We start from the raw sequence: 56176 nt of genomic DNA on the forward strand, positions 1-56176 counted from the left end.
GCAACCTCGGCCCTTGGGTTGGTCGCCCTCGGCGCGCACGCTCAGAGCAGCGTGACGTTGTACGGCGTCGTCGATACGGGGATCGGCTATCAGAGCAGCCAGACGTCGCTGGGTTCGACGTCGGGGGGCCGTTCGGTGATCAAGATGGTGAACGGCATCTGGGCGGGCAGCCGCTTCGGCCTGAAGGGCGGTGAAGATCTGGGCGGCGGCACGAAGGCGATCTTCCAGTTGGAAGAGGGCTTCAACAGCGCAACCGGCGCGCAATCCGTTTCCGGTCTGGCGTTCAACCGTCAGGCGTACGTCGGCGTGACCAATGCCACCTACGGTTCGCTGACCGCAGGGCGCCAGTACACGTCGTACTACACGCTGCTGTCGCCCTATAGCCCGACTACGTGGCTGACGGGCGCTTACGGCGCACACCCGGGCGATATCGATTCGCTGGATACGCTGTACCGCGCGAATAACTCGCTGGTGTACACGTCGCCGAGCATGCATGGCCTGACGGTGAGCGGTTCGTACTCGCTGGGCGGCGTGGCGGGCAGCACCAATGCCGGTTCGACGTACAGCGCGGCGGTTCAGTACCTGAACGGCCCGTTCGGGATCGCGGCAGGCTACCAGCGCATCAATAACGCGGCGGTGGGCGGCGGTGCGTGGGATCCTAACTCCACGACCTCGAATGGCGGTGCGCAGACGGCGGTGTCGGGCATCAACAACGGCTATCAGACGGCGCAGGCGCAGCAGCGCGTTGCCGTGACGGGCGGCTATGCGTTCAGCTCGCAATGGGACATCTCGTTCTCGTATTCGAACGTGCAATACATCCCGGGCGTGAACTCGGCGTTCCACAACGAGGCGATCTTCAACACGGCTGGCGCAGTGCTGCACTACAAGCCGCTGACGGCACTGGATCTGGCTGCCGGCTACAGCTACACGCGTGCGACGCAGGCGAACGGCATTACGAGCGCGGCGAGCTATCAGCAGTTCAATCTCTCGCAGTACTACAGTCTGTCCAAGCGGACCGGCCTGTATGCGCTGGAGGCTTACCAGCGTGCGGGTGGCCAGACTCTCGCGCCGAACAAGGCCGGCACGGCCACGAGCATCATCAATGCAACGGCCGATATCGGCGACGGTCAGAACGGCGCACCGTCCTCGTCACGCAGCCAGTTCGCGGCAGGCGTGGGCATTATTCACCGCTTCTGATTGCAGGGTGGCGTGGCGGCGTCTTTCGACGCCGTCACAGCGACGTGTTTCATCGACGCGTCGCTCAGTAGTACCCGCTGCGCGCGCAATGCGCGCAGCATTTTCGCTTGTCTCACGCGTCCGCTTCGGACCACAAACGCCCACCCGTTGCCCAATTTTCGCGCTTGACGTCGGTCAGGATGATATCTACCGAGTTCGGCTCGACGCCGAGCGATTCGCAAGTCGCCTTGGTGATGGCTTCGACGAACTGGCGTTTCTGTTCCAGCGAGCGGCCTTCGAATAGTTCGATATGAAACGTGGGCATTGCGTGACTCCGTGATGAGTGGCGTTAAAAAGTGAATTCAGTCGCGATACGTACGGTCGAGCCGATCGAGTTTGCGCAGCAAGGCAGGCCATTCCAGCACGCCTTCGATCGCACCGCCGTCGTATAGCTGGTCGGCCGTGCGTGCGGCTACGGCATCGCCAGGCACAACCAGTTCGCTGCCGCAAGCCTGCGCCTGCAACTGGATTTCGCAGGCCTTGATCAGTGTTGCCATCAGCACATAGGCTTCGGCGACGGTGCGGCCGGCGGTGAGCGTGCCGTGATTGCGCAACAGCATGGCCGGTTTGTCGGCGAGATGTGTGACGAGGCGCTCGCCCTCGGCCGGCGTAAAGGCGAGGCCCTCGTAAGCGTGATACGCGAGGTGGCCGTAAAAGCGCAACGCATGTTGCGACGCCGGCAGCAAACCGGCCGGCTGGGCGGAAACCGCCACGCCGGCCGTATTGTGCAAGTGCATCACGCAGAACGCGTCGGCGCGTGCCGCGTGCACGGCGGCGTGCAGCGCAAAGCCGGTGGCGTTCACCGGATGTTCGCTTGTGCCGACGATATTGCCTTCGATATCGATCTTCACCAGGTTCGACGCGCACACTTCGTCGAACGCGAGACCGAACGGATTGATCAGGAAGTGGCCGGGTTCGCCTGGCACGCTGGCCGAGATATGCGTGTAGACCAGGTCGTCCCAGCCATTGAGCGCCGCGAGGCGATAGGCGGCGGCCAGATCGACGCGCGTTAGCTGCTCGGCTTCGGACCTCGGTCCCGTGTCGGCAACACGGCCGGCGGGCGTGTGGGTGAACGACATGTGTGTCTCCAGAGATTGCCGGGTGGATTGTGGCTTACGGCCTGAGTGTATGGACTAAACCCGTGGACTGCGTGCGTACCCACACCGACGGCGTGAGTCTGCGCCCAAACGTGCCGCCTAACCCGCGCGCCTCGCCGATGCCGACGCCGATGTGACTCGCCGCCCGGCGTCGGCAGGTTGCGCCGGTTCGGGCACGGCCATATCGCGCGTGAACCGGCCGGCGAGCCACTGCATGCTCCACGTCGCAAGGACGAACGGCGCGGTCATGGCCGGTAGCGCATAGTAAGTGGCCGCCACCTGCAGCGCCACTGAAACCACAATACCGCCCAGCGTTGCCGCGATACCGGAATCGGCGAGCGCGATAGCGGTCAGTACGCCGTTGAATCCTAACAGGCCCGCATCGAGCGAGCCTGCATTCGCGCCGAGCAGCAGATGCGCGACGCTCGTGATAGCCGAGCCGACGAGAGCCCATAGCGCATGCCGTCTTGACGCTGCGGCAATGCCGATCAGTACAAGCAAACCCGGCAGTGCGCCGGATGCAAACCCGGTTTGCGCGAATCCGGCGAGTACGCCGCCGCTCAATTGCATGGCGCCAGGCACGTGCTCAGCGAGCGGACTCGCGGGCTGCGCCGCGCGTGCCACCAGCGGCAGCCAAAGCCACGTGAGGATCAAACAGGGGCTTGAAAAACAGCCGAGCCCACGCGCGCGCAGCCAGCGCGACCACGGTTCCAGCAGCCACGCAGTGCCCGTCGCGGCCAGAATCGCCACGGCGGCGGCCGTCGCGTTGTCGGCGATGAAGCTGAACGCGGCGAGACCGGCCAGCGCGCCGTTAAAGCCATGCAGTCCGGCTTGCGTGTCGTCTTCCCGATAGCCGGCCAACACCGCGCTCACGTTGGCCGCGATTGCACCCATCAGCGCCGCGCATGCGAGGCGTGGATCGCACAGTAGCCACGCGGCAAGAAGGCACGCGCCGGTGAGCGCATTCGGCTGCAGCACGATCTGGCCGAAACTGCGCAACAAGGTGCGCAAGGCGGCGGACTGTGCTTCGGTTGCAGGAGCGTGCATGGTTTGAGGACGGCGAATTCGATGCGGCGCGACTTTGCCGCGTGCAGTTCGGGCGCCCGCGGTGGGTCAGATTGAGTGTGAACCGCGAGCATAGGCCACTTGTGCCGCGCCGGGCATTGCCAGGCCTTGATAGTGGCTATTTGCGACACACGCGCGGTATCGCTGCCATTAGCCCAAAAGCGGTGTGTCGGCAAACCGAAAGCTTTCGCGCTACGATAAGAACCCGGCGCGCTTGCCGTGCCGTTCCGTTTCTTTCCAGAAGGAGACAGACTGATGCGTGAATTACGGTGGGCATCGGAAGAGGGCGACGGTTTCGAACACCTTGTGTTCGACGCGCGCGCGGATGGCTTTGCGGTGGAAAGCGTCCTGGTCGGACAGCGCTACGGCAAGGCATATGGTCTGCATTACAAGGTGCGCAGCGATGCGCAATGGCGTACGACCTATGCGTGGCTGAAGATCGTCGGCGGCGGGGAGCTGGAACTGCATGGCGACGGCGCGGGCCATTGGCATGATGGCCATGGTCAGGTGCTGAAGGCGATTGAAGGGTGCATCGACATCGATATCGCTGCCACGCCCTATACGAACACCTTGCCTATTCGTCGCCTGCAACTGGCCGAAGGCGAGCGCGAGCCGATTTCCGTGGCCTATATTTCGACGCCGGATTTGCAGGTCACGCGTGCCGAGCAGGCGTATTCATGCATCGAATTGAATCGCGTGTATCGCTACGAAGGCATCTTCCGCAATTTCACCGCGGACTTGACGGTGGATGAAGACGGTCTCGTGATCGACTACCCGACGCTATTTACTCGCCTGCCGCTCGCGCGTTGACCGTCGAGGTGCCGGGGCCGCCGCCTTCGGCAGGCCGCTGCGTGCGGTGCAGCTCGACAAAGCGCTCGATGCCTGCCGCGATACGCCTGGGTTCGCGCAATACGACCCAATGGCCGGCATCGATTTCGCTGCGGCTATAGGCGCCGAGCCAGCCTTCGAGTCCGATGGAGAGTTCGGGCCCGACGTAGCGATCGCGCAGCGGCACGATGAACTGCACCGGCGCATGCGCATGACGCACGCGCGGGTGCAGCAACCTGTCGATGAAATTGGCGCGATAGAGATTCAGTCCATTGATCGCGTTGCGTATTTGCGCGGGATCGCGTTCGGGGCGCACCCGTTCGGTCAGGCGCAGCCATAACGGCCACATGCGTGCGCCGCCCGCGCGCCACACGAGTTCTGGCAGAAACGGCAGGTGAAAGAAGACGATGTACCAGGATTTGAGCGTCTGCCGAAGACTGCTGCCGAGCGGACGCTTTGCTGCCCGATGCGCTTGTGGCTGTTCGGCGAGATCAACGCCGGCCGGAGCGTCGGCGCCGCGCAGGCCGAACGCAGCGTGATCGAGGCACGGCCCGCAGATCGACGTATACGACGCTATCCTGCCTTTGAAGGCTGGGTCGGTGACCGCTTCCCAGCTTTGAATCGAACCCCAGTCGTGACCGACCAGGTGAAACGGCCGTGCGCCACACGTTGCATCGGCGACGGCCGCGAGATCGGCGGCCAGCCGATCGAGCCGGTAAGCCGCGCGCGATTCCGGCGCGCCAGACGCTCCCGCGCCGCGCACGTCATAGCTGATCACGCGGTAGCGTGCGTCGAGTTGCGCGCGCACCGGTTCCCACACTGCCGCCGAATCCGGATAACCGTGCACCAGCACGATCGGCGTTGCGTCGCGCGGTCCGCTCACGTAGACCGCGAGCCGCACGTCGCCGGCGTCGACCGACAGCGTATCGCGTATCACGCGGCCGCCTGCACGCTGCGTCGCGCGGCTTTGCGTGTGCCCGGCGTGGCCGCGTTGGTGGCGTCGACCGCGGCGACGAGGCCGTCGATGCGGGACAGTTGCGCGCGATTGTCGTGATCCCACGGATGGAAACCGGGCCGGAAAAAGCTCAGCCATTCGCCGGCAATACGCGGAAACACGCCATGACGCGGGCCGTACAGATACTTCACGACGCGCCACATGCCGCGGATATGGCCGCCGCGCTTGCGATCGGCGATGAGCAGACGCACGTGGTAGTCGAACACGATCAGCCAGAATGTCAGCGTGGTGGCCAGCATCGTGCCGGTGCGCAGCAGGTAGCGGCCAAGGCCTGGCTTGAGCACGGCATTCCACACATCGTATGAAACCGATTTGTGTTCGGTTTCTTCCAGCGCATGCCACGTCCACATCTGCGTATAGCCTTCCACTGAGCCGCCGATGCGCGACGCGTCTTCCAGCAGCAAGCCGGCCAGCATCGCCGTGTAGTGCTCGAGGCAGACGGTCACCGCGAGTTGATACGAATGGGGCAGCGTCTTGCGGCCGAAGTTGAGAATCGCCCACAGCCGTTTGTCGAGCTTATGCGCGGGCAAGCCGGCTTCCTGCAGCAGATCGTTGTATTCGATGTGCTCGCGCGTATGCATCGCTTCCTGGCCGATAAAGCCGAGCACCTGCTTTTTCAGCACAGGGTCGTCGATCTGGTCGCGGTAGTTGCGCACGCTATCCATGAAGAAACGCTCGCCGGCCGGAAACAGCAGCGAAAGCGCGTTGAAGAAGTGGGTCACGTGCGAGCCCTGGACGTGCCAGTCGCAGGCACGTTCCTGCGGTAAGTTGAAGCGGAGGTCGCGGCGAACCGGCATCATGGCCTTTCTCCTTGTGATTCCTGATGTGCTGCTGAGTGTGCTGATCGGGTGGTTTGCATGGCATTGGATGACGGCCTGGGCATCAGGCGCGCCGGCCGTCTACTTGCGCGGCGCGGCGCGCGCGCTTTTCCGCAATGCGCTTCATACGGCGCGTTTGCATCACGACCAGCGCCTGGTAGGCCGCCGGCAAAGTGCGCGCCAGCCAGTCGGCGGCGCGGGCATCGCGGCCGATCAGCACGCGCCGTTTGTTTTTCCGCACGCCGTCGAGAATCACACGTGCGGCTTCGTCGGCGGTGGTGATGAAAAACTTCTCGAAGTCGTCCTTGCCCTGCTGTTCGTTTTCCAGCATGAAGCCGACCATGTTCGACGAGATGCGGCTCGACTGCGCGATGCTCGTGCGAATGCCGCCCGGATGCACGCAGGTTGCCGACACGCCGCATTTCATCAGATCGAGTTCCTGGCGCAACGCTTCGGTAAAGCCGCGTACGGCGAATTTGGTCGCGTTGTAGCCGCTCATGCCCGGTTGCGAGAAGAGGCCGAACACGCTCGACGTATTGACGATGTGCCCCGCGCCCGATGCCTTGATATACGGCAGAAACGCTTTCGTGCCGTGCACCACGCCCCAGAAATTGATGCCGACGATCCACTCGAGGTCGGCGTATTCCATGCCTTCTATGGTGCTCGACAACGCCACGCCCGCGTTGTTGAACACAAGGTTCACGCGTTGATGCTGCGCGGCCGTTTCGGCGGCCCAGTCGAACATCGCGGCGCGATCCGAGACGTCGAGCACACGCGTGGTGATCCGCAGCGGCGAGCCGACGATATGCGGTGCGGCGGCTTGCGCGAGTTGCGCGGTTTCGGCAAGGCTCGCGGCATTGCGGTCGGCGAGCGCGAGGTGACAGCCTTCGCGCGCGAGCCGGATCGCAAGCGAACGGCCCATGCCCGAGCCTGCGCCGGTAATGGCTGCTACTCTGTCAGTGAAGTTTTTCATTGGTTTGTCTCCAGTCCTCTCTGAACGGTGCCTGTCGTTATTTTTTTCAGGTTGCTTCCGCGGACGTCGCGGCGGCGTTGCCATGCGCATGCACAGGCGGTTGCTGCGAACCCGCGTGGTTGCCCAGCGGTTGCGCCGTGGGCGAGTAGGCGAGGTAGTCGTCCATGCTGAAGGTGCGGGTTGCCTGGCGGAATTTGTAGGCGAATCCTGGCCACAGCGTGGTGTTCTTGCCGGTCTTCGGATCGAGATACCAGCTCTTGCAACCGCCCGTCGACCAGATCGCACGGCCGAGTTTTTGCTGGATCTGTTCGTTGTAGGCACGCTCGACATGCGGACGCACTTCGATCGCATCGGCGCGTTCCGTATTCATCGTCTTCAGTGCGCGCAGGACATATTCGACCTGCGACTCGATCATGAACACCATGGAGTTGTGACCGAGACCGGTATTGGGGCCAACGATCATGAAGAAGTTCGGATAACCAGGCAGTGTCGTACCGAGATACGCGTGCGCACCATCGCGCCACGTATCGACGATATCGACGCCGCCACGCCCGCGCACCACGCCTGCCGGAAACGGATCGGCCACCTGAAAACCGGTGCCGAAGATCAGGCAGTCGGCTGGATGACGGGCGCCGTCGGTCGTGATCACCGCGTCTTCTTCCACGCGGGCAATGCCGGTGGTTGTCACCGACACGTTCTGGCGCGACAGCGCGGGGAAGTAATCGTTCGAGATCAGGATGCGCTTGCAGCCCATCGTGTAATTCGGTGTGAGCGTGGCGCGCAATTGCGGATCGGGCACCTGGCGGCGCAGATGCCGCTCGGCGACTTTCTGTGCGGTCTTCATGAGCGAAGGATGAATCGCGAAACCGAAGGCGCGTGATTCGAGCATGCAATAGAGCGCCGAGCGCATGATCTTCTGCGTGAACGGCAGATGCTTGAACAACCACTGTTCGAACGGCTTCACCGCCCGGTCGGCCTTCGGCATGATCCACGGCGGCGTGCGCTGGAACAGGTTCAGATGCGAGACGCGCGGCGCGATCTGCGGCACGAACTGGATCGCGCTCGCGCCGGTGCCGATCACCGCGACGCGTTTGCCTTCGAGCGGATACGTGTGGTCCCAGTGCTGCGAGTGGAACGCCTTACCCTTGAATGTTTCGATGCCCGGAATGTTCGGCATGGCCGCACGCGAAAGTCCGCCCATGCCCGAGATCAGCACGCGCGCCGACCATCGCTGGCCGTTGGCGAACGTCAGTTGCCAGCGGTGGCGGGTTTCGTCGTAGATTGCGGAGGCAAGTTCATGGCCAAAGCGCAGATGACGCTGGATACCGAACCGCTGCGTGCATGCTTCCAGATACGCGCGAATTTCCGGCTGACGCGCGAACATGCGGGTCCAGCGCGGATTCGGGGCGAAGGAGAACGAATAGACGTGGGATTGCACGTCGCAGGCGCAACCGGGATAGTGGTTGTCGCGCCAGGTGCCGCCGACCGACTCGGCTTTTTCAGCAACGATGAAATCGGTCATGCCGGCTTGCCGCAGCCGGATCGCCATGCCGAGCCCGGCAAAGCCCGAGCCGATGATGGCGATATCAGTGTCGATGGGCGCGGATGCGTTGGGCGCCGCGTCGTCGAGGGGCATCATGCGTGCGTTCATCCGATCCGTCTCCTTTTTTCGCTCTTAACTGTTACATTGGTTGATGTAACAATAAAGGCTGTCAACGGATGACGCAAGCAGCGGGTTAGACGGGTAACTCTATGGAGTGGAGAGGGCCGTGGCGTAAGGTCCGAACGGCTGCGCCGCTGGCCTGGCAGGGCTTCAAGACTGACGTGAAGCGGGTGTCATTCCACTATGTGAAAAATCCCGGGCGGATTCGCGTCGCAAACCCGCCCGGCTGATGCCTTTGGCGCGTTACTGCACTGAAGTTCGCGGCGCGGCAGGCACGTGAGTCGCTGCAGACTCGTCGGTACCGATGTTCTGCACGATATGCAGTTCACGTGTGCGAACCGGCAAGCCACATTGCGCGTTGTTGAGCGTTTGACGCACCTGGCGGGCGAGATCCCAGCGCATATCCCAGAACACGTCGATGTTGGCCCACACGCGAATGTTCAGGACCACGGTGCTGTCGTCGAAACGGGCCACCATCACCTGTGGCGCCGGTTTATCCAGCGCACGCGGGTCGGCAGCGGCGAGCTTGCGCAAAGCCGCCAGCGCCCCGTCAACGTCGTCGCGCACCGAAATTTCCACTTCCAGGTCGAGACGGCGGGTCGGGTTGCGGTTGTAATTGCGAATCGAATTGCTCCACAAGGCGCTGTTCGGCACGTATTCGCAGACGCCGTCGGACTTGGTGAGACGTGTCGTGAACAGGCTGATTTCATCGACCGTGCCCGAGACGCTGCCGGTGCCGGAGTCAATGTAATCGCCTACCTTGAACGGTCGCAGCAGCAAAAGCATGATGCCGGCTGCGATGTTCTGCATCGTGCCCTGCAGCGCGAGACCGATAGCGAGGCCGGCGGCGCCAAGCACGGCGACAATGCTGGCTGTCTGGATACCCAGTTGCGACAGAGCGCCGATGATCGAGACGACACGAATGCTCCACAGACATGTGTCGCTGATGACCGGGCGCAGCGTGGCGTCCATGCGCGATTGGCTCGTGAGCAAGCGGTTGAGCGAACGTGCGGCGCGGCGCGCGACCCACCAGCCCACTATCAATATCAATGCGGCTGCGCACAGGTGCATCGTGATCGTGGTGAGTGCGTCCCAAAGGAAGGTCCACCGGGTGGGGTGAATCTCAGCGAGTAAATTCTGCATGGCCTTGACGGTCCTGATTGTTTCAGCGACGGCGTGTTGTTCGCCGCATGGTTGATGAAAAGCATGAGACCCGCGCGGTCGTGCAACGCGGGTGACGAGCGGACATTGGGGGAGTGACGCGAGTAAAGCGTGCAGAGAACAGACTGCTTCGCAACAAGAAAGTTCTACCGGTGCAAGCTTTTTGACAGATTGGTTTTCCGGATACGAAAAGGCGAGGGGCGCGAACCAGGAGCGGGAGGGGTGTGCTGTTATGGCCCCCGTCAGGGATTGAATGACGGGGGCCAGTGAAAGGTGACGTTGACGTGAGAAATTATTCCTCAAGCTGATGTGGCGTCATGATATGCATTTGATGCGGATAACGAAGTAATACGCCATTCTTCGCTTTCGAACTGCCAACGCCTATTGTTTCGCAACACTGGCTGCCACCTCGCGGTTCTGCCAGACGTTGTCTTTCACCGTGATCTTTTGCGGAATCAGACGCGCGCCGTAAAACGCATCGGCGACGATCTGCTGCGAGCGCACGATCTCGTCGGTTACGGCCGTGGTGCCGTACGGGTAGCGGCGCACCCAGGTTTCGACCAGCTTCTGATCCAGACCGACCTTCGGCGCAATCAGCGCGGCGGTTTCCACCGGATGGTCGTTCACCCACAGGCCGGTGATGCGCAATTGCCCGAGAATCGCGCCGATCACGTCGGGATGCTGCTGGGCGAAGTCGCGCGTAGCTTCATAGAAGTTATAGGGGCTGTTGAGGTCCGAATAATCGGCCAGCGCGCGCGCCTTCAGCGCCTGCTGCGCGGACGCGTAGTAAGGGTCCCAGATCACCCATGCATCGACGGTGCCGCTTTCGAAGGCGGCGCGCGCGTCAGCGGGCGCGAGGTACACCGGGCGCACGTCTTCGTAACGCAGGCCGGCTTTTTTCAGCGCTTCGAGCAGCAGATAGTTCGAGCTCGACCCTTTTTGCAGCGCGACGCGCTTGCCCTTCAATTCCGCCACGCTATGCAGGGTCGAATCGCTTCGGACCAGAATCGCTTCGGCATGACGCCCTGACGGTTCCGCGCCGACGTACACGAAGCGCACGCCACCCGCCTGCGCGAACACGGGCGGCGGCGCCCCGGTGTAGCCGAAGTCGAGGCTATTCGCGTTCAGCGCCTCGAGCAATTGCGGGCCGGCCGGAAATTCGAACCATTTGATGCTGTAGCCGAGCGGCTTGAGCTTTTCGTCGAGCGAGCCTTGCGCCTTGAGTATCGCGAGCAGGCCCGACTTCTGGTAGCCGATGCGTAGCACGTTGGCCGGCTCGCTGCCATTGCTGCTGCCGTTGCCGCTGGTGCTCTGCGCGCTCGCGCCCAGGGTGGTGAGCGCCGCCAGCAGCGCGGCGGCGATGTGAAGCGAAATAGGGGTATGACGGGCCATCCAGCGAATCTCCATTGCGTTCGATCGGTCGAAGATCGTCGCATGGACGTCCCGCCGATCAAACGAAGCAATGCAGATTTGAATATGACGCGCGCGCGAACGCCGGGTGGCTACTTCCTGGCTTTATCTTTCTTTGCCGCCGCGCCCTCGGGTGCATGGCCGAGCTTCTTTTCCATGATCGCCGCGACCCGATCGCCGAGATAATCGCCGGAGGCTTCTTCCAGCGCGCGGTTCATTTCGCTTTCGACCAGCACCATGGCCAGCGGCCGCACACGCCAGATCGCGTCGACGAGAGCAGGCACGTCGGCGGGCGGCGGCAATGCGTCGGCGTCGTAACGGTCCAGCTGGCGGACCACCAGATCGACCAGCGCCTTGGCGACCGCATGGAAATGCGGTCTTGCGATGCCTACGGCGTCGAGCAGGTCGGCGAGCGGAATGCCTTCCTTGGCCATGGTCGCGCCGGCCGCCAGCGCGGTGGGGTTGCCGGACACGAAGGAGAGCCCGTCGCGTTCCAGCAGGCCGAGATCGACCGCTTTGCCGAGCGCGCTCGGCGAGGCCTTGTCGCCGAACATTTGCAGCAGTTCGAGCAGCGAGTATTTCTTTGGCCGTTCGCGCGACCAGCGTCCGCCGATCGCGGTCTCAAGGCCGAGGATCGAGCGCAGATCGTGGCCTTCGTCCACGGCCATGATCAAATCCTGGATGTTCGCGAGGGTGTAGCCACGCGCGAGCAGATGGTTGATCAGCTTCAGACGCGACACATGCGTGTCGTCATACACGCCGACGCGGCCACGCTTTTCCGGCGGCGCGAGCAGGCCGCGGTCCTGATAGGCGCGCACGTTGCGCACCGTGGTATCGGTGACGCGCGCGAGTTCGTCGACCGTGTATTCGTTGCGCGGCGCATTGCTTGCCGGGGCGCTCGAGGCGCCGGGCAAGGGCGGAAAGGGGGGCGGCGTATTGGGCATGGGGGGATTTTAACGCGGCCGGCCAACGCGACGGTCAATGCCGTGGTTTGCATGGCCACCAACACGGCGGTGAACGCGACGCGCAGCCCGCGGTGCTGCGCAAGCGGCTTCGAGGGACCGACTGAAACGAAAGGCTGGGCTTCAGTCGCGTTTCTGCGCGACGTCGTCCGGCACGGTCGAATCGCCACGTCCCAAAGTCCGCTGCATCAGCGTGGTGTCGAGCCAGCGGCCGTGCTTGAATCCGACCGCCTTCAACGTGCCGGTCAGTTCGAAACCCAGTTGCGCGTGCAGCGACAGTGACCCGCCGCTGCCGCCGTCGGCGATCACGGCGACCATCTGGCGCCACGGTCCGGTTTCGCAGCGCTCGATCAGCGCCTGCAATAACACGCGGCCCAGGCCTCGCCCGCGATACGCGTCGTTCACGTAGATCGAATCTTCGATCGTATTGCGATACGCGGCGCGCGGGCGGTACGGCGTCGCGTAGCAATAGCCGGCGACTTCACCATCGATCTCAGCCACCATGTACGGTAAGCCGTGATTGCGCACCGACGCGAGCCGCGCGCGCAGATCGTCGACGGAGGGCGGGATTTCTTCGAACGAAGCGACGCCGGTCAGCACGTGGTGGGCGTAGATCGCCTGGATCGCCGTCAGATCGGCGTCGGTGGCGTCGCGGATCAGCGGGGCGGCGAGCGGGGCGTTCAGCGGCTTCGGGGTGCTTGTGTCAACGGAATGGGGCGTGGAGGGCGCGGGGCGGGTGGTGCTCATACGTGTTCCTGTCGTGGCCAGTGAGTCTGCGGATACGTTTTACTATGCCCGCCGCGCGCGCGAATTTGAAGCGCGTCAAAAATCGGCACGATTTACAGGCGGTATCGGTCCACGCACAGGTGACTGGCGCGAGCCGGGCCTGGCATGGCGCACCCGCCGACATGGCCGCGCGGCTGGGCGGGGCACTACGGGTTTTCGTCGCGAAGACGCACGCTCGTGGGCATGCGTTTCACCGGTCGGGTCAGTTGTGCGAGTACGTATCCGGCTGCTTCACATGGCCACGGTAATGCCGGTGGCGCTTTGCCTTGTGCTTCGGCCTGGCTTTGGCCGGGGCATGCTCCGCAGGTTGCGCTTGCTGCTGGGCTTGCATCGGTTGCGGCTGTTGGGCCTGTGTGCCCGGCGCGGGTGCCGGATGGACATTGCCGGACGGCAGCGTGCTCTGGCCTTCGCCGAAGCGAAAGGTTTGCGAGGTTTGCGCGTACGCGGTGGCGGACAGCGTCAGGGCGGCGATCGCCACGCAAATCGAAAACTTCATGAATCCATTCTCCTTCTGAACGAGCCGGTGAGGATACCGCAATGCAGCCTTTGGGTCCTTCGGCACGGGCAGGCTAGCGTGGCTGGACGTACTGATGCGTGAATTCGCCTGCGAGGCGCGTGTTTCAGGACGCCTCGATTCGAAGAACCTGAGCATCAGGTGCCAGGTGGCCCGAAGCACGGGTTCGTATGGGTTTGCTATGCCGCGGTATCACGCGGCCGCTTGCGCAAACACCGGTTCGCCAAGCGTGAGCATCAACCGGTTGGCCCATGCAAAGATCGCGATTGCGTGAGTCAGGTCGAGAATCTCCGCATGCGTGAGTCCATTCGCTTCGAGCCGCTTGATCGCGGCGGCGTCGACATTTTCAGGGTGGTCGGTCAACTCGATCGCATACTGGATGATCGCGCGCTCACGCTCTGTGGTGCCGGCATTCGACGGGTCGTCGAAAACCTGTTCGATCGCGTCGGTCCGTTTCGCGAGCTGGCCGAATCGTTGCGCATGCACCGAAGCGCAATACACGCAGCCGTTCACTCGTGAGACGACGGTGCTGGCGAGTTCGCGCTCCGCGCGCGGCAGCCCGCCTGGCGCATACATGATCGCGTTGAAGACGCCGGAGCGTTGCCGCAGAATTTCCGCCTGCTGGACCAGCAGCAGATAGTAGTCCGAGGTCCTGGCGTGGGGATGGCTCGCTTCGAGCACGGCGATCTGCTCGGGCGTGGCTTCCTCGAGGCTTACCGTGTCGAGCCACGCGCGCCAGCCGAGCGTATCGAAGGTGAAGCCGTTGAGCCGGTCGACCGGCGCTGCACTGGAATTCACTTGACTCATACAGCCTCCTCGGCGGCGCGCAATGCTTTCAGACCCGCCACCACGCGCAATTGATAAGTGACGAACGCAATCAACTGCGACAACGCGACGATGCCGCGCGTCGTGATACCGGCTTGCTGTAGCGTTTGCAAATGCTCGGGGCGTGCTTCGACTGGCTGGAGAGTCAGCAGTCTGGTGTGAGCGAGGATGGCGATCAGGCGCGCGTCGGTAGCGGGTTCGAGTGTGCCCGCTTCGATTGCATCGAGCGTGACGGGCTGCGCGCCGGCGGCGATGAGCTTCGCCGTATAGGCGTCGGCGAGATCGTCGGCCCGCGAGAGGCGCGCGGCATACCATGCGGCAAACAAACGCTCGTGCAGCGACAGATCGGGCAAGGCAGGATCGAACAACGCGTCTTCGCTGCGTTGCGTGTGCTGCACGACTTTGTCACGGGCATGGCGGATGGCGGCAAGCGGGCTGCCGGCGGGCAGGCCGGCGAGGGTGTCGACGGTATCGATGGCGTCGGCGCCTTCGGTACCTGCAAATGCGGACGATTCTGTCAGTGGCGCGAGGTCGGTCATATCTGCTCCGGCGGGTTAAGCGGTGTTTTTAGCGGTATTTTCAGCGGTGTTTTTAGCGATGTTTTCTGCTTGCGGGTGAGCGCGCGACGTGTCGGGCAATGCATCTGCATCGGTCCATTCATCCCCACGCAGCTCCGCTGTGTCGAAAGCGAGCAGCGCCTGGTAGTGGCGCTCGCGATCCGCGTCGAACAGGCGGCTCGCGATGCCGCGCGCGAGGCGCTGCGCGCCGTCGCTGATCGCCGGGATGTCGCCGGACAGCTTTCCATGGCTGAGGCTTGCCGCGTGATTGAAGCAATGAATCTGCGTCAGCGCCGCACAGGTGCCTGGCTCGCGCTCCTGAAACGCGAAAGCGGCGCCCAGATCAGGCGACTCGGCCAGTTCGTGCGAGGGCAGTGACGGGTCCGCCCGATAGCGGTCTTTCCAGCGCCGCACAAAGCGGGCGAACGGCGCGAATTCGGCGCGTGTGGCGATATCCGAGTGAAAGCCGGTCGCGAAGATCAGAAAGTCCACCACGTAGCGGCCTTTGGGTGTTGTTACCGCGAGCGCGCCGTCGAGTTCGTCGAGCGCCGTCACGGGACTGCCGACATGAAAGCGCGCACCGGCATGGCGCGAAACCCGCAGCACGCTGTCTCGCGGCGGTGGCGTTTGCTCACTTTGCGCGTAATGCAGAAAACGCCATCTGGACGCGTCGTCGAGATCGGCGAAACCATGTACGAGGCCCGGACTGCCGATCCCGGTGAGTTTGTTCACGCGTGGAATGTCGTCACGGCGGATAAACAGATCGACACTGGCCGCACCCGCTTCGAGCGCGGTCGCGGCATTGTCGAAGGCGGACGCCCCTGCGCCGACGACGCCGACGCGCTGGCCGGCCAATGCGGCGAAGTCGATTGCATCCGCGGAATGCGCCCAGTAGCGGCGTGCAACGGTGTTGGCGATAGCCGGTACGGAAGGGCCGCCCAGGCCGTCGCGCCCGGTGGCGAGCACGACGTGACGCGCGAGCAGCGTGCGTCGCGCATCTGCCTCTGCATCTGCGGCTGCGGGATCGAGCAGGTCGAGTTCAAGCAGGCCGTCGTCGCGCGGGCGCAGCGCACTCAAGGCGATATCGTTTTGCACCGGCAGATCGAGCACCTTGCGATACCAGCGCAGATAGTCCATCCACTGTGTGCGTGGGACCTTGTAGAGCGATTCCCACGCGGCGCCGCCGAATTGCGCTTCGTACCACGCGCGAAACGTGAGGGCCGGCATGCGTAAGGCGGGACCCGTGAGCTGTTTGGGCGAGCGTAGTGTTTCCATGCGTGCGAACGATACCCACGGGCCTTCACGCCCTGATGGCGCGCGATCGAACACCTGCAGATTATCGATGCCGAGCCAGCGCAGTTCGGCCGCCGCGGCGAGCCCCGCCATGCCGCCGCCGATCACGGCGACATCGAGTACGCGTTCAGCGCCGGCCAAACGCGGCGGGACCCATGAGGGCGCGGGCAATTCCAGCCAGCGCAGATCCTCACGCAAGCGGGCTTCGAGTGCGGCAAGGCGATTCATGCTGTGTGTTCCGGATGTTTGGTGCGCGCACGGGGCACGCGTGTTTCGCGCTGCAACAGCGCGTCGTGTTGCTGGGCTGGATGCAGGACCACGCCGTCGAGCAGTTCGCGGGTCGCCTGTTCGATGGATTGCAGCAACGCGTCGACGGCGGCGCGGCGTGGTTTGCCCGCCGGCGTTACCACACCGAAGAAGAACGGAATCGCGCAGTCGAGCGGCCGCGCCGTCACGCCTTCGATCGGCAGGCCGAGTCCGGTGGCGGGGTCCACGATCGCGACACCGGCGCCCGCGCGGGCGGCCATCACCGCGTTCAACGATGCATTGGTTTCGAGAAACACGTCGGCGGCAATGCGCGCGGCCGCGAACGCCGCGTCGATCCGATGCCGCAGCCGAAAGCGGTTGGCCACCGTGACGATGCGCTGGTTCGCCAGATCGCGCAGCGTGATGTGCGGCAGGGTGGCGAGCGGGTCGCTGCTTTGCACGAGCGCGACGCAAGGCGCTTCGGCGATCCAGTGGATGTCGAGTCCCGCATGGCCGATCGGCAGCGTGACCAGACCGATATCCGCGCTACGGGTCAGGACTTCATGCACGACGTGTTCCGCGGACAGGCTGCGTAACTGGAATTGCGGTGTGTGGCCGAGCGGCGGCAGCGCGGCGATGGCGGGCGGGACGATCGACGCGGCCAGCGCGGGTGTGGCCGCCACGCGCAGCGGTTCGGCTTCGCCGAGACCGATGGCGCGCGCTCGCTGCTCGATGGTTTTCAGTCCGACCAGCGAACGCTCGACTTCGTCGTAAAGCAGAAACGCACGATGCGTCGGCGTGACACGCGGGCCATTGCGATTGAACAGCGCATAACCGAGATCTGCTTCGAGCTCCTGAATCTGACGCGTGACGGCTGGCTGCGAGCGTTCGAGCAGACGACCCGCGCCGGTGATGCTGCCGGCGGACATGACCGCCGAAAATGCTTCGAGTTGATGCAACTCCATGTCGCGCCCCGGCAATTCGATCTGCGCATTGTAGGGGCGTCTGAATGCGCGATTTATATAATGAATTTCGATATCGACAGCGGAAAAAATGCGAAGCGAAGCGGCGGTCGAACGTATGGCGTCGCGGGTTTTCTGCTGTACGGGACGCGTCAAAAGGAAGAAAAATCAATTGCTTCAATGAGATGTCTTGACCTGTCCGCGTGTGGCGATGAGCTCGGGCCGAGCACGTTGCCTTGCGCGAGCAGAGGCATGCTCGTCAACGTGATAACCATATTCCCAAAACTTCGTTGGGTCGCCGGAATTCACCGTGGTTACATGGCTCCACTTTGAAGATGAGAGTCGGGGCAAACATGAAGCACGTATCCAAATCGTCGCGAACCAGTTGGTCGCGCTGGCTGAAAACGCTGCCGGTGCTCGCCGCAGTAATGGGTATCACCGCAAGCTTGCCGGCCCATGCCGGCGCCGCGGCGGGCGAGCCGTATCTGATCGGCGTGAGCGGGCCGCTGACCGGACAGGATGCGCAATATGGCACGCAGTGGAAGCGCGGCTTCGATCTCGCGCTGGAGCAGATCAACAGCCAGGGCGGCATCAAGGGCCGGCCGCTCGCCTACGATTTCGAGGACAGCCGTGGCGATCCGCGCCAGGCGGTCTCGATCGCGCAGAAGTTCGTTGGCGACCCGCGCATCCTGCTGGAGCTCGGCGACCTGTCGAGCACGACGTCGATGGCGGCCTCGCCGATTTATCAACGCGGACAACTGGTGCAATTCGGCTTCACCAATTCGCACCCCGACTTCACGAAGGGCGGCGACTACATGTGGAGCACGGCCTTAAGCCAGGCTGAGGAGCAACCGCTGCTCGCGCACTACGCGACGAAGGAACTCGGTTTCAAGCGTATTGCCGTGCTCTATCTGAACACCGACTGGGGCCGCACCAGCAAGGACATTTTCGCCAGGGCTGCCGCGCAGGATGGCGCGCAGGTCGTCGCGGCGGAAGGCTATCAGCCGACTGAAAAAGATTTCCGCGCGACGCTGGTGCGTGTAAACGAAGCGAAACCCGATTCGCTCGTGCTGATCTCGTATTACGCGGACGGTGCGCAGATCGTGCGTCAGGCGCGTTCCTCCGGGTTGACGCAGCCGATCGCGGCCGTGGGGTCGGTCTATTCACCCAAGTTTCTCGAACTGGGCGGCGAGGCCGTCAACGGCGTGTTCACCGAGTCGAATTTCTTTCCTGGCGACAAGCGGCCTGAAGTGCAGGACTTCGTGCAGCGTTATCGCGCGAAGTACAACGGCGAGCCCGATACGTTCGCGGCGCGCGCTTACGACGCCATGATCGTCTCGGCGGAGGTCATGCGCCGCTACGGCGTGACCCGTCAGGCGGTGCACGACGGCCTGAAGCAGATCAAGGACGTGCCGAGCCTGATCTTCGGCAAGGTGCAGTTCGATCCGGCGACGCGCCGCGTGGCCGGCGCACGCAGCGTGTACCTGGTCGTCAAGGACAATCAGTTCACGCAATGGGACGGTGCGAAGCCGCTGGTCGCTTCGAAATAACACTTCGGCAATGCGCCGGCAACGCCTGAGCAACGCTCACGTGTCTGCTTGTGCGTTCGCTCTCGCGTCTGCTCGTCACCGGATCTGAATGCTATGGCTTCTTGGCTCGACTACACGATCAACGGTCTGATCGTCGGGAATATCTATGCTTTGCTGGCGGTCGGCCTCGCGTTGATCTTCGGCGTGTCGCACCTGATCAACTTTGCGCACGGCTCGGTGTATATGATCGGCAGCTTCATCGGCTGGTTGTGCCTGACGCGGCTCGGCTTGCCGTTGCCGCTCGCCTTGCTGGCGGTGGTGCTCGGCTGCGCAGTGCTGGGCATCGCGATCGAGCGCATTGGTTTGCGGCCGCTGCAGGGGGCCGCGCGCATCGCTCCGTTACTCGCCACGATCGGCATCAGTTTCGTGCTCGATCAGTGCGCGCAGTTGCTGTTCGGCGCCGATCCGCGGCCGGTGCCGAGTACGCTGCCCGATTGGCACTTTCGTCTTGGCGGCGCGACGATCGGTTCCCTGGACCTGCTGATTGCCGGCATCGGTGTAACGGCCGCAGCAGTGCTCTATGTGTTTTTGCGTTTCACGCGTCTGGGTTGGGCCGTCCGTGCAACCGCGCAGGACCGGGACGCGGCGCAGCAGATGGGCGTCAACGTCAATGGCGTCAATCAGGCGGTGTTTGCGATCGCGTGCGCGCTCGGCGGCGTGAGCGGGCTGCTCGTCGGCATGTATTACAACAGCATCGATCCGGCGATGGGCTTCCAGGCCACGCTCAAGGGCGTGGTGGCCTTGCTGATCGGCGGTCTGGGCAATGTGCCGGGCGCGATTGTCGGCAGCCTGCTGCTGGGTCTGGTCGAGAGCTACGGCGTGGCGATCTTCGGCACCAGTTACCGCGATCTGTTCGCATTCGTTCTGTTGCTGCTGTTTCTGGTGTGGCGTCCCAATGGGCTCTTTAGCGGCAGCCGCCGTTTGCCGCCCGAGCCTATGACCGGCACGTTCCTGTCCGCGGGTAAGGCCGTGAAAGTGCCGCGCACTCTGGTGGTCGTGCTCGCGCTGGCGGCGATCGCGTTGCCGTTCGTCGCCAGTTCGTCCTATCTCCTGCAAACACTCACCAATGCCTGGTTGTACGGAATGTTGGCGCTGAGCCTGACACTGGTGGCGGGCACGGTCGGGCAGATTTCGCTCGGCCATGCCGCGCTGCTGGTGATCGGCGCGTACGCGTCCGCATTGCTGTCGATGAACCTCGGCTGGTCGCCGGTCGTGACGATCTTTTGCGCCGGTCTGATCACCGCCGCGCTCGGCACGCTTCTGGTCTATCCGGCATTCCGTCTGCGCGGCCACTACGTGTCGATCGCGACGCTTGGCATCGGCGAAGTCGTGAGCCTCGTGATTCTCAACTGGGACAGCCTGACGCGCGGCCCGCTCGGCATCGCGGGCATTGCGCCGCTGTCGGTGTTCGGCTGGACGCCGGACAGCGCCCGCGCGATCTACTGGTTCGCGCTGGGCGTGCTGATCGTGCTGGCGCTGCTGCAGACGCGGCTGCTGGGCTCGCACCTGGGCCGCACGCTGCGTGCGATTCGCGAAGACGAGGTGGCGGCACGCTCGCACGGAATTCGCCCGAATCGCTACAAGGCGATCGCGTTTGCGTTTGGCGGTCTGGCTGCCGGGATCAGCGGCGGGATCGCGGCACATCTGTATAGCTACATCAACAACCAGACCTTCGACTCGCAAGTGTCGATCCTCGCCTTGACGATGGTGATTCTCGGCGGGCTCGGCAACGTGCTGGGCGGCATTGTCGGCGCGGTTGCGCTGATCGGCTTGCCGGAGATTTTCCGCTGGGCCGCCGATTACCGGATGCTGATCTACGGGCTGGTGTTGCTGTTGCTGGTGCGGTTCAGGCCGCAGGGTTTGCTGGGAACGGTATGACGGAGCGCACATGACACAGACTCTTCTCGACGTGCGCGGCGTGACGCGGCGCTTCGGCGGACTGACCGCGGTGAACGGAATCGATCTGTCGGTTTCGGAAGGCGAACTGATCAGCGTGATCGGGCCGAACGGCGCGGGCAAGTCGACGCTGTTCAATCTGATCACCGGGCTCGATACGCCGGACGCGGGCAGCGTGCGATTCGAAGGCCGCGACATCACCGGCGTACGGCCGGAAAAACTGGCGGCGCTCGGACTGGCGCGGACGTTTCAACACGGCCGGGTGTTCGGCAATCTGAGCGTGCTCGATAACGTGTTGATCGGCGCGCACGCGCGTTTGCGTGTCACGCGCACGGGTTGGCCGATCGTTGGCGCCATCGTCGAAGTCGCGCGCGCGCTCATTGGACCAGCTTCGGTTCGCCGTGAAGATGCGGCGTTGCGCGATGAAGTGCGCGAGATTATCAAGGGGTTCGGCGAGCGCCTGACGCCGCGCATCGATCATCCGGCGCATAGCCTGTCCTATGCGAACCGGCGGCGTGTCGAGATTGCCCGCGCGCTGGCTTTGCATCCGCGCATCCTGCTGCTCGACGAACCGACGGCGGGCATGAACGAGTCAGAGACTGCCGAGATGCTGGTACTGATTCAGCAACTGAAAGCGCGCGGGCTGACGATCCTGCTGATCGAACACAAACTCGACATGGTGATGCGGCTCTCGGACCGCGTGATCGTGCTCGACAACGGCGGAAAGATCGCGGAAGGCTTGCCGCGCGAGGTGCGCAACGATCCGCGTGTGATCGAAGCGTATCTTGGCCATCGCAATGTCGGCGGCGCGGCGACCGTGCGCGTCGCGGCCTGAAATTCTGGAACATCGACGATGAGCGACGCTTTACTGAAACTCGAACACATCGAGACTTTTTACGGCCCCGTCCAGGTGCATTTCGACGTCAACTTCCAGGTGCGGCGCGGCCAGATCGTCAGTCTGCTCGGCGGCAACGCGAGCGGCAAGTCGACCACCATGAAGCTGATTCTCGGTTTGCACAAGCCGCGCGCCGGCAGCATTACGTTCGAAGGCGAGGCGATCACCGGACTCAGCACGCCGCAGATCGTGCGGCGCGGCGTCGGCTCGGTGCCCGAGGCGCGGCGGCTCTTCGGTGACATGACGGTGCGCGAAAATCTGCTGATGGGCGCCTATACGCGGCGCGACCGCGTGGCCATCGACGAAGACTACGAGCGTGTGCTGGGTCTTTTCCCACGTGTGAAAGAGCGTTTGACGCAAAAAGCCGGCACGCTTTCGGGCGGCGAACAGCAGATGCTGGCGATGGCGCGCGCGCTGATGAGCCGGCCGAAGCTGATCTGCATGGACGAACCCACGATGGGTTTGTCGCCGCTCTACGTCGACAAGGTGCTGGAGTTGATCGAAGCAATCAACCGGCAGGGCGTGACGTTTTTCATGGTCGAACAGAATGCGAGTCTTGCACTGGAGATCGCGCATTACGGCTATGTGTTGCAGACGGGCCGCGTCGTACTCGAAGGCACGGCTGAATCGCTGCTCGGCGACGAGCGGATCCGCGACGCTTATCTCGGCGGCGAAGCGGCGGCCACCACGGCATCCTGACGTGACTGGCGCTCGGCGTTCGGCGCTCGCCGTTGCGCATGGCGGGCCGCCGTTGGCGTTGCCTTACGACGTACGGAAATCCGCGGCTTCAAAGGTCGAACTGGTCGAACTCGCTTTGCAGTTCGCGGTTACGCGCGACGCGTTCGTCGATACCGGGCCCGAGCCGTTCGACAATCGCGGAGATCAGCAGATTGAACAGGCAGGTGAGCGGGGCCAGCGAATCCCAGAACTGACCGACATCGGTCTTCACCTGCAACAGATCGCCATCGAAATCGCGCGCCCACGGACAGTAAATATCGGTGACGAGCGCGAAGGGCAAGCCACGACGCGTGGCGGCCTCGCAATAGCGGCGCGCGATCATCGAATAGGCGCGTGTATCGGTGACGATCAGATAGGGCGACTTGAACTCGGAATTCAGTGAATCGACATACGAACCCGACATGCCGTCGGAATAGAACACGCGCGGGCGGATGTATTCGAGGTAGCTGTAGAACGCGTTGCTGATGCCGCGCGTCGACTGAATACCGAGGATATAGACGGCGTCCGCGTTCGAAATGCGTTCGGCCACGCGGGCGAACATCGGCGATTGCGCCAACTGGTAGACATGCTGGATCGCGCCGATTTCAAGCTCGAGCGAGTGGGCGAGAGCCGGATTGGGGGCAGGATGGACGGCGTCAGGCCCGCTCGCTGCGGATGCGGTTTCGTCGTGCTGGCCGGCGGTGCGGCGAAACGCATCGAGCCTGTCGGTGATCAGCCACGGGCGCTCCTGCGCGCCGCGCAGTTCGCGCTTCAGGTCGTCGAGGTTCTGGTAGCCGATGCTGCGCAGGAACCGGCCCACCGAGATGCCGCTGGTGCCGGCTTGCTGGGCGATCTGATCGGCGGTTTCGAGGCCGAGCCGTTCGAGATTCGCCAGCATGTAACTGGCGACACGCTTGGAGGTGGGCGTGAGTTCGGCAAAGCGGGCTTCGACGGTTTGGGCAAAAGCGGTCGGCATCGTAGTCGCGGTGCGAGTGGTGGGTCAATCATCGAGATCATGACATATTCGACCCGCACTCAACTTGCATTCGACCCGTATTCAGCCGATGGCGGACCTGCGCGAGATCCTGAAGCTGAGGATGCGCACGCCTGCATGCGCCATCGGCGAGGCGCCGTTCAGACGGCGGGCCGTGCCGGCGCGGCCCGCGAGAAGCGTCGCGCACCCGCCACGCACGCGACCACCACGACGGTCACGAGGATCATCGCGGGCGGTATCTCCTCGTGCAGCAGCAGGCCGGCGAGCAGCAGGCCGAAGAACGGCTGCAGCAGCTGCAATTGCCCGACCCCGGCGATGCCGCCGAGCGCGAGACCGCGGTACCAGAACACGAAGCCGATCAGCATGCTGAAGAGCGATACATACGCGAGCCCCCACAGCGCGGCGTGGCTCACCCCTTCAAACGACGCCGGCCGGGTCCACCAGGCGAGCGGCAGCATCAACGGCAGCGACAGCACCAGCGCCCACGAAATCACCTGCCAGCCGCCGAGATGGCGCGACAGCCGCGCGCCTTCGGCATAGCCCAGACCGCAGACGATGATCGCCGCCAGCATCAGTGCGTCGCCGAGCGGCGAGGCGCTGATGCCATGGCGCAAGGCGAACGCGACCACCGCGCCGCTGCCGAGGGCGGAAAACAGCCAGAACGCCGGTTGCGGGCGTTCGCCGCCGCGCAGCACGCCGAAGATCGCGGTGGACAGCGGCAGGAGTCCGACGAACACGACGGCGTGCGCGGCGCTCACGTGGCGCAGCGCGAGGGCGGTCAGGAGCGGAAAGCCGACCACCACGCCGAGCGCGACCACCACCAGCGGAATCAGATCGCGCTTCGCAGGCCGGGCCTCGCGAAACACCAGCAACAGCAACAGGCCCAGCGTGCCCGCGATGGTCGCGCGGGCGACCGTCAGAAACACCGGATCGAGGCCCTGCACGGCAATGCGGGTGGCGGGCAGCGAGCCGCTGAAAATCAACACGCCCACCATGCCGCTCACCCAGCCGTTCGTTGTCTTGTCCATCGAAAGAGTCCATGCGGATTGAAAATGGTACGCATAGCATCCGCTTTCTGGCAACAAAGGGTAAGCTACGGATCAGTACAATTCGTACAAACTGTACCGAACATGGAGCAGTACAGATGGCGGAAAGTGATAGCAACCGGGCGGCCTCGGGCGCGCAAACCGGCACCCGGGTCGGCGCGGTGATGGACAACTTGCGCGAGCGCATCGCGAGCCGTTCGTTGATGCCGGGCGCGCGCGTGCCGTCGATCCGCATGATGACGGAGACGCTGGGCGTGTCGAAGTCGACCGTGGTGGAAGCGTACGACCGGCTGGTCGCGGAAGGCGTGATCGTGGCGCGGCGCGGTTCCGGGTTTTTCGTGTCCGGCCATGCGCCGCCGCTCGCACTGGCCGATCTCGGGCCGCGGCTGGATCGCGAGGTCGATCCATTGTGGCTCACGCGACAGTCGCTGGAGGCCGGTGCGAAGGTGTTCAAACCGGGCTGCGGCTGGATGCCGGCTTCGTGGCTGCCGGAAGACGGCATACGCCGCGCCTTGCGTGCCGTGGCGCGCGATCCGCAGTCGCTGCTCGCCGACTATGCGAGCCCGCTCGGCCTGCCCGCGCTGCGTCAGCAACTCGCCTGGCGGCTCGCGCAGCATGGTGTGGAAGCGCCCCCCGAGCAGATCGTGTTGACCGACGGCGGCACCCATGCGCTCGATCTCGTCTGCCGTTTTCTGCTGGAACCGGGCGATACGGTCCTGATCGACGACCCATGCTATTTCAACTTTCAGGCGCTGCTGCGCGCGCATCGCGTCCGTATCGTCGGTGTGCCTTATACGCCGACCGGGCCCGATCTGGCGGCGTTCGAGCGGGCCTTGATCGAGCATCGTCCGCGCCTCTACGTGACCAATTCAGCGATTCACAATCCGACCGGCGCCACGCTTGCGCCGGCCATCGCGCATCGGCTGCTGAAACTGGCGGGCGAGCACAATCTGCTGATCGTCGAGGACGATATCTTCGCCGACTTCGAGGACGAACCGGCCCCGCGTCTCGCGGCGTTCGACGGTCTCGCGCGGGTGGTGTCGATCGGCAGTTTTTCGAAAACCCTGTCCGCGGCCGTGCGCTGCGGCTACATCGCGGCGCGCCGCGAGTGGGTCGAGCCGCTGGTCGACCTGAAGCTGGCCACGTCGTTCGGTAATGGCCAGCTTGCCGCGAGCTTGGTGCATCGTCTGCTGGTGGACGGCACGTACCGGCGGCATCTTGAATCGATGCGAGCGAAACTCGCAGACGCGATGGGCGAAACGATCAGAAGGCTGGGTTATGCAGGTCTCGAGGTGTGGACGCGCCCACGCGCCGGTATCTTCGTGTGGGCGTGCCTGCCGGATGCGCTCGATGCGGCCGACGTCGCGCGTCATGCGCTAGCCGAGAGCGTGGTGTTCGCGCCGGGCAATGTGTTCAGCGCATCGCAATCGGCGGCGGGTTTTCTGCGCTTTAACGTGTCGCAATGCAACCGGCCGAAGGTGTACGAGGCGCTGCAACGGGCGATGGACGTGTCGGCCGTATCGAAGGAACACGCCTGAACGCGCGAGCCTGGCAACCGCTCGCCACCGTCATACGGCCTTACTTGCACAGCAGGAGCAGACGCTCCTGATCCGTGCAGACGGCGCGCGGTTTTTGCGCGGCTTGCGCCGCCGTCGCGCTGATCGCCGCGCTCTTGTTCGCGAGACACGCGCGCAAATGTTTCTCCACCGGGCCGTAGTATTTCCACCCGCGCACGAGCGTGGGCAATTCGAGTTTGACCTGCTTCCACTTCGGATGCCCGTGTTCCTGAAGATTGTCGAAGTTGGCGCACAGCGAGTCGGCAAAATGATTCAGATTGCCGACGGTGTCGCGCAGACCGTAATCGTAGGTGACGAGAAAGGCCTTCACCGTCAACGTGGGGACGTCTTCCTTCAGCCAGTTCGGATAGCTGGTCGCGCGAATCGTGGCGGGAAAATAGGTCTGTTTGGCGCGGACGGTTTCGGGCGCGGCGGGGTCGGCCTTCAGAAGGCGGATCTGTTGCAGCAGTTCGGGGTTCATTTCGTTGAACAGGTTGGCCGGCTGCCCGACCACGATGATCGCCACGTCCACCTTCTTTACGATCAGCGCGGCCAGCGCGTCTTCGTTGCTCAGGTGCTGGACGTTCTGCTCGGGAATGGCCTGTCCAAACATCAGGTGATAGAGGGTCGTGGCCGATTGGGCGGTGCCGCTGCCGATCAGGCCGACGCTGATGCTCTTGTCCTTGATGTCGGCGAGGGTTTTCATCGGCGAGTCCGCGCGCACCACGACGTTAATTTCCTCGTCATAGAGCGGCATGATGAGCCGTAGCGGCCGGATTGCCGTGCCGGCGTCGGCATTGCCCGCGTTGGCCATATCGATGTAGGCCTGATACACGTCGGACTGCACCAGCGCGAGCTTTACGCCCGGCTCGAAGCGCATGCGCTGCACGTTTTCGGCCGAGCCTTTCGACGCCAGCACCTCCAGGTCGATGCCGGCCGGCTGGGCCACCCATTTCGACAGATCCTGGCCGATCTGAATATACGTACCCCGTTCCGGGCCCGTGACGATCTTGTAGTGCGCAGGCTCGGCGCTTGCCAACGAAGACATGAGCGTCAGCAACAGCCCCAGCGATCCCGCCAAAAGTCTCTTCAGCATGGTCTATCTACCTGTCGGTCGGGTTGAACTGCCTCTCTCGCCCGCACACATGAAGCGCCGATGAGCCGGGCTGCCATCACATGTTCAATGCGCTGCGCATGCCGTGTCCGTCTGTTGCCGCTCAGAGGACACGCGATCACCGATTGCAATCGGGCTTGCCATGATTCAGGCAGGCTCGCACGCGGCTACGAAAAAAAACGGCTATGAAATTCGGTATCCAAACGATTTATCGCCGACCGGACTGTCCAGCGCGGCGTGCGGCTTGAGCGGCGCCCAGCCTGTCTCGCGAATCACGAGTGCGAGGATCGTCTTCGCGGTGTCGTTGCCGGTGTCGATGGCGAGTGCCTCGTTGGCGTGCTGACGCGCGCAGTTCCACGATTGCTGCGCGGCACATGCTTGTGCTGCCTGCAGCGCCGTGTCGCGGCGCGCCGCGAGTGGCTTCACTTGCGCCGCCAGATCTTGTGCATCGGCGTTGCCGGGTTGCAGCGTTTGGATCGCGCCAAGCGCCGCTTGTGCCGCGGACAGATTGTTGGCCTGCAGCGCAAGACGCGCTGCCTGCAGTGCTTGAGCGGCATCGCGGAACTGCGGCACTACCGGTTTGGCGGGCGCGGCCACTGGCGGCGCGATAGGTGTGGCTGGAATCGCCGGTGCGGTTTTGCTGGGGTTGGCCGGATTGGTGAGAGCAGTGGGCCGGTTCGCGCTCGACTGGGTTGTCGACGAAGCGGGTGTGTACAGCGCAATCGTGCCGGTCGCCGTCCTGGCGTCTTGCGGATTGTCTGCCGTCTGCTCGGTGTTGCCGTTCTGCGATTCGCGCTCACCGCTGAATAGCGCATAAGCGCCATACGCTAGTCCGATTGCGCCAATGATCGCGATCGCGACCAGCACGCGGCGTATCGGGAACATGGTGCGTCCGTCGGGCTGCGGTGGATGGGTGAGCGGTGGATCGGCACGCGGGGGCAGCGACGCGAGAACCGGCACTTGCATCGGCGGTTCGACAGGAACGGCTTCATCAGTAATTGCAGTCTTCGCGGCGAGGTCGGTTTCGCTCGGGCGGGCCGGATCGAAGCCGCTTTTTTGCGCGGTCTTGCTCATCGCGCTGGCCCGGCTGCCGGGAATCACGGTGCGTTTGTGTGGGTCGCGCTCGAGTGGATGCACCGCGCCGCAATACGGACAATAGTCGACTTGCCGGTACAGAGCGCCGCCACAGCGTCTGCAGGGCATCGGAAAATCATGGCCGAGTATTGTCTGGGTGGACATGCTGTGGACCCACCTGTGGAAAACAACATCGTTACGGCATGCTCCAGATCGCATTCAGGCAGGCATAACACCTGCGAAAGCCTGCGAAAACACGATCCACATGCGCTGGAGAGCCTTGGGACGCAAGTCCTCGCTTGCGGTGCCGCTGCTTGCAATATGTGGCGTTTCGCTGAGAACGTCAATCGACGTTCTCACCTACATCAGGTGCGGGAGAGCCCATTTGTAGGTACGACGAAACACTTCATATGTCGGCAGAACGAACAGGCAGTGCGTTTTTTTCATACCGTTCGCGAAGTCATGGCGCGCAGACAATGGCGCGATCGCGGAATGGGCGGAAAAGAATGGGCGGAAAGGAAGAGGGAAAAGAAAGGACGGCGATGAAACGGAACGAGGTCGAAGCCCATGGCGTTCGACCTCGTTATCAAGCGCTTGCAGAAAACGCGTGCTGCGAACGTGATACGGAATCAGCGCTTGCGCAGCGGATGATCCTTCAGAAGCCACGCGAGTACGAAAGCCAGCACGACCACACAGGCCGCCGACAGATACACCGTGTGCAACGCGCCGGCAAACGCCTGCAGATAATCGTCTCGCAGCGCTTGCGGCAACTGGTGGATGGCCGCCGGCCCAAGCGCGTGCGGCAATTCGGTGTCGGGCGGAATCAGCGTTGCGAGGCGCGCGGCGAGCCCGTTCGAAAACACCGCACCAAAACTGGCTACGCCGATCGAGCCGCCGATAGACCGGAACAGCGTAGCGCCCGACGTGGCGACACCCATGTGTTTGAATTCGACCGTATTCTGCACGGCGAGAATCAGCACCTGCATCACCATGCCGAGGCCGCAACCCAGAATCCCCATGTCGACATACATCACATGAATGGGCGTGCTGATCTGCAGGCGCGCGAGCAGCAGCATCGCCACGGCCACGAGGAACGTGCCGGCGATCGGGAACATTCGGTACCTGCCGATCCTGCTGATCAGGCGGCCGGTCACCATCGACATCACGAACAGGCCGCCCATCATCGGCAGCATTTGCATGCCGGCTTGCGACGGCGTCGAACCTTTGACTACTTGCAGGTACAGCGGCAGGAACGTGACCGAGCCGAACAGCGACACGCCGATAATGAAGCCGATCAGGCTGCTCAGCAAAAACGTGCGCTGTTTGAAGAGTTCGAGCGGCATGATCGGCTCGACGGCAGTGCGCTCTTCATGGATGAAACCCCAGATCGCCACGAGCCCCATCCCCAGCGTGAACCACAACTGCGGCGACGACCATGGCAGGATCGTGCCACCCTGGCTGGTGAACAGGATGATGCAGGTGAGCGCGCCGGCGAGAAACGCGGCGCCCATGTAGTCGATGGTGTGCTTCACATGCCGCACGTGCGGTTTGAAAACCACGCCGATCACAATCAGCGAAATGATGCCGAGCGGCAGGTTGATATAGAAAATCCAGCGCCATGACAGGTGCTCGACAAGAAAGCCGCCGAGCAGCGGCCCGACCACTGTTGCGAGACCGAACACGCCGCCGAATACACCCTGGAAGCGTCCGCGTTCCGCCGGCGGAATCACGTCCGCGATAGCGGCCATTGTCACGACCAGCAGACCGCCGCCGCCGAGTCCTTGCAGCGCGCGCAGCAGGATCAACTGGGTCATGTTCTGGGCGATGCCGCACAGCGCGGAGCCGACGAGGAACACCACGATCGCCGTCTGCAGCACGATCTTGCGGCCGAACAGATCGCCGAATTTGCCGTACAGCGGCACGACGATGGTCGAGGTGAGCAGGTAGGCGGTCACCACCCATGACAGGTTGTTGAGCCCGCCCAGTTCTCCGACGATGGTCGGCAGCGCGGTCGAGACAATTGTCTGGTCGAGCGCGGCGAGCAGCATCACCAGCAGCAACGCCGGAAACAGCAGCCGGATCGGCGGGTGGTCGGCTGCCTGTGGGCCGGACTGCACGTCCGGCTGCGCGTCTGGCTGCATGAGCGCGGCGGGTTGAGTCGTTGTCGATTGGGTCATGGCACCACGGTGTTGAAATTAATTAATTCGGAGATTAATATATGCGACATCCAGTCACTAGTCAAATTGCATGCAATGGCAAGGATTTCGCCAGATGAACAGGAAGTGAAGCGCGCGCCGCGTAGCAAGGTCGCTGCGAAGGCGCGAAAGCCTTCACAGCCGGGGGCGCCGGCCGCCGGGAGCGAACCGGCGCAGGCTGAATCCGCGCGGCGCCCCGGCAGGCCTTCCGGCTCGGCGCGTGGCCCGGAGCAGCGCAACCGCCTGCTGGACGCCGCGCTTGCCTTGTTCGCGCGGCAGGGCATCGTCGACACGACGCTTGGGGAGATTGCCCGTGAAGCGGGTTTCACGCCGGCGATGATGCATTACTACTTCAAGACGCGCGATCAACTGCTCGACGTGCTGATCGACGAGCGCTTCGCGCCGCTACGCGCGACGTTCGGCGTACCGTTTCAGGAAAACCCCGACGATCCGGTGGCGGCAATTACGCAACTCGCGCAGCGTCTGGTGCTGGTGGCGCGCGACTATCCTTGGTTTCCATCGCTGTGGGTGCGCGAAGTGATCAGCGACGGCGGCCTGCTACGCCAGCGCATGCATGAACGGTTCGGCGACACGCATCAGAAGGCGTCGCTGTCGGCCATCGCGCGCTGGCAGAAGGAAGGGCGCCTGAATGCGGGGCTGGAGCCGTCGCTGGTATTCGTCACGCTGCTAGGTCTGACGATTCTGCCGCTGGCCGCCTCGAAGCTGTGGCGCAACGATCCCGTGCGACGCAACATCGGCGGCGAGGAGATCGCCCGGCACGTGGTGGCCTTGCTGATGCATGGCGTCGGTCCCGGCAAGGCGGACTGACGCGTCAACTGACTCAATCAGGCGAGCTTGGTTGCAGTGGCTCGCGGTGGCTTGCAGTGACTGAACGCAGCCGCTGCGACCTCGCGCACACGATGCCGTCATCGCTGCGAATCACGTATCAGGTTCGCGCCACCCTTCCGATGCGGCGACAAAACGGGTGGACCCGACGAAAGCGCTGAGGCACGCAACGTGCTACCTGTGGGGTGGATGTGAACGCCGCGCGGGAAACACAACAGCGCGAGCGTCGCAAGAGAAACGAATGTCAGTAAGACGCCAGGCGGCCAGCGTGGTGCACACGGGTTGATATCGGCAGCCGCGGCGAATCGGGTATCGGTATCTGGCTGCCGGAGCAGGGGTGCCGAGGGTGGTTTTTTCATCGGCGTGCAATTTTGGCGCGTTACCTTGCGCACGCGTTGCGCTCAGCTCACGTTTTACAATCGCGGGCCTGTATGCAACTCGACGCACGAAATCGAGTCGGAGCCATGGACAGCAATACCGCAGCCGCGCAAATCGGCGGCACACAGCAGGACGATACGTTGGCCGCGTCTAACGGCCTAACCGGTTTTATTGAGCAACAACAGAACATGAACGGAGTATTGAGACTCGATCAGGCCACGATCGTGCTCGTCGAAGACGACCCGGACAGCCGGGAATCACTGACCTTGCTACTCGAGGCGGAAGGGGCGCATGTCGTCGCGGTGGCGGATGCGGAAGCGGGTGTCGAAGCGGCGCTGCGGCTGTTGCCTGATGCCGTGGTGTGCGACCTCGAATTGCCGGCCATGGACGGTTTTTACCTGATCCAGCGGCTGCGCGATCACGAGATTCGCGGCGACCATGCGCCTTCGGTGGCCGTGGCGCTCACGGGCCATACCGACGACGCTTACCGTTTGCGCAGCATCGGCGAAGGCTTCCAACATTTCATGACCAAGCCGGCGTTGCCGGAAGACCTCGTGACCCTGTTGCACGACGCGATCGACGCCCGCGCGGCGGGCTGACCGATTTCGGGTGCGGGTGGCGGTGGCTTGCCATGCCGCCAGATCTTCGGGGGCGGCAGGTTTTCGCGCGGCGGCAAACTGTCTGCAATCAGGTGGCAAATCCAATTGCCACCGTTGCAGTTTGTTTCCGTTCGTTTTCTGTTATTTCGCGGCGGCGACCGGTGCTGCGGCACCTGCGTTGACCGCCTCCACTGCCTGACAGGCGGAACACAGTCCCTTCAGTTCGATTTCGTCGCTGGCGAGGCGGTAGCCTGCGTCTTCGATTTGTGCGACGAGCGCCTGGCGCAGTTTGGGTTGATGCAGTTCGGTGACGTTGCCGCATTGCTGACAGACCACCAGAATGCCGTGCTGGCACTGGGTGAGGTCGTGGCAGACGGTGAACGCATTGATCGACTCGATGCGGTGGACGAGCCCTGCCGAGAGCAGAAAATCGAGCGCCCGATAAACCGTGGGCGGCGCCGAGCCGGGGTGGATCTGGCGCATATCGTCCAGCAAGGAATACGCCTTGGTCGCGCGGCCGGAATTTAACAGCAATTCGAGCACTTTGCGGCGGATTGGCGTGAGTTTCTCGCCGCGTTCGCGGCAATATTCTTCCGCAAGAGTCAGGGCGGCTTCCTGCGATGCGCCGTGGCCACCATGCGTGTGCCCCGGCTCATGATGATGAGCGGATGCGGCAAGGGTGGCTTTTTCGGCGGTCGCGGCGGGCTTGGCGGTCTTCATGCGTCGATTATAAAGGCCATTGTGCTTCGCTGTGCCGGCGCGCGGTGCGCGTGCCGGTCACGCTCGGGCGCCGCCGCGCGGCATGAGGCCGTGGTTGGGTTCAAGTCAGCGGGAAATCGACGTATTTCCTGAAACCCGCGCGCGTCGCAATCCGCGAATACCAGCGCTCCAGATTCGGCAGCGGGGGACGCTCGACGCCGTCCAGCCCGAACCAGCGTTTCGCGTACGCGCCGATCACGATATCGGCGAGCGTGAACTTCTCGCCTTCGAGGAAGAAGCGGCCTTGCAGATGGTTATCCAGCAGGCGCCACAGCAAGGTGACCGCGTCGATGTCCGTGGCGAGTCTGGCGGCGTCGCGCTTGTCGGCGGGCGTGCGTACGAGAGCCCAGAACACCGGCTTTTCCGTGGGTTGCAGCGTGGTGAGCGACCAGTCGAGCCAGCGGTCGATACTTGCGCGCAGTTTCGGCTCGGACGGATAGAGCAGGCTCGATTCGCCGTATTGCAGCACCAGATAGCGCAGGATCGAGTTCGATTCCCACAGCACGAAGTCGTCGTCGACCAGGGTCGGAATCTTGCCGGTCGGGTTCATTGCCAGATAGTCGGGCTCGTTATTGCGGCCGAATTGCAGGCCCGCGTCGATGCGTTCGTACGGCAGCACCAGTTCGTCGCAGCACCACAAGACTTTCTGTACATTGACCGAGTTGGCGCGTCCCCAGATCGTAATCATCCGGCAAATCCTTTTTTTACATTTACGGTTGGCAAGCCGCGCGAGGTGCGCGGCGTTCAGCCAGTAACGATACACGATGCGGCTCGGTTTGCGCGCCGGCAACGCGTGGGCGTTGCGTACAATGAGCGCACCCGAATACGACGAGGCACCGCATGGCCCGCATTGTCCCCGACGACTGGAAGAGCCTCGCCGCCACCGGCGCGGCGGCACGCGAACGCGAAACCCTTGCATTACTGGAGGAAGCGCTGCCGGACGGCTACACCGTCTATCACGGCGTGCACTGGACCCGCCTGAATCAGAGCTTTTCGGTGTTCGGCGAGGCCGATTTCGTGATCGTCAGCCCGGCGGGGCGCGTGATGATCGTCGAACAGAAAACCGGTTTTCTGCGCGAAACGCCGAAGGGGCTCGTCAAGGTCTATCTCCAGACGCAGCGCAACGTGGCGATCGCGCTCGCGCACACTGTCGAAACGCTGCACCGGCGCTTTACTGCCGCGTTCGGCGCGGGCACGTATTTCATCGAAGAGTTGCTGTATTGCCCGGACCACATCGTCAAGGACGCGGCTATTGCCGGCGTCAATCCCGCGCGGATTGTGGACGCGACGCGTAAAGACCGGCTTGCCGCGATCATCCGCGAAGCCTTGCCGGCCGACGAACCGCGCCTCGCTTGCGCCCCGAAAATCCATCACTTTTTCGCCGACGAACTTGCGCTCACGCCCGACGCCAGTGCGCTGGTCGGCCAGGCCGGCACGCTCGTGACGCGCCTCGCGGGTGGCCTCGCGAACTGGGCGCGGCGGCTCGAGTTTGCGCCGTTCCGGCTGCGCGTGATCGGCACGGCCGGCTCCGGCAAAACGCAACTGGCGGTGCAGGTGATGAAAGACGCGGTGGCGCGCGGCCAGCGGCCTTTGTATGTGTGTTTCAACCGGCCGCTGGCGGATCACATCGCACGGGTCGCGCCGCCCGAGGCGAAGGTGGCGAACTATCACCAGCTATGCGACTGGGTCGCGCGCGACGCGGGCCGCGAACCGGATTTCCAGTCAGGCGACGTGTTCAACCAGCTTGAAACGACTTTCGCCGAAACGCCGATCGACGCGCGCTGGCAATTCGACGTGCTGATCGTCGACGAAGGGCAGGATTTCCAGCAGCCGTGGGTGGCCGCGCTCGAGCGCCTGTTGCGGCCGGGCGCCGCGTGGTGGTGGCTGGAAGACCCGCTGCAGAATCTGTATATGCGCGAACCGGTTGAGCTGCCCGGCTGGACCACGCTGAAGGAAACCACCAACTACCGCAGTCCGCGCGACATTCTCGATTACGTGCGCGACGTAGTCGGCGCTTCGGTGCCGGTCGCGTCGGGTCTCGCGTCGGGTAGTCCGTTTGACGGCTCCGATATTTCGCTCTCCGTCTACGACGAAGCGAATGCCGCCGAAAGCAGCATCGAAGCAACCAAGCGGGCGATCACGCAGGCCTTGTCGCTTGGTTTTCGCAAACAGGACATTGCGGTGCTCTCGTTTCGCGGCCGCGAAGGCTCGGCGATGACCGCGCAGGATCATCTCGGACCGCACCGGTTGCGCAGTTTTACGGGTAAGTACGATCTGTTCGGCAACCCGGCGTACCGCGAAGGGGATGTGCTGTTCGAGTCGATCTATCGCTTCAAGGGGCAAGCGGCGCCGTGCGTGATTCTCACCGAAGTCGACTTCGAATCGTTCGACGAGCGGATTGCCCGCAAGCTGTTCGTCGGCGCCACGCGTGCGACGATGAAGCTGATCATCGTCGCTTCGCAGCGGGCCGCGCGGCATCTGCATCTGCGCGAAGGCAGAGAGCTCAGGGAAGGGAAAGAGGTAAAAGAGGTGTGAAAGACGCCTCGCGCGCCATCAGGTCCACGCGCGCGCCCCGACCAGCATGCCCGTTTGCGTGAGCGCGTCCCACCAGATCACGCGCAGCAACGGCGCCTGCTGCGCGATCAGCAGCGCCTGCACCGGGTCGCTCTCGACAAAATGCGTGACGCCGCCGCGCAAGGCGGCAGCGGCCTTGTGAGCGGCAGCGCCGGCGGGACTTTCGTCGTGCATGCCGGGCGTGCGCATCACCAGTTGCATATGACCGAAGCCATGCCGCGCGAGCCATGTTTCCGTGCGCGCGCGATCCGCTTCCGGCCGGCCGGTGATGATCGTATGCACGCGTTGCAGATCGATGCCCGGCAGCACGCTGAACGGCAGCAATGCGTCGCGTTCGGCGAGCGCCGCGTCGAGATCCTCGTCGTAGCGCGTGAGCGGGACGTCGGGCAGCAGAATGCCGTCGAGGTCGATTGCATAGGTGGCGTATTCGTGATCGTCGGCCATGGCGGGCGCAGCGCCCGCTTGCACGCGCTCCCAGTCTTCGCGATAACGCTCGGTGTAAGCCTGGCGCTCCCACGGAAACTGCGCGAAGTAGCCGCGGGCGTCGATCGCGTAATCGGGTTGCGTGCGGCTCAGATCGTCGACCGCGGCGGTCAGCGTCCTGACGTCGAGGCCATGTTGCTGAAGGAAGGCGATGCAATCGGTCAGCGTAAAGCCGCGTCCCGCGATGTCTTCGCACAGCAGCACTTTCGAACCCGCGGGCGGGATCGGCAGCGTCGAATCCCATGCGACCGTGCGTGACTGGCGGTCGTAACGCAGAAATGCGACCGGCGTGCCGGCCGCGTGCGAAACCATCAGGGCAAGCGGCGCGCCGCCGCGCAGAATGCCGATCGCGATCGTGAACCGCTCCGCCAGCAAGGCGGGTTGCAGCGATTCGATCCAATGATCGAGTTGTTCGTACGTCAGGGGCAAAACCGGCTTGTTCATGACTCTCAGGGCGTCGCGTTGCGCGCGTAGGGCGAGTGTCCCGTAGACGGAGAGCAGAGAGCGGCGTGCGGCGCAGCGCGGCGGCAGACTCCCGTTTTTGAGACGAAGAATTTTGGCGATATTATGCATGCGGATCAAAGATCGCGCGTCGGGGTGACGCGCGTCGCCGGGCGGGGTGTCGCAAGGACCATCGCCGCGGGCGGAAAAAAGTGAAGATGCGGGGTGAAGACGCGGCAGAGTTGCCGGCAGGTTGATCCGGTGCTGCGCGTCGCCGCCCGGGAAAATAACAAACGATGGAAAAACCAGGCAAATGACCAAGGTGAGCGGCAGCAACGGCGGGTACAGGAGCGCATGGTGGGGGCTGAGTCTGATCCTCGCTTTCGCCGTATGGAGCATGCAGGCACACGCACAGGCACAGGTGGCGTCGTTGCCGTTGTCGCTCGACGTGACGGGCAAAATCAGCAAGACCAACGACGCCGCGCACAAGTCGTATCACTTCACCGAGGCACAACTGCTGGCGCTGCCGGCCCATTCGATCACGACCGCCACCACCTGGACGCCGCGTTCCACCTTCACAGGACCGCTGCTGGCGGATATCCTGAAGATAGTCGGCGCATCCGGCAGCGCCGTCGAGATCCATACGCTCGACGACTACACGTACACCGTTCCGGTGTCGGACTGCGATCGCTACGGCGTGGTCGTCGCGTACAGCATGAACGGCCGGCGCCTGAAGATCAGCGACTTCGGGCCGCTGTTTCTTATTTATCCGCGCGACGCATTCCCCGATGAACTCGCGGGCGCGGCGGGCGACTCGAAATTCGTATGGCAGATCAAGGCACTCATCGTCAAATAACGCGCCGCCCCTGGCGTCGTGTCCTCTATGTGCTGATCTGGCTGACCGCGCTCGCGGCGCCGGCAGGCGCAATTGGCTATCTGTTGTATGCGAACCTGCTCAATCCGCGGGCGACTGAGCCGCTGACCGGACAGTACGACGGTTTCTATTGGGACGCCGCGCAACTGCAGATCGCTTACGCCCGTTTCGAGAATCAGTTGCTGCTGTATCAATCGGGCGTCGACGACGACTATCCGCGGCTCATGCTGCGCTATCAGCTGCTGCAATCGAAGCTGCATGTGATGGCCGGTTCGACACGCAGGCTGACCACGCAGCTCGCGCTGCTGCAGCGGCAAATGGACGAGATCCACTCGATCGATCATTTGCTGGACGGCATTCAGCCTGAGGTCGACGCCTTGCCGAAGGACCGCAGCCGCGCCAATCAGATCGTCGTGGAGCTGCGCCAGCATTGGAATGAGGTCAACGATCTCGCGTTGAGCCGCCGTTTCGCCGACGTGGCCGACCGTGAGGCGATGAACCGCGATTTCATCGACAAACGCCGCATGCTGTTTGCGGGCGGCCTGTTGCTGCTGCTGCTCTCGGCGGCCGCAACCACGTTGCTGGTGTTCAATGGCCGGCGCCGCACGCGCCTGATGCGTCAGCAGCATGCGGCGCTGGAGGCGGAACATCAGGCGAGCCGCGCGGCGCGCGAGGCGAGTCTCGCGAAAGATGCCTTTCTCGGCATGATCAGCCACGAACTGCGCACGCCCTTGCATGCGATCGTGTCGTCGATCGAGTTGCTCGGTTTCAACTATCACTCCGAGGCCGACCGCAAGGTCATCCAGCGGCTCGAAACGGCGGCGCGGCATCTGGAAGCACAGATGAAAGACCTGACCGACTACGCACGCCTCGGCGCCGGCAAGCTCGAGCTGCGCCATGAGCATTTCGAGCCGCGTGAACTGCTGGCTTCGATCGTCGACGAACATGCGATGTCCGCCGCCGCGCGCGGCCTCAAGCTGGAAAGCGAGGTGAGCGGCATGAGTGGCCTCGTCGATTCCGATCCCCACCGCATTCGCCAGATCGTCAACAACCTGGTCACCAATGCGATCCGTTACACCGAAACCGGCACGGTACGCGTGCAACTGAGGCAGCGGCCGGCGCTGCTGATCTTCGTCGTCAGCGATACGGGGCCGGGCGTGCCGCATGCGCAGATTCCGCTGATCTTCCAGGAGTTCACGCAGCTGGATGCGTCGCGCACGCGCCGCTTCGAGGGTGCGGGGATGGGGCTCACGATCGTGCAGGGGCTGGTCAGGCTGTTCGGCGGCACCGTTGAAGTGGCGAGCACGGTAGGCGAGGGCACCACCTTTACGGTGACGATTCCGGTGACGCCCGTCTCGGCAAGCACGCCGTCCGGCGTGGCGGCCCATGCCGAACCGGGCGGCGCGCGCCCGTGCGTGCTGATCGTCGACGACAACCGGCTGATTCGCGAGTCGCTCAGCGAAATGATCGCGCACATGGATTTCGACGCGCACGCGCTCTCCAATGCCGACGATGCACTCGCGTGGCTCGACGCGCATCGCTGCGACGTGGTGCTGCTCGATCTGCATATGCCGGATCGCGACGGTTATACGTTCCTTGCGGATTTTGCGGCACGCGGGGGGGCCTCGGCGGGGGTTCCGGTGATCGTGGTGAGCGCGTACGCGCCGGAAGCGGCGAGTACGAGTCATGCGGAAACTGCGGGTGGTGTGGCAGGTGAAGCGGCAGGGGCGGGTTCGCAGCCGTTCTTCGACGCGTTATTAAAGCCGGTACATTACGAGGAACTGCGCAGCGCGTTGCAGCGCGCTCTGGTTTCCCGGCATACGGTGTGACCTGACACCCGGGAAGACGCAGATGGAGGAGGGCTCAAGCTGAGCTCACACCTTCAACTGCCTGTCGGCACGTCAGGGCCGGTTCAGACGTTTCGACAGATCGGCGACCAGGATCGCCATGCGCGCGGGCTTCTCATAGCACGCGACGTCGTAATTGCGGATCACCTGGCTGATCTCCGATTCGCTGGCCTTACCGGTCAGCAATTCGCCGGTCAGCACGAAAATCGGCGCATCCGGATTTTCCGACGCCCGTACCGCGCGAATCGCCTCGGCCGAGGTCTGCGAGCCGAATAGCCAGTCGATCACAACGCCGTCGAAGACCTGCGTTTGCAGTTGCTCGGCGAACGCGGCGAGGCCGTAGATCGCCACCGCCGCGAAACCGCTGCGTTCGAGATAGTCGTGCAGGTTGTCGGCGGAGGCCCGATCGTCGTCGACCACGGCGATGGTCGGCTTGTCGGTTTCTGCGCGGCGCGGATAGATTTCGATCTTGTGGACTTCGTACGCGCTTTGGTAAAGCGTGCCGTCGTGACGCGCCACGCGCCACTGGCCGAGCTTCGAGTAGGCCACGAATTCAGGGCGGCTACCCGGTTCGAGCGCGGCGCCGACCCATGCGGTGCAGGCCAGTTCGATCGCACCGATGCTGAACACCGCTTCCTGGGCGATGGCGCCGACCATGCCCGGATCGAGCGACTGTGCGCCGAATAGCTGAGCGGCCGGTTCGCCGAACACTTCGGCAACCTTCTTGATCTGCGACAGGGTCCACGGGCTATTGCCGCGCAGCTTGCGGTGTCCCTGCGAAAAACTCAGATCGAGGATGCGGCATAGCTCAGTGGTTTGCTGGCGCTTGCCGATTCCATGCCGGCTCATCAATTCGCGCACGCGCTCGGCAACTGCGATGGCGTCAGGAGAGTGTGTTTCGTTGGTCATACTGCGTGAGAATCTGCCTTCTTGAAAGGTGGCTGTAGGGCGTGCAATACGGCGCCCGCAGCGCGGCCATGCACCTTGAATGCGCGTTGCCGCGGCGACGCAGGGGACAGCGAATGTACCGTAAAACGTATCGCGGTCTGTTTTGTATGACCGCAGCCGGACCTGTCAGTGCGAAGTACGAACGGACAAACTCGGTAATCTGTTTATGCTTTTAGCATCGAGCCAGACTATTTTACCGATGAAACTGCACGGTACCTGTAAAGAAATATGACCAGACAGGGTATCCCGCTGCGAGACTAGGCCGGCGGCATGGCGTCGAGCCTGGCCGCCGAGGTTTTCAGGCCTTTGAAAATCCGCTCGGCGACCTTGCCCGGAAACCGTTCGGGCAATTCGGCCGAGACCCGCGCGATCACCTCGGGCGTCTGTTCGATCAGCCGCTGGATCAACGGTTCCGCGTTCGCGCCGTATGAGCACCGCGGCGCCATGGCGTTGAAGTGGCGCCGCTGTACATCGCGGAAGGCGTCGTGTTTGCTGCGCGACCACATTGCCATGGCGAGTTTGGCCTTGAACCACGACCATTGATTCGGGCCGTTGCCTTCCACCGGCCAGATGGACATCACGTCGTAAAGCGGCGTCAGACGGTACTGGCCGCCCGCCAGCAGGCGAATGCTGAAATTCTTGGCGTGGCCGTCCGGCGCCGCCAGCATCCAGAACAGGATCTGGCTTGCCAGCAGCGTCTCGATATCCTGTTGTGCCGACACCGATTGCTGGAGAATCCGCGCGAGGTCCAGCACGCCCGGGCCGCCTTCGTTTTCATACTTGCGATGCGACGGCACGCCGTACACCTGGCAGAAGTCTTCCTGCGGCAGGCGCAGCAGCCATTGCCCGCTCGAATGCAGTTGCCGGTCGAAGCGCTCGACGCTCAGCACACGCTGTTTGCCGAAGGTCATGATCTCGGCGTTGGCCACGGGCAGTCCATAGGCTCGCAGGATCCGCAGACATAGCCATTCGTTTTCGACCGAGGTGCTGAGGTCCGCGAGTCTGTTGCCGACCAGCCCGAGCGGCAGTTTGAAGATATGCGTGGTAGGCGTGGCGCCATGCGGACGTTGCCATTTGCCCTCATGCCACAGCAGCGCGGTTTTCTCCTGTGCACCGGCGAGCGAGATGCGGAAATCGTCCGCTTCGTCACGCGTGCCGAGGGTCGGATTGCTGACGGTGCGCGCCAGCATGGCCTCGATCTCGCTGTCGGAAAGCGGTGTGCCGTCGATACGTTCGACGCCGGCCGGTGCGTCGTCTTCGGCCAGTAACTGGACGGCGCCCACGCAATCGCGGCCGATGGCTTGCAGCAGGTCGAACGCGTCGAGCGTATCGGTCTGGTAGCGCTGGGCGATACGCTTTCTGATCGCCTCGCTATCGGGCAGCAGGTTGTCGAAATAGTTGAGCACCCCCGACCCTTTGTGCGCCACGTTGCTCGGTACGAACGGCAACGAGAGCGAAAGGGGCCGGCCCGCGGGCGAGGCAAGCCATGCCGGGTCGTAAGCGAACTCCATGGGGCCGCGGGTGGGCAGGCGCCAGACGCCGACGCGCTCGCCGTTGGCCCACACCGAAAGTGCCCGTGAATGCGTCTGGCGGCCCATGCTTACCACTCGACCAGCGGCGCCGGCTCAGGCGCCAGCTGGTTCTTGTCGCGCACCTGCAATTGCAGGCCGTAGGCGCCGCACAGCGCCAGCAATTGTGCGAGAGTGAGGGCGGTGGCATCGGTCTCGAGCGCCGAGATGCGGCTCTGGCTGACGCCGATGCGTGCGGCGGCATCAGCCTGGGTGAGGCCGGCCTGGCGCCGGCCGGCAGCCAGTAGCTGGGCCATCTGGTCCGGCGTGGCGACGAGGTGGATCATGGCAAATTATCCGCAAGACGAATAAATGCATTTTATGCGTCACACAGATATCTGTCAAATATTCGTGTGACACATATTTTGCAAATATCTGTATGGCGAATAAACGACGAATATCCGTGTAGCGAATAAATCCCGTTTGCCCGCTCATCGGCCTCTATCCTTGCCGGGATGGCCGTGTAGCATGCGGTGAAAACATCTTCTACCGACTCCGCGCGACACATGAACCCACTGACGCTACGCCACACCGACGTGCCCTACTACACGCAATGGGGCAGCCCCGACTGGGTGCGCCACATCGTCGAACACCAGGGCGACCCGTGCGACGACCCATACTGGCAGCGCAGCGGTTTCGCCGACCCGGAGCGTTATCGTTTCTGGGCCAAACGCCTGTGCGGTCTGACCTGCCTCGAATCCGCGCTCGACTACTGGGGCATCGAACACGCCCCGCGCGCCGCGCTGCTCGATGAAGCGTTGCGCCACGGCGTGTACCGGCTGCGCGACGACGGCGGTGTGGACGGTCTGATCTACCGGCCGTTCGCCGAGTGGGCCGGCGAGGCATTCGGCATCGAGGTCGACGTGTTGCCGCAGGCGTCGCTCGAAGAGATCGCCGCGCGCATCGACGGCGACACGCTGGCGATTGTCTCCGTGAGCCCCGAGATCCGCTATCCGGAGCAGCCCAATCAGCACCAGGGCGGACATCTGATCCTGCTGCACGGGCGCGATCGCGATGGCGTATGGTTTCATAATCCGTCGGGCATAGCGCCTCATCAGGCGGACGTGTACCTGCCGTTCGCAACGATGGCGCGTTTCTACGCGGGGCGTGGCATGACGCTTACCCGCACGGTGGGCTAAGCACGGCAGCAGGCAAGCCCTACGCGAGCGCACTGATCGGGCCCGTTTTCTGCTGAGGAGCTTGACACCGACCTTAGCGATACTGGAACGCGTCATGAACCGAAACTTCGCCTTGCTCGCCGCCGGCCTTGCCGTGCTCAGCGCCGTCACCGCGGCGAACGCAGCCACCGAGGACGACCAGGCCAAAGCCTGTCGCGGCGACGCGATGCATTTCTGCGCCGCTGATATTCCGAACAAGGAAAAAATCACCGCCTGCATGAAGCAGCATGTCGACGAACTCAGTCCGGCGTGCCGCGCGATGTTCAAGGGCGGCAAAAAGGGCGACGCCAAGGCTAACGCCGCTTCGCAGTGACCCCGGCGGCGGTGCCGGCGCGCCGCGGTTAGCCGGGGCCTCATGACGGTCCCCGCAGCAGCTACGTTCCTGCGATCCGGCCCCACGGCGCGCCGGGCGTCGTAGAATCGCTTGTTCCCGATTCCCGGAGTAGCCGCGTGTCTGATCAGCCACATCCGCAGCCACGCCCACCGCGTTTTCGTCTGCCGCGCCGTGCCCGCACTCCCTGGCAGCCGCCGCGCGCCCGCACGCTGTTCACACGCCCGGCGGCGTCACCGCAGCGCGTGCTGCTGCATCGCATCTACCTCGTGCTCGGCCTGTGCGTGCTCGCCTTCGCCGTGCTCTATCTCGACCGTGACGGTCTGCGCGACGCCAACCGCAAGGTGCTCGGCATCGTCGATCTGATGTACTTCACGATGGTGACCGTCGCGACCGTCGGCTATGGCGATATCGTGCCGGTCACCGCCCGCGCGCGGCTCATTGACGCCTTCTTCATCGTGCCGATCCGTATCGTCATCTGGTTCGTGTTTCTGGGCACCGCCTATCAGTTCGTCATTCAACGCGTCATCGAGGAATTCCGCATGAAACGCCTGCAAAAACAGCTGCGCGATCACGTTGTCGTGTGCGGCTACGGATTGAGCGGTTCGGTCGCGGTGCGCGAGCTGCTGGAAAGCGGTTTTGCGGCGGACGCGATCGTCGTCATCGATTCCCAGCAGGAGGCGCTCGAAGCGGCCACGGCGTTGGGCGTGGCGGGTCTGCTCGGCGATCCGTCGCGTGAAGACCTGTTGCAGCAGGCACAGGTGCGCATCGCCAAGGCGGTGATCATTGCCGTCAGCGACGACGCCATCGCTATCCTGCTCACGCTGACCGTGCGCAGCGTCGCGCCGGACACGAAGATCGTCGTGCGGATTCAGGAACAGACCTACCAGCGCCAGTTGCGCCAGGCCGGCGCCGACGTGATCGTTTCGTCGACCAAGATCGGCGGATTGCTGCTTGCCGACGCGGTGGACAGCAACTACATCGTGCCCTTCATCAACGATCTGCTCTCGGCGCGCGGCCGTGTCAATCTGGTGGAACGTCCGGCAACGGCGCTGGAAGTCGGCCGCTGGAGCAATGCGCTGCCGGGCGCGGTGGTGGTCGGGCTGATACGCGCGGGGCGCATGCTGTCGTTCTATGAAGACGAGCCGTGTCCGATCGAATCAGGCGATCTGCTGATGGTGATCCAGTCGGCGCGCCATGTGGATGAACAGTCTGAACAGTCAGGAAGGCCGCACGCATGAAACTGAACCGAATGATCAGCACGGTCGAGGTGCACACCGCCGGCGAACCGTTTCGCATTGTCACGAGCGGCTTGCCGAAGTTTCCCGGCAAGACCATTGTCGAGCGGCGCGCGTGGCTCAAGCAGCACGCCGATCACCTGCGCCGTGCGCTGATGTTCGAGCCGCGCGGCCACGCCGATATGTACGGCGGGTATCTGACGGAGCCGGTGAGCGAAGGCGCGGACTTCGGCGTGATCTTCGTGCACAACGAGGGCTATAGCGATCATTGCGGCCACGGCGTGATTGCCCTCGCGACCGCGGCTGTCGCGCTCGGCTGGATCGAGCGCAGCGAACCGGAAACGCGTGTCGGCATCGACGCGCCGTGCGGTTTCATCGAAGCGTTCGTGCAATGGGACGGCGAGCAGGCGGGGCGCGTGCGCTTCGTCAACGTGCCGTCGTTCATCTGGCAGCGCGACGTGACGGTGCACACGCCCAGTTTCGGCGAGGTGCGTGGCGATATCGCGTTCGGCGGCGCGTTCTACTTCTACACCTCGGGCAAGCCCTTCGATCTGAACGTGCGCGAAACGGAGATCGACCGGTTGATCCAGTTCGGTGACGAAGTCAAACGCGCGGCGAACCTGGCCTTCAAGGTTGAACATCCGCTGATTCCGGAAATCAACCACATCTACGGCACAATCGTCGACAACGCGCCGCGTCATGCCGGCTCGACGCAGGCCAATTGCTGCGTGTTCGCCGACCGGGAAGTGGACCGCTCGCCGACCGGTTCCGGCACCGCGGGCCGCGTTGCGCAACTTTATCTGCGCGGCGAGTTGGGACGCGACGAGACGCTGGTCAACGAATCCGTGATCGGCACGATTTTTCGCGGCCGCGTGTTGTCGGAGACGACGCTCGACCGGTTCAACGCGGTGATCCCGGAGATCGAAGGCGATGCGCATGTGCTTGGTTTTGCGAACTGGATCGTCGACGAACGCGATCCGCTGACTTACGGTTTTCTGGTGCGCTGAATCGAACCTACCCACTTGCCGGAACAGGGAACGCCCGCTTATGACTCGCCCGACCATGCAGATTTTCGACGCCGCCGCCACCGCACGGCTGATCCCGTACGCGCCGCTCGTCGACGCGTTGAAGCGCGCGAGCATCGACTACGCGCAGCAACGTATCGCGAGTCCTGAGCGGCTCGTCGTGCCGCTCAACGAAGGCGGCATCATGCTGTCGATGCCGGCCACCGCGCCCGATCTCGCGATCCACAAGCTGGTCAATGTATGCGCGAGCAATGGAGCGCGCGGCATCCCGACGATTCACGGCCAGGTAATGACCTTCGATGCCGATACCGGCGAAACACTTTTCATCCTCGACGGCCCGACGGTGACCGGGCGTCGCACGGCGGCGATGTCGATGCTCGGCGTACTCACTTTCGCGCAGGCCAAGCCGCGCGAATTCCTGCTGATCGGCACGGGCACGCAGGCAGCGAATCATCTGGAGGCGATTGGCGAACTGTTCCCCGACGCGCGCGTGTGGGTGAAGGGCCGTGCGCCCGCGCGTGCCGCGGCGTTCTGCGCCGCCCATCGGGCGCCGGGCGGCAAAGTGCGCGACCTGCAGCCGCTGGCCGACCCTGACGCGGCCATCCCCGCCTCGATCGACGTAGTGATCGCGCTGACCACCAGCAAGCAGGCTGTCTACGACGAAGCGGCACGCGTGAACCGGCTCGTGATCGGCGTCGGCGCGTTCACGCCGGCTATGGTCGAGATCGGGGCACGTACGATCGCGGGCAGCGCACTGTTCGTCGACGACGAAGCCGGCGCAAGGCACGAAGCCGGTGATTTCATTCAGGCCGGTGTCGATTGGGGGCGGGTCGGTGGAATTGCCGCCGTGGTGGAAAACGCTGCATTGTTGCCGTCCGAACAAGCGATTGTTTTTAAAAGTGTCGGCTGCGCGGCGTGGGATCTGGCGGCCTGCCGGGTGGCGCGCGAAGCCTTGTCGGGCGGCTGATCGCACACCGTTTGCCGCGCCCGGCGCATGGCGCCTGGCAGGGCCGGGTTGGCATCTTGCGCCAACCTGCGGCACATGTTGCCGTGCAAACAATCTCAAAACGTTGCACCATAGGCGTTTGCCAGAAAAAAGGCGCCGGCTGCCGGCGCTTTTTGCCCCTTTGTCCTTTGACTTGACGCTTATCACGACGCCGCGACCGCGCTATGACGACCCAACCCGTTTCAGCTACTCCCGACCTGCCGCTCGACATGATCATCTTCGGCGGCACCGGCGACCTGTCATTTCGCAAGCTGCTGCCCGCGCTCTACATGGCGCATTTGCACTGCAATCTGCCGCCGGATACCCGCATTCTCACGATTGGCCGCAAGCCGTGGTCGCGTGAGGAGTACATCACCGAGTTCATGGAAGCGAAGGCGAAACCCTTCATCGAAAAGAAGGCGTTCGACGCCGCCGCCTGGGACAAATTTCTGGCGCTGTTCGAGTACGTGCGCATGGACGTCGATTCGATCGAGGACTACCAGCGCCTGAAGGAGACGTCGCGCGAAGGCGTGCGGCGCGTGTTCTATCTCGCGACCTCGCCGGATCTGTTCACGAACATCTGCGACAACCTGTCGGCGGCCGGACTGATCGACGAGAATTCGCGGGTCGTGCTTGAGAAACCGCTGGGCCACGATCTGGCGTCCGCGCAGGAGATCAATACGGCGGTCGGCAAGCATTTCAGCGAAGCGCAGATCTACCGGATCGACCACTACCTCGGCAAGGAAACCGTGCAGAACCTGATGGTGCTGCGCTTCGGCAACGCGATTTTCGGCCCGCTGTGGCAAGCACCGTATATCAAGCGCGTGCAGATCACGGTGGCCGAAGAGGTCGGCGTAGGCAGCCGCGCGGGGTTCTACGACAAGACCGGCGCGCTGCGCGACATGGTGCAGAACCACTTGCTGCAACTGCTGTGCATTGTTGCGATGGAGCCGCCGGTGTCGCTCGATCCGGATGCCGTGCGTGACGAAAAGCTCAAGGTGCTGCGCTCGCTGCGCCCCATGACACCCGAGGATATCGCTCGCGATACCGTGCGCGGCCAGTACACGGCCGGCGCGGTGGGCGGCGAACCGGTGAAGGGCTACCTCGAGGAAGACAACGTGCCGCCGGGCAGCCGCGCCGAGACTTTCGTCGCGTTGCGCGCGCATATCAACAACTGGCGCTGGGCCAATGTGCCGTTCTACCTGCGCACGGGCAAGCGTATGCAGAAGAAGGTGTCGGAAATTGTTATCGAGTTTTCCGAATTGCCGTTCTCGATCATTCCGAGCGGTGGGCGCAACTACGGCAACCGTCTCGTGATCCAGTTGCAGCCGGAAGAATCGATCCAGTTGCAGATGCTCGCGAAGGAACCCGGCAGCGGCATGCACATGCTGCCGGTCAATCTGAATCTGGATCTGCAGCAGGCTTTCACCGAGCGTCGCGCGGAAGCGTACGAGCGTCTGCTGATCGACGTGATTCGCGGACGCCTCACGCACTTCATGCGCCGCGACGAACTCGAAGCGGCATGGGCGTGGGCCGAGCCGATTCTGGAAGGCTGGGCCAGGTCGGGCGACAAGCCGCGCGGCTATACGGCCGGCACGTTCGGACCGGCTGCGTCGACGGCACTGATGGCGCGTGAAAACGCCGTGTGGGCGGAGGAGTCGCAGTAAGCGAGATAAGCGGGCAGGTGTGAAGCGCCGGCGGCACGTCGGCGCTTTGACGTAGCCGATTGAAAAAAGGGCGGCCCGTTTTTGCGGGCCGCCCTTTTCGTCAGGTGCGTATGGATCTGTGACCCGTGCTGATCTACGGCAAGGAAATCGTCAACGTGGCCGATTGCGGGCCGAGCTTGACCACCTGCGAATACGGCGCGAGCGTGCGCAAGGTCTGATCGCGCAGATAGGTGTTCAGGCCGAGATAAGCGAGCAGACCGACCAGCGCGAACACCGCGCCGATCGACCACAACGGCACCTCACGCTTGAGGCGGTGAGCGACCTGATCCGGCAGCGGCCAATGCGGCGCGAACGGTGCGCGTTTGCCCTTCATATGCGCGATTTCGTCGCCGATGCGCGCGGTCAGATACGCGAGCTTCTCCGGTCCTTCGAGCAGATACTTGCCCTGAAAACCGAGCAGCAGACACATGTGGAACACTTCGAGCGACTGCAAACGCGCGGCGCCCTGTGCACGGCATTCCTCCAGATACTGAAAGAATTTCTCGCCTGCCAGTTGCTCGCCGAACAGCACCAGCTGCAGCGGCCGGCGTTCCCACTCCGTGCGGATTTTAAAGGTCGACGACAGCACCGATTCGTCGATGGCCGCGCAGAACGCAAACTTGGATGCGTAGACATCTTCCGCCGACGCGTTGAGTTTTTTCGCACCGCGTTCGAAGTCGCCGAGAAACTGCTGGATCCGCTGGCTGAACTCGTTCGCGTCGCCGGGCTCGCGGCCGTTCTTCAGCAAAAACAGCATGAAGAAGCCGTCGTACAGCAGGTCGAGCAGCGAGCGGACCTGGTAGCTCGGCTCGGTCATGGGGGCGGGCGACGCAGCAGGCGTGCTGCCGCCAAACAGGGAAGGCGCGTAGCTCATGATGTGACGGCGATCAGTTCGAGTTGAAGATCGTTGATGCCCGACGGCGCGTAGATCATTGCCGATTGGGCCTGCAACATGCGGTCATACAATGCCCCGCGCGATTCGCACGAGAAGTAGCACGCGCCCGGGCGCACCGGAATGGCCGGCGGTACCTGCGGCGTGTAGACGAGGCGCACGCCCGGCATGGCCGAGAGCACCAGCTTGTCGACGTCGTCCGGCGCGCCGACCTTGAAGCGGGCCGGTACGGCTTCGACAAGCTCGGCGGTCGGCATGTCCGCGGAGACGGCAATGTAGAACTGGGTCTTGTCGTCGATCTTGCCCGAGTCGAGGCGGCCCGCATGGAACGACGGACGCACTTCTTCGAGCGCGATTGCGAAGTAACGCGTGGAGATCACGGTTTCGAGCAGATCGCGCAGGATCGTATCGAGGCGTGCAAAGCCGGGGCCTGGATCGTCGTGCCGGTAAGCCGGCAGGTCGGACAATGCATAACCTTTCGAAAAGGTCATCAACTGGCCGGCCAGGCGCAGCAGTTCCTGAAACAGGCGTTCCGGATGCAACGCCGAATGCTGGTACAGATGCGCAAGCGAGGCAAACGCGGCGCTCGCGGTGTGCAGCAGCCAGAACGATGCGATGTCGCCTGAGCGGAACTCGATGATGTTCTTGGTCGGCTCGCGGTGAAAACCGTACAGCGCGTTGACCTTGGCCTGCAGCGCGTCGATCAGCTGACGCAGCCGTTGGTGCAGGATCGGCGAGGCGTCGATCGCGAGGCAGGGCGGCACGAAGGTGTCGTCGAATTCAAAGCCGGAGGTGGCGGTGCGGCGCACGCGCGCAAGCGGCACTGACAACAACTGGTCGCGCGGTTCGCTATGCGCAATGAGTTTGACGCTGGTCTTCAGGAAGGTGATGTCGGCTTCGGCGGCGTCCGTGAAATGATCGGCCACCGGCGTTTGCTCGCTGACGTAACGCGATACGAAACCCGCGTTGCTATCCTGCGAATAGTTCGCGCCGGTTTCGCGCAGCGGATGCAGCGCCAGATAAAACGTGAATTCATTGATGCCGTCGGGCAGCGTGTCGAGCGCGATCGGCGGCGGCAGGTCGTCGGCTTGTGGCGCGGAGTAGAGCGCCCCATCCGGAAACACCAGCGAGAGTTCGCTCACGCGCAGCACGTTGCTGCCGAGCGCATCACGGTCGAAGCGCGCCGAACGCACGCCCCAGTTGTATGGCTGGATCGCCTGGATCGATTCGAACAGGCGCGCCTCGTGATAGGCGTCCTGACGCTGAAAATGCTGCGGCCTCAGAAACAGGCCTTCCCCCCAAAGCACTTTTGCGGAATAACTCATCTCAAACCTGTTATATGCGTTCAGCGTGTGGCGCGCCCGGAGATAAACGATTCGAGCGCCGCATTGTTAATTCTCTAAAAAATGTTAAATCGTATATGCCCGGCATCTTTAACCACAGCTTACCGAAGAAAGCATATTCAGCGGCTGGGCAGGCAATCCCTGTTCAGGCGGGATCACAGTGCCGTTAGTCACCGTCATTGCACAGTTATGCAGGCCGATCATTATGCCGGATTTCTCCGACTTCGCCGGGTCGAAGGCGAATTTCCAACGCTGCATCGCCGGGTCGCGAAATAGCGCGACGATACCGAACGCCTGAGCTTCGCGCGAGACTTTTTCGGTGACGGTGTAACGTTGACCGGGGATCAGCGTGACTTCGCGCACGCCCAGCAAATCGCCGCCCAGTGTGGTTTTTTCCTTGGCCGGATCGGTAAAGGCGTCGAATGGCGCCTGCTGGAATGAGGTGGGGTCTTTCAGCACATAAAGCCGCACGATCAGCGCCAATGGGCGGTTGTCATTGGCGGCATTCAGATTCTGCGCCGCGTATAGGGTCAGGCCGACGTTACGGGGCGGCTTCTGGGCGTCCGGCACGTCGGGCTTGCCGAGGCCGCTCGCCTGCAAAACCGCGTTGGCAGCGGCTCCCAGCGCCGGCACGGCGGCCGCGCAGCCGCCCAGCAGCGCACACGCCGCGACGCTGGCAATCAATAGCGATGCATGGCGAACAAGACGCGAATTCATATACTTCGACCGGCTCGGCGCCGTCCCCCGTCAAAACAACAATAACGAAATCAATCCGGTAAATTTGCAGTCACGCTATACCGTGTAATGCCGTTTGATGCAAAGCGCATTGCGCTCCGGTACTCACGCATTCGCATGCCTCACACGCGGAAATTTTTTCCGCTTCTCACATTTCCACTATTGCATCAGGAAACAATTTCTGCATGTTTCGTTTAAATCATCCACATGCATTTTTTTTGTGCAATGCTTCTTCACACGAAAGTTGAATTATCGAAAATTGGCCTGTACTATACCCGCGCAGTTGAAGCAAAGCAAAACTCGGGTTTCTCCTTGAATTAAAAAAATCGCACGTCGGTGAAAAACGATGAATCAGCGTCTGTTAGTAAAACTATCTGGGGTAGTGTTGGCATGCGGCGTGATTGCCGGTTGCGCGACACAGGGCAACAACGTGGCGACCACACCGGAGGCTTTTAATAAGCAACTCGCGGACGCGGACACCGTCGCGAAGGGTGGTGATCAGGACCGCGCCATCTCGCTTTACCAGCAACTGGCCAAATCCGATCCGACGCGTGAGGAACCGTGGTCGCGCATTGCGCAGATCCAGTTCACGCAGGGTCATTACGGTCAGGCCATTGTCGCCGCGCAAGAAGCGCTGCAGCGCGATCAGACCGATCGTCAGGCCAAGAGCGTGCTGGCAGTAGCCGGCCTGCGCGTGGCCACGCAGTCGCTTGGCGAGCTGCGTCAGGATGCATCGCTCGCGGGCGATGCGAAGTCGGACGCGCAAGCGCTCGCCAAACAGTTGCGCGACACGCTCGGCGAAGCGACCTTGTTCCCGCCCGACCCGAACGACAAGCCCGTCGTGAAGAAGAAGCGCATCATTCGCCACGTCGCCAAGGGCAAGGCCACGGATACGCCGGAAGTAACTCCCAGCGCCGCGGCACCGGCGGCCACGGCGGCAGCTCCCGCCGCCCCGGCACCGGCGCCTGCCGCGCCCGCCAAAGCTGCGCAAAGCGGCGGCGCGTCCGATCCGTTCAGCGCGCTGCGCTGATCCACACGCCTGATCTATCTGCATCCGGGAGCCGACGATGGCGAAGAAAGAAAGTATTCAAAAACGTTTGCAAAAAGTGCGGCCGCCGCGCGTTCAACTCACGTACGAGGTTGAGCGCGGCGATGCGATCGAGGTGAAAGAACTGCCGTTCGTCGTCGGCGTGGTTGCCGATCTGGCGGGGCAGTCCGAAGTCGAGCAGCCGAAGCTGCGCGATCGCAAGTTCGTCAACATCGACCGTGACAATTTTGACGACGTGATGAAAGCGATCGAGCCGCGTGCCGCGTTTCAGGTGGAAAACCGCCTGAGCGAAGCGGGTGGCAAATTTGCCGTCGATCTGCGCTTCAAGTCGATGGCCGATTTCAGTCCGGATGAAGTGGTCGCGCAGATCGAACCGCTGCGCCGTCTGCTCGAAGCGCGCTCGAAGCTGGCCGACCTGCGCAACAAGCTGGCCGGCAACGACAAACTCGAAGACCTGTTGAGCGAAGTGCTCAACAACACGCAGCAGTTGCAGACACTGGCGAAAGACCAGGGCAACGCAGCAGACCAGCACGCCGGCGCGCCGGATCACGACAAGCAGGGCGAATAAGTACGCACGGGGTGTGAGATGAATCAGCAAACGGCAGCAGCCCAACTCGCCACCGCGCAGAGCGGCACGGAATCCACGCTGCTCGACGAAATCGTCGAGAAAAGCCGCGTGGCCAAATCCGAGTCGGAACACGCGCGCGCGAAAGATCTGATCGGCGAACTTGTACATCAGGTGCTCGACGGCACGGTAGTGGTGTCCGATAACCTGTCGGCCACCATCGACGCGCGTGTCGCGGAACTCGACCGCCTGATCTCCGCGCAATTGAGCGCGGTGATGCATGCACCGCAATTCCAGCGCATGGAAAGCACGTGGCGCGGTCTCGACTATCTGTGCAAGGAAAGCAATACCGGCTCGACGGTCAAGATCAAGGCGCTGCACGCGCCGAAGCGCGACCTCGTGCGCGACTTCAAGAACGCGATTGAATTCGATCAGAGCGCGCTCTTCAAGAAGGTTTATGAGGAAGAGTTCGGTACCTTCGGCGGTGCACCGTTCGGCACGATCATTGGCGATTTCGAAGTGACGCGTCAGCCTGAAGACGTGTACTTCATCGAGCAGATGGCGCATGTCGCGGCTGCGGCGCACGCACCGTTCATCGCTTCGGCCTCGCCTGAGTTGATGGGCCTTGAAACGTTTGCCGATCTCGGCAAGCCGCGCGATCTCGGCAAGGTGTTCGACACCGTCGAATACGCGAAGTGGAAGTCGTTCCGTGATTCCGAAGACTCGCGCTATGTCGGTTTGACCTTGCCGCGTTTTCTCGGCCGCCTGCCTTTTAATCCGAAAGACGGCGCCACCGCGGAAGGCTTTAACTTCGTTGAAGACGTGGATGGCACGGATCACAGCAAATACCTGTGGTGTAACGCAGCGTGGGCATTTGCCGCCCGCCTGACGGCCGCATTCGACGACTTCGGCTGGTGCGCGGCGATTCGCGGCGTGGAAGGCGGTGGTCTGGTGGAAGACCTGCCCACCCACACGTTCAAGACCGACGACGGTGAAGTCGCGCTGAAATGCCCGACGGAAATCGCGATTACCGATCGCCGCGAAAAGGAACTGAGCGACCTGGGTTTCATTCCGCTCGTGCACTGCAAGAATTCGGACTACGCCGCGTTCTTCGCCGCGCAGTCGGTGCAAAAACCCAAGAAATACAGCACCGATAGCGCGAATGCGAACGCCGTGCTGTCTGCGCAGCTGCAGTACATCTTTTCGGTGTCGCGCGTGGCGCACTACCTGAAAGCGATGATGCGCGACAAGATCGGCAGCTTCGCATCGGCACAGAACGTCGAAGTATTCCTGAACCGTTGGATCTCGCAGTACGTGCTGCTGGACGACAACGCGACTCAGGAGCAGAAAGCGCAGTTCCCGCTGCGCGAGGCGTCGATACAGGTCTCGGAGACTCCGGGTAAGCCTGGTTCGTATCGTTCGGTCGCGTTCCTGCGCCCGCACTTTCAACTGGATGAGCTGTCGATCTCGTTGCGGCTTGTCGCCGACCTGCCGAAACCGGCAAATTCATAAACCAAGTCAGAAAGCCCGTGCCGGCCGCGCGGGTTAGCTGTTAAAACCACCTCTTTGGGGAGTCGATGAGTTATGAAGGACATCTATTTAAAATTCGGCAATCCGGCGATCAAAGGCGAGTCTGCCGATAAGGATCATGCTGGCTGGATCGAGATCGATTCATGGAGCCACTCGATTACGCAACCGCGTTCGGCAACGGCTTCGACGGCGGGCGGTCACACGTCCGAGCGTTGCGAGCACGCTGACATGCAGTTCACGAAAGATATCGACGTGGTCAGCCCGCTGATCTATCAACACGCATCGGGCGGCACGACGTTCGACGAAGTGACGATCGACTTCATGCGTTCGGACGGCGAAGGCAACCGCATCAAGTACCTGGAAGTGAAGCTCAAGTACGTGATCATCTCGAGCGCTACGCCGAGCGTGGTGGGCGAAGGCCTGCCGACCGAACAATTCTCGCTGAAGTACGCTGCAGTCCAGTGGAAGTACACACAGCAGAAGATCGGCGGCAACCAGGGCGGCAACGCGCAAGGCGCGTGGAGCCTGACGAAGAACGACAAGACGTACGCGGTCTGATGCCGGGGCGCTTGCGGCGCGCGCGGCCTGAAAGGGCTGACGCATACCGCGCGCGCCTCGCGTCGAACCGGTTTTTCGGACGCTGATGAAACGCTTCGAACCCAGCTTTCTCGACAAGCTGTTCGACGACGAACCGCATCTGCCGGCTTCTCCGGCGATGCGGCAATTGTCGTTGGACGAGTTGAAGGCCACTGTCGCGCGCGACGTCGAGGCGATCCTGAACACCCGGATCGCCTTGGCCGAACACGAACTGGCGGCGCTGCCGGAATGTCAACGCTCGTTGCTCACGTATGGCCTGAACGATTTCGCGGGTCTGAGCCTCGCGAGTCACTACGACCGTACGTTTATCTGCAAATCGATTCAACAGGCAATCGCACGGCATGAGCCGCGCTTGCAGCAAGTGGCGGTGACGCTCGAATTGAACGAACAATCCACCAACGCGCTGAACTTTGCGATTCAGGCGTTGCTGGTTGTGCACCCGGCGGAAGAACCGGTGAGTTTCGATGCGATGCTGCAGCCTTCCACGCTGCAATACTCGGTGACGCGCGCCCGCGCGAAGCTTTAGTACCTGATTTTGATGGCTGAATTTTAGTACCTGTGTTTTAGTATTTTGAGTACCGCTTTGCCGCCGCTTACGCGCAGCGGTGGCGATGAAGTGAGCGGAGAGGGTTCAGGTCCGGGGATAGATTGATGGAAGAATTGCTGCCGTACTACGAGCGCGAATTATCATTTCTGCGGCGCTATTCACGCGATTTCGCTGAACGCTACCCGAAAATCGCGGCACGTCTGGCGATGTCCGGCGAGCACTGCGAGGATCCGCACGTCGAGCGGATGATCGAATCGTTCGCGCTATTGGGCGCGCGCATCAACAAGAAGCTCGACGACGACTACCCCGAATTCACTGAAGCGCTGCTGGAAGTGCTGTATCCGCACTACCTGCGGCCATTCCCATCGTGCTCGATCGCGCAGATGGGCACCTCGGGCGCGCTCAGTCATTTGACCGAGCCGGTTCTGATCGAGCGTGGCACCGAGCTCAAGTCGCGCCCGATTCGCGGCGTGCAATGCCGTTTTCGAACCGCCTACGACGTGACGCTCGCGCCGATCCGCATTTCGGAGGCGAAGTACACGTCCGTGGCCATGGCGCCGAGCGCGACCGTGCTGCCGGGTAACGCCACGGCGATCGTGTCGATCACGTTCGAATCCACCGCGGCGCAACTCGATCTCTCCGCACTGAAAGT

53 protein-coding genes and 1 pseudogene (1 of these 54 cut by a window edge) are annotated in these 56176 nt (G+C 63.1%); 24 read left to right on the top strand and 30 right to left on the bottom strand.

Annotation, left to right across the window (positions count from 1 at the left end; genetic code table 11):
- A partial coding sequence (locus tag BCY88_RS25940; RefSeq protein WP_259461515.1) for a porin occupies nt 1–1197 on the top strand: 1197 nt, incomplete at its 5' end.
- Between the two features lie 112 nt (nt 1198–1309).
- On the opposite strand, the pseudogene BCY88_RS25945 reads toward BCY88_RS25940, so the two are convergent.
- From BCY88_RS25945 to BCY88_RS25955, 3 genes and pseudogenes are all read right to left on the bottom strand, one after another.
- Nucleotides 1310–1504: pseudogene (locus tag BCY88_RS25945) on the bottom strand (4-oxalocrotonate tautomerase); the annotation flags it as partial.
- 34 nt (nt 1505–1538) lie between these two features.
- Nucleotides 1539–2315 carry a class II aldolase/adducin family protein gene (locus BCY88_RS25950; RefSeq protein ID WP_120347023.1) on the bottom strand — a complete coding sequence of 259 codons (777 nt, stop codon included), beginning with the start codon at nt 2313–2315 and terminating at the stop codon, nt 1539–1541.
- Between the two features lie 117 nt (nt 2316–2432).
- A complete protein-coding gene (locus BCY88_RS25955) occupies nt 2433–3380 on the bottom strand; it encodes an urea transporter (protein ID WP_120347024.1) in 948 nt (315 codons plus the stop codon).
- Nucleotides 3381–3653: 273 nt separating this feature from the next.
- Between BCY88_RS25955 and BCY88_RS25960 the strand changes: the two genes are divergently transcribed.
- Entirely contained in the window at nt 3654–4208 is a 555-nt protein-coding gene (locus BCY88_RS25960; RefSeq protein ID WP_120347025.1) for a putative glycolipid-binding domain-containing protein, read from the top strand.
- Here BCY88_RS25960 and BCY88_RS25965 read toward each other — a convergent pair.
- The 13 genes from BCY88_RS25965 to BCY88_RS26025 all read right to left on the bottom strand — a co-directional run bounded on the left by BCY88_RS25965 (nt 4183) and on the right by BCY88_RS26025 (nt 17414).
- Nucleotides 4183–5163: an alpha/beta fold hydrolase gene (locus tag BCY88_RS25965; RefSeq protein WP_120347026.1), complete on the bottom strand. Its 981-nt coding sequence runs from the start codon at nt 5161–5163 to the stop codon at nt 4183–4185. The genes BCY88_RS25960 and BCY88_RS25965 overlap by 26 nt on opposite strands.
- Nucleotides 5160–6041 (bottom strand): metal-dependent hydrolase, encoded by an 882-nt coding sequence (locus BCY88_RS25970; protein ID WP_120347027.1) that lies wholly within the window; start codon nt 6039–6041, stop codon nt 5160–5162. The genes BCY88_RS25965 and BCY88_RS25970 overlap by 4 nt, the downstream gene beginning before the upstream one ends.
- Before the next feature lie 82 nt (nt 6042–6123).
- Nucleotides 6124–7032: an SDR family NAD(P)-dependent oxidoreductase gene (locus BCY88_RS25975; protein WP_120347028.1), complete on the bottom strand. Its 909-nt coding sequence runs from the start codon at nt 7030–7032 to the stop codon at nt 6124–6126.
- Nucleotides 7033–7078: 46 nt separating this feature from the next.
- Nucleotides 7079–8683: a flavin-containing monooxygenase gene (locus BCY88_RS25980; protein WP_120347029.1), complete on the bottom strand. Its 1605-nt coding sequence runs from the start codon at nt 8681–8683 to the stop codon at nt 7079–7081.
- A gap of 255 nt (nt 8684–8938) precedes the next feature.
- The gene (locus BCY88_RS25985) at nt 8939–9838 is read right to left on the bottom strand and encodes a mechanosensitive ion channel family protein (protein WP_120347030.1); all 900 of its coding nucleotides are present in this window, start codon (nt 9836–9838) and stop codon (nt 8939–8941) included.
- A 399-nt stretch (nt 9839–10237) separates the two neighbouring features.
- The gene (locus BCY88_RS25990) at nt 10238–11248 is read right to left on the bottom strand and encodes a sulfonate ABC transporter substrate-binding protein (RefSeq protein WP_120347031.1); all 1011 of its coding nucleotides are present in this window, start codon (nt 11246–11248) and stop codon (nt 10238–10240) included.
- Nucleotides 11249–11358: 110 nt separating this feature from the next.
- Nucleotides 11359–12210: a MerR family transcriptional regulator gene (locus tag BCY88_RS25995; RefSeq protein WP_120347032.1), complete on the bottom strand. Its 852-nt coding sequence runs from the start codon at nt 12208–12210 to the stop codon at nt 11359–11361.
- A gap of 141 nt (nt 12211–12351) precedes the next feature.
- Nucleotides 12352–12975, bottom strand: a complete 624-nt coding sequence (locus tag BCY88_RS26000) for a GNAT family N-acetyltransferase (RefSeq protein WP_120347033.1) — start codon at nt 12973–12975, stop codon at nt 12352–12354.
- Between the two features lie 241 nt (nt 12976–13216).
- Nucleotides 13217–13510 (bottom strand): hypothetical protein, encoded by a 294-nt coding sequence (locus BCY88_RS26005; RefSeq protein WP_120347034.1) that lies wholly within the window; start codon nt 13508–13510, stop codon nt 13217–13219.
- 210 nt (nt 13511–13720) lie between these two features.
- Entirely contained in the window at nt 13721–14335 is a 615-nt protein-coding gene (locus tag BCY88_RS26010) for a peroxidase-related enzyme (RefSeq protein WP_120347035.1), read from the bottom strand.
- Nucleotides 14332–14892 (bottom strand): CMD domain protein, encoded by a 561-nt coding sequence (locus tag BCY88_RS26015; RefSeq protein ID WP_120347036.1) that lies wholly within the window; start codon nt 14890–14892, stop codon nt 14332–14334. The genes BCY88_RS26010 and BCY88_RS26015 overlap by 4 nt, the downstream gene beginning before the upstream one ends.
- A 15-nt stretch (nt 14893–14907) precedes the next feature.
- Entirely contained in the window at nt 14908–16431 is a 1524-nt protein-coding gene (locus BCY88_RS26020) for an NAD(P)-binding domain-containing protein (RefSeq protein WP_120347037.1), read from the bottom strand.
- Entirely contained in the window at nt 16428–17414 is a 987-nt protein-coding gene (locus BCY88_RS26025; protein WP_120347089.1) for a LysR family transcriptional regulator, read from the bottom strand. Before BCY88_RS26025 ends, BCY88_RS26020 begins: the two co-directional genes overlap by 4 nt.
- Before the next feature lie 350 nt (nt 17415–17764).
- Between BCY88_RS26025 and BCY88_RS26030 the strand changes: the two genes are divergently transcribed.
- From BCY88_RS26030 to BCY88_RS26045, 4 genes are all read left to right on the top strand, one after another.
- Complete coding sequence (locus BCY88_RS26030) at nt 17765–18961, top strand: ABC transporter substrate-binding protein (protein ID WP_120347038.1); 1197 nt, start codon at nt 17765–17767, stop codon at nt 18959–18961.
- Nucleotides 18962–19054: 93 nt separating this feature from the next.
- Entirely contained in the window at nt 19055–20878 is a 1824-nt protein-coding gene (locus BCY88_RS26035; RefSeq protein WP_120347039.1) for an ABC transporter permease, read from the top strand.
- A gap of 10 nt (nt 20879–20888) precedes the next feature.
- On the top strand, nt 20889–21731 hold the full coding sequence (locus tag BCY88_RS26040; RefSeq protein ID WP_120347040.1) for an ABC transporter ATP-binding protein: 843 nt from the start codon (nt 20889–20891) through the stop codon (nt 21729–21731).
- 18 nt (nt 21732–21749) lie between these two features.
- Nucleotides 21750–22490, top strand: a complete 741-nt coding sequence (locus tag BCY88_RS26045) for an ABC transporter ATP-binding protein (protein WP_120347041.1) — start codon at nt 21750–21752, stop codon at nt 22488–22490.
- Nucleotides 22491–22578: 88 nt separating this feature from the next.
- Here BCY88_RS26045 and sapR read toward each other — a convergent pair whose 3' ends face one another.
- On the bottom strand, nt 22579–23484 hold the full coding sequence (gene sapR / locus BCY88_RS26050) for a sap1 transcriptional regulator SapR (RefSeq protein WP_120347042.1): 906 nt from the start codon (nt 23482–23484) through the stop codon (nt 22579–22581).
- A gap of 158 nt (nt 23485–23642) precedes the next feature.
- Nucleotides 23643–24530 (bottom strand): DMT family transporter, encoded by an 888-nt coding sequence (locus tag BCY88_RS26055; protein ID WP_120347043.1) that lies wholly within the window; start codon nt 24528–24530, stop codon nt 23643–23645.
- Between the two features lie 116 nt (nt 24531–24646).
- Here BCY88_RS26055 and BCY88_RS26060 point away from each other — a divergent pair, with 116 nt between their 5' ends.
- Complete coding sequence (locus BCY88_RS26060) at nt 24647–26086, top strand: aminotransferase-like domain-containing protein (protein WP_120347044.1); 1440 nt, start codon at nt 24647–24649, stop codon at nt 26084–26086.
- A gap of 40 nt (nt 26087–26126) precedes the next feature.
- On the opposite strand, the gene BCY88_RS26065 is transcribed toward BCY88_RS26060, so the two are convergent.
- The 3 genes from BCY88_RS26065 to BCY88_RS26075 form a co-directional block, all read right to left on the bottom strand.
- On the bottom strand, nt 26127–27200 hold the full coding sequence (locus BCY88_RS26065) for a TAXI family TRAP transporter solute-binding subunit (RefSeq protein ID WP_120347045.1): 1074 nt from the start codon (nt 27198–27200) through the stop codon (nt 26127–26129).
- Nucleotides 27201–27401: 201 nt separating this feature from the next.
- Nucleotides 27402–28457: a zinc ribbon domain-containing protein gene (locus tag BCY88_RS26070; RefSeq protein WP_120347046.1), complete on the bottom strand. Its 1056-nt coding sequence runs from the start codon at nt 28455–28457 to the stop codon at nt 27402–27404.
- A 464-nt stretch (nt 28458–28921) separates the two neighbouring features.
- Nucleotides 28922–30433, bottom strand: a complete 1512-nt coding sequence (locus tag BCY88_RS26075; RefSeq protein WP_120347090.1) for an MDR family MFS transporter — start codon at nt 30431–30433, stop codon at nt 28922–28924.
- Between the two features lie 111 nt (nt 30434–30544).
- On the opposite strand from BCY88_RS26075, the gene BCY88_RS26080 reads away from it, so the two are divergent.
- Nucleotides 30545–31315: a TetR/AcrR family transcriptional regulator gene (locus tag BCY88_RS26080; protein WP_120347047.1), complete on the top strand. Its 771-nt coding sequence runs from the start codon at nt 30545–30547 to the stop codon at nt 31313–31315.
- 482 nt (nt 31316–31797) lie between these two features.
- Complete coding sequence (locus tag BCY88_RS26085; protein ID WP_120347048.1) at nt 31798–32310, top strand: response regulator; 513 nt, start codon at nt 31798–31800, stop codon at nt 32308–32310.
- A 141-nt stretch (nt 32311–32451) separates the two neighbouring features.
- Here BCY88_RS26085 and BCY88_RS26090 read toward each other — a convergent pair whose 3' ends face one another.
- Both BCY88_RS26090 and BCY88_RS26095 read right to left on the bottom strand, forming a co-directional pair.
- Nucleotides 32452–33030 (bottom strand): Fur family transcriptional regulator, encoded by a 579-nt coding sequence (locus tag BCY88_RS26090; protein WP_120347049.1) that lies wholly within the window; start codon nt 33028–33030, stop codon nt 32452–32454.
- A 100-nt stretch (nt 33031–33130) separates the two neighbouring features.
- On the bottom strand, nt 33131–33757 hold the full coding sequence (locus BCY88_RS26095; RefSeq protein ID WP_120347050.1) for a glutathione S-transferase family protein: 627 nt from the start codon (nt 33755–33757) through the stop codon (nt 33131–33133).
- A 152-nt stretch (nt 33758–33909) separates the two neighbouring features.
- Between BCY88_RS26095 and BCY88_RS26100 the strand changes: the two genes are divergently transcribed.
- On the top strand, nt 33910–35604 hold the full coding sequence (locus tag BCY88_RS26100) for an ATP-binding domain-containing protein (protein ID WP_120347051.1): 1695 nt from the start codon (nt 33910–33912) through the stop codon (nt 35602–35604).
- Between the two features lie 18 nt (nt 35605–35622).
- On the opposite strand, the gene BCY88_RS26105 is transcribed toward BCY88_RS26100, so the two are convergent.
- Nucleotides 35623–36570: a phosphoribosyltransferase gene (locus tag BCY88_RS26105; protein WP_120347052.1), complete on the bottom strand. Its 948-nt coding sequence runs from the start codon at nt 36568–36570 to the stop codon at nt 35623–35625.
- A gap of 310 nt (nt 36571–36880) precedes the next feature.
- Between BCY88_RS26105 and BCY88_RS26110 the strand changes: the two genes are divergently transcribed.
- Nucleotides 36881–37423, top strand: coding sequence for a putative pterin-binding protein (locus tag BCY88_RS26110; RefSeq protein WP_120347053.1), 543 nt, complete (start codon nt 36881–36883; stop codon nt 37421–37423).
- Nucleotides 37393–39270 carry an ATP-binding response regulator gene (locus tag BCY88_RS26115; RefSeq protein WP_120347054.1) on the top strand — a complete coding sequence of 626 codons (1878 nt, stop codon included), beginning with the start codon at nt 37393–37395 and terminating at the stop codon, nt 39268–39270. Before BCY88_RS26110 ends, BCY88_RS26115 begins: the two co-directional genes overlap by 31 nt.
- A 72-nt stretch (nt 39271–39342) precedes the next feature.
- On the opposite strand, the gene BCY88_RS26120 is transcribed toward BCY88_RS26115, so the two are convergent.
- The 3 genes from BCY88_RS26120 to BCY88_RS26130 all read right to left on the bottom strand — a co-directional run bounded on the left by BCY88_RS26120 (nt 39343) and on the right by BCY88_RS26130 (nt 42091).
- A complete protein-coding gene (locus tag BCY88_RS26120) occupies nt 39343–40197 on the bottom strand; it encodes a helix-turn-helix domain-containing protein (RefSeq protein ID WP_120347055.1) in 855 nt (284 codons plus the stop codon).
- 296 nt (nt 40198–40493) lie between these two features.
- Nucleotides 40494–41834 (bottom strand): type II toxin-antitoxin system HipA family toxin, encoded by a 1341-nt coding sequence (locus BCY88_RS26125; RefSeq protein WP_120347056.1) that lies wholly within the window; start codon nt 41832–41834, stop codon nt 40494–40496.
- 2 nt (nt 41835–41836) lie between these two features.
- Nucleotides 41837–42091, bottom strand: coding sequence for a helix-turn-helix transcriptional regulator (locus BCY88_RS26130; protein WP_120347057.1), 255 nt, complete (start codon nt 42089–42091; stop codon nt 41837–41839).
- 219 nt (nt 42092–42310) lie between these two features.
- Here BCY88_RS26130 and BCY88_RS26135 point away from each other — a divergent pair, with 219 nt between their 5' ends.
- From BCY88_RS26135 to zwf, 6 genes are all read left to right on the top strand, one after another.
- Nucleotides 42311–42943, top strand: a complete 633-nt coding sequence (locus tag BCY88_RS26135; protein WP_120347058.1) for a C39 family peptidase — start codon at nt 42311–42313, stop codon at nt 42941–42943.
- 94 nt (nt 42944–43037) lie between these two features.
- Nucleotides 43038–43295 carry a hypothetical protein gene (locus tag BCY88_RS26140; RefSeq protein WP_120347059.1) on the top strand — a complete coding sequence of 86 codons (258 nt, stop codon included), beginning with the start codon at nt 43038–43040 and terminating at the stop codon, nt 43293–43295.
- A gap of 137 nt (nt 43296–43432) precedes the next feature.
- Nucleotides 43433–44554, top strand: a complete 1122-nt coding sequence (locus BCY88_RS26145) for a potassium channel family protein (protein ID WP_120347060.1) — start codon at nt 43433–43435, stop codon at nt 44552–44554.
- Nucleotides 44551–45558 (top strand): trans-3-hydroxy-L-proline dehydratase, encoded by a 1008-nt coding sequence (lhpH, locus tag BCY88_RS26150; protein WP_120347061.1) that lies wholly within the window; start codon nt 44551–44553, stop codon nt 45556–45558. Before BCY88_RS26145 ends, lhpH begins: the two co-directional genes overlap by 4 nt.
- Nucleotides 45559–45598: 40 nt before the next feature.
- On the top strand, nt 45599–46543 hold the full coding sequence (gene lhpI, locus BCY88_RS26155; RefSeq protein WP_120347062.1) for a bifunctional Delta(1)-pyrroline-2-carboxylate/Delta(1)-piperideine-2-carboxylate reductase: 945 nt from the start codon (nt 45599–45601) through the stop codon (nt 46541–46543).
- A gap of 203 nt (nt 46544–46746) precedes the next feature.
- Nucleotides 46747–48228 carry a glucose-6-phosphate dehydrogenase gene (zwf, locus tag BCY88_RS26160; protein ID WP_120347063.1) on the top strand — a complete coding sequence of 494 codons (1482 nt, stop codon included), beginning with the start codon at nt 46747–46749 and terminating at the stop codon, nt 48226–48228.
- A 133-nt stretch (nt 48229–48361) separates the two neighbouring features.
- Here zwf and icmH read toward each other — a convergent pair whose 3' ends face one another.
- The 3 genes from icmH to tssJ all read right to left on the bottom strand — a co-directional run bounded on the left by icmH (nt 48362) and on the right by tssJ (nt 51219).
- On the bottom strand, nt 48362–49141 hold the full coding sequence (gene icmH / locus BCY88_RS26165) for a type IVB secretion system protein IcmH/DotU (protein WP_120347064.1): 780 nt from the start codon (nt 49139–49141) through the stop codon (nt 48362–48364).
- On the bottom strand, nt 49138–50484 hold the full coding sequence (gene tssK, locus BCY88_RS26170) for a type VI secretion system baseplate subunit TssK (RefSeq protein ID WP_120347065.1): 1347 nt from the start codon (nt 50482–50484) through the stop codon (nt 49138–49140). Before tssK ends, icmH begins: the two co-directional genes overlap by 4 nt.
- A gap of 108 nt (nt 50485–50592) precedes the next feature.
- Nucleotides 50593–51219 carry a type VI secretion system lipoprotein TssJ gene (gene tssJ / locus BCY88_RS26175; RefSeq protein WP_120347066.1) on the bottom strand — a complete coding sequence of 209 codons (627 nt, stop codon included), beginning with the start codon at nt 51217–51219 and terminating at the stop codon, nt 50593–50595.
- Between the two features lie 364 nt (nt 51220–51583).
- Here tssJ and BCY88_RS26180 point away from each other — a divergent pair, with 364 nt between their 5' ends.
- From BCY88_RS26180 to tssF, 6 genes are all read left to right on the top strand, one after another.
- Nucleotides 51584–52267, top strand: a complete 684-nt coding sequence (locus BCY88_RS26180) for a tetratricopeptide repeat protein (RefSeq protein WP_120347067.1) — start codon at nt 51584–51586, stop codon at nt 52265–52267.
- A gap of 37 nt (nt 52268–52304) precedes the next feature.
- Nucleotides 52305–52853 carry a type VI secretion system contractile sheath small subunit gene (tssB, locus tag BCY88_RS26185; RefSeq protein WP_120347068.1) on the top strand — a complete coding sequence of 183 codons (549 nt, stop codon included), beginning with the start codon at nt 52305–52307 and terminating at the stop codon, nt 52851–52853.
- An 18-nt stretch (nt 52854–52871) separates the two neighbouring features.
- On the top strand, nt 52872–54362 hold the full coding sequence (tssC, locus tag BCY88_RS26190) for a type VI secretion system contractile sheath large subunit (RefSeq protein WP_120347069.1): 1491 nt from the start codon (nt 52872–52874) through the stop codon (nt 54360–54362).
- A gap of 72 nt (nt 54363–54434) precedes the next feature.
- The gene (locus tag BCY88_RS26195; RefSeq protein ID WP_054036475.1) at nt 54435–54938 is read left to right on the top strand and encodes an Hcp family type VI secretion system effector; all 504 of its coding nucleotides are present in this window, start codon (nt 54435–54437) and stop codon (nt 54936–54938) included.
- A gap of 85 nt (nt 54939–55023) precedes the next feature.
- Nucleotides 55024–55503 carry a type VI secretion system baseplate subunit TssE gene (tssE, locus tag BCY88_RS26200; protein WP_120347070.1) on the top strand — a complete coding sequence of 160 codons (480 nt, stop codon included), beginning with the start codon at nt 55024–55026 and terminating at the stop codon, nt 55501–55503.
- Nucleotides 55504–55628: 125 nt separating this feature from the next.
- A protein-coding gene (gene tssF, locus BCY88_RS26205) for a type VI secretion system baseplate subunit TssF (protein ID WP_120347071.1) crosses the window boundary here: on the top strand, nt 55629–56176 show its beginning. The gene runs 1291 nt beyond the window's last position; 548 of the gene's 1839 nt are visible here — the first part of the coding sequence; the start codon lies at nt 55629–55631; the stop codon falls past the right edge of the window.

The organism is Paraburkholderia fungorum (assembly GCF_003610895.1).
Lineage (GTDB): Bacteria > Pseudomonadota > Gammaproteobacteria > Burkholderiales > Burkholderiaceae > Paraburkholderia > Paraburkholderia fungorum_B.

What these genes read in the sequence shown, in the direction of transcription:
- BCY88_RS25950 (WP_120347023.1), bottom strand. Translation starts at nt 2,315, where the DNA reads ATGTCGTTCACCCACACGCCCGCCGGCCGTGTTGCCGACACGGGACCG.
- BCY88_RS25955 (WP_120347024.1), bottom strand. Translation starts at nt 3,380, where the DNA reads ATGCACGCTCCTGCAACCGAAGCACAGTCCGCCGCCTTGCGCACCTTG.
- BCY88_RS25960 (WP_120347025.1), top strand. Translation starts at nt 3,654, where the DNA reads ATGCGTGAATTACGGTGGGCATCGGAAGAGGGCGACGGTTTCGAACAC.
- BCY88_RS25970 (WP_120347027.1), bottom strand. Translation starts at nt 6,041, where the DNA reads ATGATGCCGGTTCGCCGCGACCTCCGCTTCAACTTACCGCAGGAACGT.
- BCY88_RS25975 (WP_120347028.1), bottom strand. Translation starts at nt 7,032, where the DNA reads ATGAAAAACTTCACTGACAGAGTAGCAGCCATTACCGGCGCAGGCTCG.
- BCY88_RS25980 (WP_120347029.1), bottom strand. Translation starts at nt 8,683, where the DNA reads ATGAACGCACGCATGATGCCCCTCGACGACGCGGCGCCCAACGCATCC.
- BCY88_RS25985 (WP_120347030.1), bottom strand. Translation starts at nt 9,838, where the DNA reads ATGCAGAATTTACTCGCTGAGATTCACCCCACCCGGTGGACCTTCCTT.
- BCY88_RS25990 (WP_120347031.1), bottom strand. Translation starts at nt 11,248, where the DNA reads ATGGCCCGTCATACCCCTATTTCGCTTCACATCGCCGCCGCGCTGCTG.
- BCY88_RS25995 (WP_120347032.1), bottom strand. Translation starts at nt 12,210, where the DNA reads ATGCCCAATACGCCGCCCCCCTTTCCGCCCTTGCCCGGCGCCTCGAGC.
- BCY88_RS26000 (WP_120347033.1), bottom strand. Translation starts at nt 12,975, where the DNA reads ATGAGCACCACCCGCCCCGCGCCCTCCACGCCCCATTCCGTTGACACA.
- BCY88_RS26005 (WP_120347034.1), bottom strand. Translation starts at nt 13,510, where the DNA reads ATGAAGTTTTCGATTTGCGTGGCGATCGCCGCCCTGACGCTGTCCGCC.
- BCY88_RS26010 (WP_120347035.1), bottom strand. Translation starts at nt 14,335, where the DNA reads ATGAGTCAAGTGAATTCCAGTGCAGCGCCGGTCGACCGGCTCAACGGC.
- BCY88_RS26015 (WP_120347036.1), bottom strand. Translation starts at nt 14,892, where the DNA reads ATGACCGACCTCGCGCCACTGACAGAATCGTCCGCATTTGCAGGTACC.
- BCY88_RS26020 (WP_120347037.1), bottom strand. Translation starts at nt 16,431, where the DNA reads ATGAATCGCCTTGCCGCACTCGAAGCCCGCTTGCGTGAGGATCTGCGC.
- BCY88_RS26025 (WP_120347089.1), bottom strand. Translation starts at nt 17,414, where the DNA reads ATGGAGTTGCATCAACTCGAAGCATTTTCGGCGGTCATGTCCGCCGGC.
- BCY88_RS26030 (WP_120347038.1), top strand. Translation starts at nt 17,765, where the DNA reads ATGAAGCACGTATCCAAATCGTCGCGAACCAGTTGGTCGCGCTGGCTG.
- BCY88_RS26035 (WP_120347039.1), top strand. Translation starts at nt 19,055, where the DNA reads ATGGCTTCTTGGCTCGACTACACGATCAACGGTCTGATCGTCGGGAAT.
- BCY88_RS26040 (WP_120347040.1), top strand. Translation starts at nt 20,889, where the DNA reads ATGACACAGACTCTTCTCGACGTGCGCGGCGTGACGCGGCGCTTCGGC.
- BCY88_RS26045 (WP_120347041.1), top strand. Translation starts at nt 21,750, where the DNA reads ATGAGCGACGCTTTACTGAAACTCGAACACATCGAGACTTTTTACGGC.
- sapR (WP_120347042.1), bottom strand. Translation starts at nt 23,484, where the DNA reads ATGCCGACCGCTTTTGCCCAAACCGTCGAAGCCCGCTTTGCCGAACTC.
- BCY88_RS26055 (WP_120347043.1), bottom strand. Translation starts at nt 24,530, where the DNA reads ATGGACAAGACAACGAACGGCTGGGTGAGCGGCATGGTGGGCGTGTTG.
- BCY88_RS26060 (WP_120347044.1), top strand. Translation starts at nt 24,647, where the DNA reads ATGGCGGAAAGTGATAGCAACCGGGCGGCCTCGGGCGCGCAAACCGGC.
- BCY88_RS26065 (WP_120347045.1), bottom strand. Translation starts at nt 27,200, where the DNA reads ATGCTGAAGAGACTTTTGGCGGGATCGCTGGGGCTGTTGCTGACGCTC.
- BCY88_RS26070 (WP_120347046.1), bottom strand. Translation starts at nt 28,457, where the DNA reads ATGTCCACCCAGACAATACTCGGCCATGATTTTCCGATGCCCTGCAGA.
- BCY88_RS26075 (WP_120347090.1), bottom strand. Translation starts at nt 30,433, where the DNA reads ATGCAGCCAGACGCGCAGCCGGACGTGCAGTCCGGCCCACAGGCAGCC.
- BCY88_RS26080 (WP_120347047.1), top strand. Translation starts at nt 30,545, where the DNA reads ATGGCAAGGATTTCGCCAGATGAACAGGAAGTGAAGCGCGCGCCGCGT.
- BCY88_RS26085 (WP_120347048.1), top strand. Translation starts at nt 31,798, where the DNA reads ATGGACAGCAATACCGCAGCCGCGCAAATCGGCGGCACACAGCAGGAC.
- BCY88_RS26090 (WP_120347049.1), bottom strand. Translation starts at nt 33,030, where the DNA reads ATGAAGACCGCCAAGCCCGCCGCGACCGCCGAAAAAGCCACCCTTGCC.
- BCY88_RS26095 (WP_120347050.1), bottom strand. Translation starts at nt 33,757, where the DNA reads ATGATTACGATCTGGGGACGCGCCAACTCGGTCAATGTACAGAAAGTC.
- BCY88_RS26100 (WP_120347051.1), top strand. Translation starts at nt 33,910, where the DNA reads ATGGCCCGCATTGTCCCCGACGACTGGAAGAGCCTCGCCGCCACCGGC.
- BCY88_RS26105 (WP_120347052.1), bottom strand. Translation starts at nt 36,570, where the DNA reads ATGAACAAGCCGGTTTTGCCCCTGACGTACGAACAACTCGATCATTGG.
- BCY88_RS26110 (WP_120347053.1), top strand. Translation starts at nt 36,881, where the DNA reads ATGACCAAGGTGAGCGGCAGCAACGGCGGGTACAGGAGCGCATGGTGG.
- BCY88_RS26115 (WP_120347054.1), top strand. Translation starts at nt 37,393, where the DNA reads ATGGCAGATCAAGGCACTCATCGTCAAATAACGCGCCGCCCCTGGCGT.
- BCY88_RS26120 (WP_120347055.1), bottom strand. Translation starts at nt 40,197, where the DNA reads ATGACCAACGAAACACACTCTCCTGACGCCATCGCAGTTGCCGAGCGC.
- BCY88_RS26125 (WP_120347056.1), bottom strand. Translation starts at nt 41,834, where the DNA reads ATGGGCCGCCAGACGCATTCACGGGCACTTTCGGTGTGGGCCAACGGC.
- BCY88_RS26130 (WP_120347057.1), bottom strand. Translation starts at nt 42,091, where the DNA reads ATGATCCACCTCGTCGCCACGCCGGACCAGATGGCCCAGCTACTGGCT.
- BCY88_RS26135 (WP_120347058.1), top strand. Translation starts at nt 42,311, where the DNA reads ATGAACCCACTGACGCTACGCCACACCGACGTGCCCTACTACACGCAA.
- BCY88_RS26140 (WP_120347059.1), top strand. Translation starts at nt 43,038, where the DNA reads ATGAACCGAAACTTCGCCTTGCTCGCCGCCGGCCTTGCCGTGCTCAGC.
- lhpH (WP_120347061.1), top strand. Translation starts at nt 44,551, where the DNA reads ATGAAACTGAACCGAATGATCAGCACGGTCGAGGTGCACACCGCCGGC.
- lhpI (WP_120347062.1), top strand. Translation starts at nt 45,599, where the DNA reads ATGACTCGCCCGACCATGCAGATTTTCGACGCCGCCGCCACCGCACGG.
- zwf (WP_120347063.1), top strand. Translation starts at nt 46,747, where the DNA reads ATGACGACCCAACCCGTTTCAGCTACTCCCGACCTGCCGCTCGACATG.
- icmH (WP_120347064.1), bottom strand. Translation starts at nt 49,141, where the DNA reads ATGAGCTACGCGCCTTCCCTGTTTGGCGGCAGCACGCCTGCTGCGTCG.
- tssK (WP_120347065.1), bottom strand. Translation starts at nt 50,484, where the DNA reads ATGAGTTATTCCGCAAAAGTGCTTTGGGGGGAAGGCCTGTTTCTGAGG.
- tssJ (WP_120347066.1), bottom strand. Translation starts at nt 51,219, where the DNA reads ATGAATTCGCGTCTTGTTCGCCATGCATCGCTATTGATTGCCAGCGTC.
- BCY88_RS26180 (WP_120347067.1), top strand. Translation starts at nt 51,584, where the DNA reads ATGAATCAGCGTCTGTTAGTAAAACTATCTGGGGTAGTGTTGGCATGC.
- tssB (WP_120347068.1), top strand. Translation starts at nt 52,305, where the DNA reads ATGGCGAAGAAAGAAAGTATTCAAAAACGTTTGCAAAAAGTGCGGCCG.
- tssC (WP_120347069.1), top strand. Translation starts at nt 52,872, where the DNA reads ATGAATCAGCAAACGGCAGCAGCCCAACTCGCCACCGCGCAGAGCGGC.
- BCY88_RS26195 (WP_054036475.1), top strand. Translation starts at nt 54,435, where the DNA reads ATGAAGGACATCTATTTAAAATTCGGCAATCCGGCGATCAAAGGCGAG.
- tssE (WP_120347070.1), top strand. Translation starts at nt 55,024, where the DNA reads ATGAAACGCTTCGAACCCAGCTTTCTCGACAAGCTGTTCGACGACGAA.